This is a genomic window from Pseudomonas sp. ASL8 (assembly GCF_056680355.1).
The window spans coordinates 3377119-3434789 of the sequence record NZ_CM155278.1 but is presented as its reverse complement, the minus strand read 5'-3'; the positions used below and the strand labels follow the sequence as shown (position 1 = coordinate 3434789).

Below are 57671 nucleotides of genomic sequence, written 5' to 3'. Positions count from 1 at the left end.
CGATGAAAGGCATGCTCATCGGTACCGCCTGGCTCGCCCCCTGGATGAAGTCTGACAGCCGCTGATGTGCCAAAACGGCTTCAGCGTGGGCACAGATAAATGCCGGGTGCCGGGCAAAATCGCGGGCAGCGATAGACTCTTCAAAACGAGCGTCGCGAAAATAAGGAATCTTCATCAACTTATGGAGAACCTCGCGAGGAACGCGCGAAGCCGAAGGTTGTACCGAACAACCGATGCTTTCGCGCTGCACCAGAAACTCAATAATTTCCGGCGTCAGCGTGTAGCAGGTTTCGCGCTCCCCGGTTTTTTCAAGGTGCCAGCAACGGCTGAGCTCGCCGGGCATACGGTCAACCTTGATGCTGGAGATCAAGAGTCGGGCCGGGCTATTGGACCGCAACAAAAGGGCCTGAATAGCGTGATAAATCGCTATCTCTGCCCAGCGCTTATCCACAGGCGTCAGCTCAATCCCGCGCTCACGGGCTTGCGTGCCCAAGAGCGACTCGGCGCCAAACCGGCCGATCATGAATGTAATCACGTAGCGCGCGCCGCTCACGTCCGTGCCGTTGTGCAAAGCAACTGCCTGACCCAAACGAATGGCCCTCAGGCAGGCTGCAAACTGCGAAACGGTGAAACAAAACGTGTTGTTGATTGAGCACCCTTGCGCGACCAGTTGCTCAATGGCGTCATAACCGGCCTGGCTACCCGGCACCTTGATCATTACATTGGGGGCGATTTTCGTCAGCGCCAGCCCTTGTTGAACCATGCGCTCGGCGCAATGAATGTCATTGGCATCGACCTGGGCCGAGAGCCAACCCTGGCGGTGCCGGGTTTGTTGCCACAGCGGGTTCAACAGGGAAGCACCTTGGCTAATCAACTCGGTATAGAGCCTTTCCTGAACGTGCGCGGTGCTGAGTGTCTGACTCAGTGCCTGAATGCGCGGCACCCACCTTGACGATTCGTCGAGAATGGCGGCAGTGACCAGCCGGGGGTTAGTGGTCGCGCCACTGACCCCAGACGGACTGCAGGCAAACTGCTCAGGTAACAATTCATTGATGTAACCGCTCACCGTCGGATAGCGGTGTAATAACTGTTGTTTGAAGGCCGCGTAGCCTGTCGGCGAAGCGTCCCACCAGACTTCGGAGTTGGCATTAAAACTTTTTAGAAGGCGAACAAAATCCCGGTCGTCCATGCTAGTGATTCCCTTCGTTATCGAAATAGATTCAAGCCATCAGGCTGTGCAGTTGATTCATGCTGGAAAAGGTCACGGCGCCCGCCTCTTTCAGTTCGGGATGTCGATCGGGAGGGCCGAACCCCAACACCCGTATCCCGGCAGCCACTGCGGCCTGAACCCCGGGAATGCTGTCTTCTATGACCAATGCCCGATCAGGACTGACGCCATTGCTCAGACACGCGGTCTGGAAAACCAGCGGATCAGGCTTCCAGGTGCCCACCTCGTAGCAACTGAAGACCTTGCCTTCAAACCAGGGCCACAAGCGGGTCAGTTTCAAACACTGCTCGACCTTCGAACGCGGCGCGCTCGAGGCCACACACAGGCGAGTATTGAGGCTCGACACCAGATCAATAATGCCTGGGGTGGCCTGCAAATCAGTTGTATAGCGACTTAAGGCCTGCTTCCTCAGCACGGTTTCAAAATCGAGTGGCAGCAGGGTCGAATACTCATCCTGAAGTTCATCAAGGCACGTATTGATCTTGCGTCCTCTAAAGCGCTGGATGCAGTCGTTGATCTCCAGCGGAGGCCGCACTGGAGGTTTATCGAGCAGGTGGGCATTGAACAAATGTGCCAATACGCTGAGAGTGATTTCTTCGCTCTGGACCAACACGCCGTCGCAATCAAAAATGATCAGGTCGGGCAGGCTTTCAAGACGTAAGGCTTCAATGATGCGAAGTTTTGAAGTGACGTCTTGAGCATAACTGTTGGTGCGCATGCCCCGCCTCCCTGTTGACCTTTAGCCGATGTGGCATTTCAGAAATATAGATTGGATCCATCCAAGAAACCTGTCAAAGCTGTTTTAGTGGCCCCACAAGCACAAATAAGAATTAAAAATATATTTTTTATTACTTAATACAAATTATTTTAGTTAAGTCACTGATATATATAATATTTAACTTATTTCGAGAATCCGAAAATTACCCATATGAATAGTATTGTTATCGTAAAACACTCGTTTGATTATTTTTATATCACCGCATACGGTCTTAATGTTCAAAGTCATTCATATCCGAAATGACCACGACCGTCTGCGTAGATAGCCAGCCAGATCGTGTCGGTCAGAAGTCCAGCTTGGCACGAGCAACCAGCTGGCGAGGTTCGCCAATGACGATGGCTGGCGAACCGAGACCACTGCTGGACACGTAGTAGCGTTCGTCAAACACGTTTTTCAGGTTGAGCTGCAGCGTCAGGTCACGGTCTTCAATCTTCATTTTGTAGCTGACAAACGCATCGGCTACGGTCGAAGACGGCAAGTAATACTCGACGCCAGCGCCATCGTTCACCCCCCAGCGGCTGGCGTAACGTGCGCCCGCTCCAGCACGCAAGTCGCCCACACCGACATGGCCAAAGTCTCGGGTCAGGTACGCCGCCGCGGTGTGCTTCGACACGCCGTCCAGGGGAGCCCCTTCAAGGATCGGGTCTTTGAGCACCTCGGTGTCGGTGTACGCGTAGCTGCCAGTGATGCTCCAGAACTCATCGAGCTGGCCGGTGATGTCTGCTTCAAGACCACGGGAACGCACCTCGCCGGAGACCCGGGTGCAAATTTCAGTGCCGCAGGCTTCGCTGGTCTGCACGTTTTTCTTGTTGATCGTGAACAGCGCTACCGTGGCGGTGATCGCGTCATTTTCAAACTTGGTGCCGAACTCATAGGCCTTGCCTTCTTCCGGTGGCAAGTCACCAATCGGCGTGGCAATCGAGGTGTTGGGGCGGAACGATTCGGTATAGCTGCCGTACACCGACCAGTCGGGTTGGATCAGGTACACCAGCCCTACACGCGGCACGACTTTGCTGTCCTTGACGTCGGCACCCACCACAAACGGTCGGCCCTTGCCGGTGATTTCATCGAATGCGTCGTAGCGCAGGCCACCTTGCACAATCCAGCGCTCGCCCAAGTGCATCGAGTCCTGCACGAAGAACGCATGGGTTTGCAGATGGTCGCTCTGGTCGCTGTTTGCTGCGCTGACCTTGCTGGGCAGCGGCGCCACGCCATACACCGGGGCGTTGTAATTGAAGTCGGCACTGGCGGTGTTACGCAGCAGATCCCCCAGATCCCGCTGGTTATTCATGTAGTCGGCGCCAATCAATACTTCGTGCAGCGTATCGCCCCAGTACAGCTTGCCCAGGGTATTGACCGTGGCGGTGTGGGCCACCTGCACCGCATCGCGGGTCGCATCGGCGCGCCGGGTTACCAGACCGGTGTCGTCATTCGCCGACATGAACCGCGATTGATTGTCGTTGTAATAGTTGCGGCTGTAGCCATAACCGGTGTTGAGCGTCCAGCTGTCGTTCAGGCGATGTTCCATACGCAGGTCCACCGAATCCGAACGCCCGGTGGTGACGTTGAAGGGCTCGTCCAGGCGTCGAGTGCGCGGGATGTCGAGCACCTTGCCGGTTTTCGGATTGATCTGCGTGCCTCGGTCGAATGGCACCGAATATTCCATGTGTTCGTAGGCGATAGAGACCTTGGTGTCCTCGCCATACCAGGCCAGCGACGGCGCAATCACCGTCTGGTCGATGCTGCCGAAATTGCGCCAGTAATCGACGTTCTGTTTGTCGGCGATCAACCGGTAGGCCAGACCGCTATCGCCCAGCGGCCCGGTGAGATCGATCTGCTCGCCTCCGCCGCCAAAGCTGGAGCCGAATGCAGAGATCGAGTGAGCGGCTTCCAGCTGTGGCTTTTTGGTCACCACGTTGATGATCCCACCGGGGTCCTGCACGCCATACAACATCGACGCAGGGCCTTTCAACACTTCGATGCGCTCGGTGGTGGGCGTGAAATTACGCGCCTGCACTGACTGCATGCCGTCGCGCATGATCGAGTTGTCACGGTTGGTACCGAAACCGCGTTTCTGGATCGCGTCCTGAGTGCCGCCCAGGGTGTTGCCCTGTTTGACCCCACTCACCGCATTGATCGCTTCGTCCAGACTCGCCGGTTGGCGGTCTTCGATGACCCGGTTGGTGACCACGCTCACCGATTGCGGGACCTCCACCAGACGCGCATCGGTGCGGGTCGCGACCGTGGCGCGCCGTGCCTGATAGCTTGTGCGGCTGCGCTCAAGCTCCTCGGCGTCGAGCGATTGAGCCTTGGCATCGATGTTGACGGCCTCAAGCTGCATCTCCTCGGCAAAGGCCATCGGCGCACTCAAGGCGCACAGCGTGGCCGCCGCCGTGTACAGATTGCGCAGTCGATACGACAGAGGCGCAACCGCTGTCGGCACGGGCACATAAAAACCGGCTTGATGCTTTGTCATGGATAAACCTGAGCTCTCGAATAGTGTTTTCGCTTATATAGAAACGAATCTTATTCTCAATACTCGATTGCTGAAACGGTTTACCTCACATAATTATTCAAATTATTTTCAGTAACCGTGGTGGTTTCTGCACAGGTGCGATGGCGTTGGTGTTGCGGGGCGAACCTGAACCTAACCTGTACGAGCCTGCAAAAGATTCAGAATTGGAAAAAAACGGTGTTCTCATTCGGTAATGAGTATCATTATGTTGCAGATTCTCAAACGCGCCTCACCCTCCGTTGCGCACCCGGTCACTCGCCCTACCGCTATTATTTTGGTGACACATGCTCGTGCCTTTTTTGATCATGCTGCGCGAAGGGATTGAAGCCGCGCTTATCGTTGGCATCATCGCCAGCTACCTGAAGCAGACCGGCCGCGGGGAGTGGATGCCCGCCGTATGGATCGGCGTTTTTCTCGCGGCAGCCTTGGCGCTGTTGGTCGGGGGCGGCCTGGAGTTGGTCAGCGCTGAGTTCCCGCAAAAACAGCAGGAGTTGTTCGAAGGCGTGATCGGTCTGGTGGCCGTGGGCATTCTCAGTTCGATGGTGTTCTGGATGCGCAAGGTCGCACGCTCCATCAAGCACTCATTGCATGCCTCTCTCGACGCCGCACTCGCCACGTCGAAAAATCAGGTCTACGCGCTGATCGCCATGGTGTTTTTTGCCGTCGCCCGTGAAGGGCTGGAGACTGTTTTTTTCCTGCTGGCGGTGTTCCAGCAGAGTGAAGGGACGGCAGCCCCGATGGGTGCCCTGCTCGGCCTGATCCTGGCCATCGGCGTGGGGTTTGCCATTTACAGCGGCAGCATGCGCCTGAATCTGGGTCTGTTTTTCCGCTGGACCGGCCTGTTCATTCTGGTGGTCGCCGCCGGGATTCTCTCCACCTCGGTGCAAGCGCTGCATGAAGCCGGACTGTGGAATCACCTGCAAACAATCGTGTTCGACATCAGCGCAGCGCTGCCGATGGACGGCCCATTGGGCTCGGTATTGGCCGGCATGTTTGGTTATCAAGATGCGCCGACCGTCAGCACCCTGAGCGTCTATCTGATCTACCTGATCGGCGCGCTGGTGTTGTTCTTCCTCCCAGCGCCGGGGGCTCAATCGGCCAAACCCGCGCATCACCAATCATCTTCCGCTACGAACGAATAAGGGCACCCATGTCGAATCTTCCCTCTGGGCTTCCTGAAAAAGCCAGTTCTCATAACGTCTTGCGATTGGCCGTCGTCGGCTCTGTGGTCATCATGATCGCGGCCGGCGGGCTGTTCTACTATGCCTCCCGCGCCGCGATGCAAAAGCGCCAGGCTAATAACAGTGCCGAGACCCTCGTCAGCATTCATGCCCACAGCTGTGAGCCTAATGCGTTGACGGTACCTGCGGGACGCACCGCCTTTCGTATCGTCAACCGCTCCGAGCGCGCCGTTGAGTGGGAAATCCTCGACGGTGTGCTGGTGGTCGAGGAGCGCGAAAATATCGCGCCCGGCCTGAGCCAGGTGATCACTGCCAACCTGATACCGGGCGACTACACCATCACCTGCGGCCTGCTGAGCAACCCGCGCGGCACCCTGCATGTGACCCCCACCGCTGAATCCGACGCCAGCGCAAAGGCCCGACCATCAATGGTCGCGTTTATCGGGCCGCTGTCCGAATACCGCGTTTATTTGAGCAGCCAGAGTTCAGCGCTGATCAAGGCCGTTACCGCCCTGCAACAGGCCATCGACGCCGCTGACCTGGATCAGGCACAAGCGGCTTACCTGCAGGCCCGTGTCGTCTATCAGCGGATCGCGCCTGCCGCACAGCGCTTTGCCGATCTGGATAACGCCATCAACGCTCGCGCCGATTACTACGAAAAGCGCGAACAGGACCTGGGTTTCAATGGTTTCCATCGCATTGAGTACGCCCTGTTCGATCAGCACAAGGTCGATGGCCTGGCGCTGACGGTGCAGCGTCTGCAAACCGACGTCACTGGCCTCAAGCAACAATTGATGGCGCAAACCATGGCGCCCGAGCAGTTGGTCAGCATCATCACCCGCAACATGCGCACGCTGGCCGAAGTCCGCAGCAACGGCGAAGAAGAGCGTTACAGCCATGCCGACCTGAGCGGTTTTGCCGCCAATCTGGAAGGCACACGCAAAGTCATCGATCTGTTACGTCCGCTGCTGGCCAAGACGGCCGGCGAGCTGCTGCAAAGGATCGATGCGGCTTCAACGACCTTCGGCGCTGAACTCGACCGTTTGAAAACTGACAGCAGCTACCGTCCGTACGATCAGGTCACGACTGAGCAGCGCCAACAGATAGCAGGTAGCGCCAAGGCATTGGCCGACGCACTTGATGGAATCGATCCCGCCTTAGGCCTCAAGGGCCTCTAAGCAGTGTCCTTTCAGACCGGTAATAGAACGAAGACCTCATCATTATGAAAGATTCAGACATGTCCAACGCCCCGCTTTCAGCTCAACGTCGCCGCGTGCTTCTGGGGCTCGGCGCGGCGGGTGCCGCATTGGCGGGTAGCAGCCTGAGCGGCAACGTTTTGGCGGCGTCCCAGGCGCAAGTCACCGAAGCGCCGCACAGCGAAAAGACTCAGGACCATAACCTGTTCCATGGCCGCCACCAGACCGGCATTGTCACCCCTCGCCCGGCTGCGGGCATGCTCGTATCGTTTGACGTACTGGCTGCCGACCGTGAAGATCTGGAGCGCCTGTTCCGCACGCTGAACGAGCGTATCGCATTCCTGATGACCGGCGGCGTCGTGCCGCAGGTCGATCCAAAATTGCCGCCGGTGGATTCGGGCATCCTCGGCCCGGTGGTGACGCCGGACAACCTGACCATCACCGTGTCGGTCGGTGAGTCGCTGTTCGACGAGCGTTTCGGCCTGGCGTCGGTCAAGCCCAAGCGCCTGATCCGGATGATTGGTTTCCCTAACGACGCGCTGGAGCCTGACCGCTGCCACGGTGACTTGAGCATTCAGTTCTGCTCCAACACCCCCGACAGCAACATTCACGCCCTGCGTGACATCGTCAAGAACCTGCCCGATTTGCTGCTGGTGCGCTGGAAGCAGGAAGGCACCGTCCCGGCTCAAGCCCCCGTCAAACCCGGGCAGCCCGCAGAGAGTGCACGTAACTTCCTCGGTTTCCGCGACGGCTCGGCCAACCCCGATTCCAACGATCAAAAAGCCATGGACTATCTGGTCTGGATTCAACCCGGCAGTGATGAACCCGCATGGGCTGCCAGCGGCAGCTATCAGGCGGTGCGGATCATCCGTAACTTCGTCGAGCGCTGGGACCGGACGCCTTTGCAGGAACAGCAAGCGATCTTTGGCCGGGTCAAGACCACCGGCGCGCCGATGGATGGCAAGCAGGAGACCGACGTGCCGAACTACGTCGCCGATCCCCACGGCAAGCAGACTCGCCTGGACTCGCATATCCGTATGGCCAACCCACGCACCGCCGACACCGAACGCAACCGGATTTTGCGCCGTCCGTTCAACTACTCCAACGGCGTGAGCAAGAACGGCCAACTCGACATGGGCCTGTTGTTCATCTGCTACCAGTCCGATCTGGAAAAAGGCTTTATTACCGTGCAAACCCGCCTCAATGGCGAACCTCTGGAGGAGTACCTGAAGCCCATTGGCGGTGGCTACTTCTTCACGTTGCCCGGTGTCGTCGGCGATCAGGATTACCTCGGCCGGTCGCTGCTTGCCGCCTCCACACCGACGAAAACGCTTTGACCCACACTCATCTCACCCGGAAAAGTCCCATGAAAAAGTCGCCTCTCGTTGTGATGCTTACCGTTGGCTTGCTCCAGACTCCCTTGGCCGCCTTCGCCGCGACAGCGCCGCTGGACCTGGTGGGACCGATCTCGGACTACAAAATCTACGTCACCGAACAGCTTGATGAGCTGGGTAGCCACACTCAGCAGTTCACCGACGCCGTGAAAAAAGGCGATCTGGCCACCGCCAAAAAACTGTATGCCCCGACTCGCGTTTACTACGAGTCCGTAGAGCCCATCGCCGAGCTGTTCAGCGACCTGGATGCGTCCATCGATTCACGCGTTGATGACCACGAAAAAGGCGTCACTGCTGAAGACTTCACCGGTTTCCACCGCATCGAATACAGCCTGTTCTCCGAGAACAGCACCCAGGGCCTGGGCGAACTGGCCGATAAACTCAACAGCGATGTCAAAGACCTGCAAACACGCGTTGCCGGCCTGACCTTCCCGCCTGAAAAAGTGGTTGGCGGTGCGGCGGTGCTGCTCGAAGAAGTCGCTGCCACCAAGATTTCCGGTGAAGAAGACCGCTACAGCCACACTGACCTGTATGACTTCCAGGGCAACATCGACGGTGCCAAAAAAATCGTTGACCTGTTCCACCCGCAGATCGAAAAGCAGGACAAGGTGTTTGCCGCCAAAGTTGACAAGAACTTTGCGACGGTCAACAAAATCCTGGCCAAATACAAAACCAGGGATGGCGGCTACGAGACGTATGACAAAGTCAGTGCAAATGATCGCAAGGCGCTGATTGGCCCGGTCAACACCCTGGCTGAAGACCTGTCCACCTTGCGTGGCAAGCTGGGTCTGAACTGAGAAATGCGCGCACCTGCAACTAATGTAGGAGCGCGCTTGCCCGCGATCGACCCCGGCCTGTCGCGGGCAAGCGCGCCCCTATAAAGCTGATTTTTAATCCTTTAAAAGCAATTCGTTGGCGCTGGTCTTAATGTGTATATCCGGCATTTTGGTGTGCTGGAATTACGGTTTCGCTCTTACAGCGAGGAACCTTTTTCAGACGCCAAAAAGGTACCCCAAAACGCTTGCCCCTCCATACGGATCCTCGCTTAGGCTCGGATTTCCCTCGCTCCAAATCCCAACAGCAGATCAAAATCTCTGTAGGAGCTTCAGAAGGCTGCGATCAACCGCGCAGCGGTTGCTTTAACTCCCGCTAAACCAGTTGTAGCCCTGGTCCTCCCAGTACCCGCCCGGGTAGTCATTGGTCACGAACAGTTCGACGATGTGCTTGGGGTTCTTGAACCCCAGCTTGGTTGGCACCCGCACACGCAACGGATAACCGTAATCCGGTGGCAGTGCTACTTGGCCGAAATCCAGCGCCAGCAAGGTTTGTGGATGCAGCGCGGTCGGCATGTCCAGGCTTGAGTAGTATTTGTCCGCACATTTGAACCCGACGAATTTTGCCGTAGTGTCCGCGCCAATGTGTTCCAGAAACGTGCGCAAAGGGACCCCGCCCCATTGGCCAATCGCGCTCCAGCCCTCGACGCAGATCAGCCGCGTGATGTCGGTGCGTTGTGGCAGCGTGCGCAAACTCTCCAGGGTCCAGGGTTGCTTGTCCCGCACCCGCCCGGAAACCCCCAGGCGATAAGTGGAAAGGTCGACCTCGGGCACATTGTATTCGGGGTAGAACGCATTGAACGGGAAAGGATTAGTGACCTTTGCCAGATCGTAGGTCGGTGCCAGACGTTGACCGCTGAACAGCCAGGCCTGAACCCGGTCGTTCCAGCGCGACATGGCCCACAAGGCTTTATCCACAGCATCGTCACTCTCCAGGTTGCAGCCGGTGAGCATCGACATGGCGCCAATCGTCAACCCGGCGCGCAGAAACGAGCGCCGTTGAATATTAATCAGTTGGGTCTGCTGCGCCGGTTCCAGGCGCAAGCGGGGTGGCCGCTGCTTGGGTTCAGTCATTGGCGTTCTCCCGAGTGCCACCGGTAATCATCGGCACAAATGTACGTGGCACCAGCAGCACCAACACCAAATGGACGACGACGAACGCACCGATCCCGGCCATGGCGCCAAAATGCACAAAACGAGCGAAGTCGTACCCGCCCAGCAAGCTGCACAGCACCTGCAACTGGACCGGCTTCCAGATCGACAGCCCGGACAAGACCACCAGCACGCCCAGCGCCAATACCAGCCAATACGACAACCGTTGCACGGCGTTGTAGCGCCCCTGTTGGTGAGCCAGACGAAAGCGCAAGGCATCCCCCAGATCACGTCTCACGGCGCTGACTGAAATCGGTAACAAATCGCGTTTGAAGTGCTGACTGAACACGCCATACAGCACGTAAGCCAGACCGTTGAACACCAACAGCCACATCAGCGCCAGATGCCAGGCGATGGAGCCACCGAGCCAACCCCCAAGCGTTATCTCGCGGGGGAAGCGGAAAGAGAATAAAGGTGAAGCGTTGTAGATGCCCCAGCCGCTCATGAACATGCCAACCATGCCCAGCGCGTTGAGCCAATGCGTAAGCCGCACTGGCCAGGGGTGGATACGTCGAGTGCTCATGGCGGTCTCCTGCGGTGTCTGATCCGACGCCCTCGCTCTGCATTACATTGGCGGTGTGAAACCATCTTTGCCCACTGCAATACCGCGCGCGGATTTACCGTCATCGGCCGGGAACAGAACGATCTTGGCACCGGCTTTCAGTGTGCTGCGCTCGCCAGGTTGAACGTAGGCGATAGGCACGTCTTCGGGTACGACCAGTTGTTTTTCGCCGCCCTTATAGAGCACGGTCAAGGTGCGACCATTGGTTTTTGTCAGCGTGCCAACCGTGCCGTTGGTCATGGTACCGGTACTGCCGTCGGCATTTTCCCAACCGTAGTGGCCTTCACCGCTGCCTTTGAGGCTAGCTTCGAATACGGTAACTTCCAATGCTTTCAACGTGCCGTCAGCCTGCGGCGTGGCCGCCGAACCGATAAAGCTGTCAGCCTTGATCGAATCCAGACTGGTTTTGGAAATCGAGCGGATCGCGGTCTTGTCGGTCAGGCCGATGCTCTGATGCTGGCCGGCACGGTTGGTGAAATTCAACGTATCAGCCTGGACGCTGTCGACAGTGCCGCGCATGGGCTTGACCACTGGCATGTCGGCGGCCTGGGTCATGACTGCGGCGCTGAGCAGAAGCAAGCCGAACGTGGTGGACAGTGCATTCTTCATGTCGATACCTGGTTGAGTGAGTTCGCAGCCATCATCACCCCCGAACCCGCACGGCAGCATGACCGCCGAATGACATTTTTGTCATTCGGCGCAGGTCGATCGCGCATGACAAAAATGTCACCAACACCCGCATGGCACTTGGTTAAACTCCAACCCTGCCCAACGCTCCTCGTTGGAAACGCTCCAGCCTGTGTGAAGAACGTGGAGACCCAACGGTGCATATACTGCTCATCGAAGACGACACCAAGACCGGCGAGTACCTGAAAAAGGGCCTCGGCGAGTCGGGTTATAAAGTCGACTGGACCCAACACGGCACCGATGGCCTGCACATGGCCCTCGAACAGCGCTATGACCTGATCGTGCTTGACGTAATGCTGCCGGGCATCGATGGCTGGCAGATCATCGAAGTGCTGCGTGCCAAACAGGACGTACCCGTGCTGTTCCTCACCGCGCGCGATCAATTGCAGGATCGCATTCGTGGCCTCGAACTGGGTGCCGATGACTACCTGGTAAAACCGTTCTCCTTCACCGAATTGCTGTTGCGCATCCGTACCGTGCTGCGTCGGGGTGTGGTCCGTGAACCGGATCACTTCCATATCGCCGATCTGGAGCTGGACCTGCTGCGACGCAGGGTGACTCGCCAACAACAGGTGATCGTCCTGACCAACAAGGAATTCGCGCTGTTGCATCTGCTGCTGCGTCGCGAAGGCGATGTGCTGTCCAGGGCACAGATCGCCTCGGAGGTCTGGGACATGAACTTCGACAGCGACACCAACGTGGTCGATGTCGCGATCAAACGTCTGCGCAGCAAGATCGACCTGCCCTACCCGGTCAAACTCATCCATACCGTGCGCGGCATCGGTTACGTCTGCGAGGTGCGACCATGCGGTCCCGACGCCAGCCATCCCTGACCCTGCGCACCACACTCGCGTTCGCCCTGGTGGCAATGCTCACCGTGGCTGGCGCCGGCCTGTATCTTTACGTATCGATAGAACGGACCGTGACGCAGCGCAGCGACCATGCCGTGCTGGCCCGGCTCGATCATTTTCGCAAACTGCTGCGCTACGACCTGACCCTGGACAAACTTGAGAGCAGTCCGCAACTGTTCGAAAACATGCTCGACAGCGAAGAAGACATTTTCATCATCGGTGAACCGGGCAAACCCCCCGTGATTTCGGTCAATCCGTCGCGCGCGCCGCTGCCGCAGGTGCCGGTGGTCGGTCAGGATCAAGCCCTCAGCGACGCCGACCTGCGCAGCGGGATGAGCCTGGAAGGCGTGCCCTTGCGCGCCGCGTCCGTGCAGGCGCTGTCGGGCAACACCGAGGTGCACCTGCTGGCCGCGCATGTGATGGTCAAGGAAATGGCCATGCTCGCCAGTTTCAGGCAGCGCATCTACGTGGCCATGACCCTGGCTTTCGTCATCGCCGCGCTGCTCGGTTATCTGTTGTTGCGCCGTGGTTTACGCCCGTTGCGGCGAATGGCGGCACACGCGGCGGACATCACCCCGGCGACGCTCGACAGCCACCGAGGCCGCCGTCTGGACAGCCACGACACACCCGTGGAGCTGCATCAACTCAGCGACGCTTTCAACGCCATGCTTGATCGCCTGGCCGACGGTTATCAGCGGCTGATGCAGTTTTCCGCAGACCTGGCCCATGAGATTCGCACACCTGTTGGCTCACTGATGGGGCATTGTCAGGTTGCGTTGCGCCAGACCCGCAGCGTGGATGAATATCAGGCGTTGCTGGCCTCGAATCTGGAGGAGCTGGAGCGGATTTCCCGACTGGTCGAAAGCATCCTGTTCCTCGCCCGGGCTGATGAAGCGCAAGCCGTGCTCGAACGTCAGCCGCTGGATCTGGAGAACGAACTGCAGCGCGTCGCCGGCTATTTCGAAGGGTTGGCAGAAGAGCGTCAATTGCACATCCAGACCTCCGGCGGCGGGACCTTGAACGCTGACCCGATCCTTCTGCGGCGGGCGTTGAGCAATCTGGTGGCCAATGCCATTCGGTACGCCGATGCGGGCAGCGAGATTCTGGTGCACGTCGACAGCCACGATGGCGAATGGCTTATCCAGGTGGAGAATCAGGGCCCGGTGCTGGCGCCCGCGGCCTTGACCCGGTTGTTCGACCGCTTCTACCGCGGCGACGCTTCACGCCATCAACGCTCCGACTCCAATGGCCTGGGGTTGGCCATTGTCGCCGCGATCATGCATTTGCATGGTGGACGCGTCACCGTCGCGCAACCGGTTGCCGCACGGATTCGGTTTACCCTGGTCTTTCCGGCTTGATCCCCACTCAAGCCTTCTTGTCATGGGCAATCGTCAGTTTGTAGAACGTCGCCGCGCCGCCTTCGGTGGTGTAGCCCGTGTTGTCCTGAATGTAGACGCCTGCCTTGAAGTACAAAAGCCGGGTGCTCCAGGATGAATCCAGGGCTGCGGTCCAGGCGTGATCGAATGCGTTGACGGTCAGGTTGCCGTTGGGCGTCAGGTGAATGGTGTAGGTGAAGCGCTGATTCATCGGCACTTGCTCGGCAATGATGATGACCTCAGGCTCCACGCCGGGTGCGCGCCGAAACTTGACGACAATGTTGCCGGTCTTGAGCTTTTCCTTGTACTGGTATTCGAGCTTGAGCAGCGGCTCTGCGCTCTGATAACAGTGAATCTGACCAATCACGATTTTGCCCGTCGAGGGCACCTGACTGACCAACAGCGCCGCACGCAGGACATTGTCTGCCTGGGGAAACTTCCAGTTACTGACGCTGCCATCGGCTTTGGTCTCGCGCAGTTCTGTCCGGGGATATATCGCATTTTCGGTTTTGGAGCCGGTCACCGGCGCCCAAAAGAACAAGGTGTCCCCCGAGCGGAAGTAACCATCCTGATAACCACCCACCAGTGTCGGCGTATCGATGGTGACGGCGGGCGGACCGACAGGGACGGAGAGGTTCCAGGTGGCGAGATCGATCATTTTTAACTCGGAGGGGTGCGGCTTGCGCACCAGCAAGGACGGATCGTTAAAGGTGGTGTGCAACCACCCAGCGGTGTTGTCCTTGCTATCGGCTGAATCAATGATTGGTGAAACTCAATCGCCAGCCTAATGACGTCAATAAACAGGCGATCCACTGCAAGGCCACTATTAAGGCATCATTTGATGGCGACATCAGGATGAATCAAAGGTTCACCACAGCCTGCATTAATAAAGGACCGAGGTCCGAAACCCTGTGTCATTTTTTTGAATGAGCGCGTGACAAAGGCGCCCAATACCGTTTTTTATTACCGACAAGCGGTAGTCATTTACTCAGAATCCACTGCTCTTTTTGCCAGAGCAAAGCTCTGGACCGGGCATCTTGCGCATGAATGGGGATGATCACAAAGTCACTGAGGTGGGTGCCCACGCACGTCAGCCGTGTGTGACTGCCTGAACATGCAAGATGACGGTTGACGGCACAGCAACAGTGTTACAAACTATTTATAGTTAGCAAGCTAATAATGTGACTTCAAACTATTATCACTGGCAACGCCATGACTCTCGATATTCTCCAAATGAGCATCAGCCGCGGCATCGTGGCAGCGTCCCGTCACTGGCGGCGCATCTGTCACACGACGCTTGTCGACTACGGCATCTCCGAAGCGTGCGCGATGCCTTTGCTGATGATTCTGCGCTTGGGCGACGGCGTGCGCCAAGTGACCGTGGCCCAAGCCGCCGGGATGGAAAGTCCTTCGCTGGTGCGCTTGCTCGATCAATTATGTGCAGCAGGCGTGGTCTGCCGCACCGAAGACCCCACTGACCGTCGCGCCAAATCCTTGAACTTGACCGAGAAGGGCCGCGAGCTGGCGTTGTCGATTGAAAATGAATTGCTTCGTCTGCGCAGGGACGTGCTCAAAAATGTCGACATCGTGGATCTCGAAGCCACCCTGCGGGTGCTGAAGGCATTTGAAGATGCGGGCCATCACAACACGGTGTGGGCATCTTGAGCGGTTTTTTTACCGGCGTACCGCCAGCACGTGACTGGTTCTATGGCGTGCGTACCTTCGCCGCCTCAATGATCGCGCTGTATATCGCATTGATCATGGAAATGCCTCGGCCTTATTGGGCCATGGCCACGGTCTATATCGTTTCCAGCCCCTTTGTTGGCCCGACCAGCTCCAAGGCGCTCTACCGGGCGCTTGGAACCTTTGTCGGCGCGGCGGCGGCGGTCTTTTTCGTACCCTTGTTCGTGCAGACCCCGTTTTTACTGGCCATCGTGATCGCCCTCTGGACCGGGACCTTGCTGTTCCTCTCGCTGCACCTGCGCACGGCCAACAGTTACGCGCTGATGCTCGCGGGCTACACCCTGCCGCTGATTGCCTTTCCGGTTGTGGATAACCCGCTGGCGGTGTTCGACATCGCGGTTTCACGCACTGAGGAGATTTTCCTCGGGATCGCCTGTGCTGCCGTGGTGGGCGGCATGTTCTGGCCCCGCCGACTGGCGCCAGTGATGCTGGGTACGGCTGGCAACTGGTTTGCCGACGCCACCGCTTACAGTGAGCTTTTTTTGGCGCGCACTCAGGCCCCGGAAGACATTGGCCGCCTTCGCACCTCGATGGTTGCTACGTTCAATACGCTGGAACTGATGATCGGTCAGTTGCCTCACGAAGGTGCGCGACCTCAGACAATGCGCAACAGTAAAGAACTGCGCGGACGGATGATTCACCTGTTGCCCGTTGTCGATGCACTCAACGACGCCCTTTTGGCTCTGGAAAAACGCACCCCCGAACAGGCCGAACGCCTGGCGCCGCTGCTGGCAGAGACCTGCGCCTGGTTGCACAGCACCCGCGAGGGCGCGCCGGTCGAACATTGGCAGGCGCTGCGCGATCATCTGGAGCGCTTGCAACCCAGCTCGGCGCAGCTGGATGATCGACATCAATTGCTGCTGTCCAACGCCCTCTACCGACTCGGCGAATGGATCGACCTGTGGCAAGACTGTCGCAGCCTGCAACATGCGTTGCGCACTGACGACCAATCCTCGTGGCGCGCGGTCTATCGACACTGGCGTCTGGGCCGGCTGACGCCGTTTTTTGATCGCGGGTTGATGCTGTATTCCGTGTTTTCCAGCGTCACCGCAATCATCGTCGCGTCAACGTTGTGGATTCTATTGGGCTGGACCGATGGCGGCAGCGCGGTGATTCTGGCCGCTGTGGCGTGCAGCTTCTTCGCTGCCATGGACGACCCCGCACCGCAGATCTATCGCTTCTTTTTCTGGACAGCGATGTCGGTGCTGTTCGCCAGTCTCTATCTGTTCCTGGTGCTGCCCAACCTGCATGACTTCCCGATGCTGGTGCTGGCCTTTGCCATCCCCTTCATCGTCATCGGCACCTTGACCGTGCAGCCGCGTTTCTATTTGGGGACCCTGCTGACCATCGTCAATACGTCCTCATTCATCAGTATTCAGGGCGCCTACGACGCCGACTTCCTGGCCTTCGTCAACACCAACCTGGCGGGGCCGGTGGGGCTGTTATTCGCGTTTGTCTGGACCCTGGTGGTACGCCCCTTCGGCGTTGAATTAGCCGCCAAGCGTCTGACCCGTTTCAGCTGGCGCGACATTGTCACCCTGAGCCAGCCGGCGACACTGGCCGAGCATCGACGCATGGGCGTGCAGATGCTCGACCGCCTGATGCAGCATTTACCGCGTCTGACCATCACCGCTCAAGACACCGGGGTTGCCCTGCGTGAACTGCAGGTCGCCCTCAACTTGCTGGATTTGCAGGCGTATATCCATCGGGTACACGCGGTGCCCCAAACGCTGCTACAACAGGTGATCGATGAGGTCGGCGTTTATTTTCAGGCCTGTCTCAAAGCCCACCAACGCTTGCCCGCGCCCAAAGGTCTGTTGATGACCATGGACCGCGCGCGGCGCTCGTTGACCGCGCAATGGATGGACGACGATCCAACCCGCACCCACCTGCTGCATGCATTGAGCGGTCTGCGCCTGGCGCTGCTGCCTGGCGTCGAAATCGTGGCCGCAGGTAAAACCGAAGAACAACCGCCCTATGGCATCGACGGAGCGCCTTTATGATCGGTGATCTGGATATCAGCGGGGTGATCGTGCCCACGCTGATGGTACTGATGGGCATCACGTATTTGCTTTATCTAGCGGTGCACGCACTGCTGACGCGCGCCCACTTCTATCGCCTGGTCTGGCACCGGGCATTGTTCAACGTAGGTCTATACGCTGTGTTGCTCGGCGCTGTGGATACTCTCAGTCGATACCTGATGAAATGAAAAAACCCTTACTGACATTGGGCCGAGTGGTCCTGACCCTGCTTATCGTGACCTTCGCCACTGTCGTGGTCTGGCGCATGGTGATGTATTACATGTTTGCGCCCTGGACCCGCGACGGTCGTATTCGCGCCGACGTGGTGCAGATTGCGCCAGACGTTTCCGGCCTGATTCAGAAGGTCGAGGTGACCGACAACCAGGTGGTGACCAAGGGCCAGGTCCTGTTCACCATCGATCAGGACCGCTTTCACCTGGCCCTGCGTCAGGCCAAGGCGACAACGGCCGAACGCCAGGAAACCTATGAACAGGCCCGTCGTGAAAACAAACGCAACCGGGGCCTGGGCAATCTGGTCGCCCAGGAACAACTGGAAGAAAGCCAGTCTCGCGAAACGCGTGCATTGTCGGCCTTGAGCGAGTCACAGGTTGCGGTCGATGCCGCACAACTGAACCTGGACCGCTCGGTGATCCGCAGCCCGGTGGACGGTTACCTCAACGACCGCGCACCGCGTTCGCAGGAGTTTGTCACCGCTGGCCGTGCCGTTCTGTCGGTGGTCGACGGCACCTCGTTTCATATCGACGGCTACTTTGAAGAAACCAAGCTGTCTGGCATCCACATCGGCCAGGCTGTGGATATCCGTGTGATCGGTGATAGCGCACGCTTGCGCGGTCATGTGCAGAGCATCGTCGCCGCTATCGAAGACCGTGATCGTAGCAGCGGCACCAACCTGCTACCCAACGTCAACCCGGCGTTCAGCTGGGTACGGCTGGCACAACGGATTCCCGTGCGAATCGCCTTCGACAGCGTGCCGGATGACTTCCGCATGATCGCCGGGCGTACTGCCACGGTGTCGATCATCGAGGACGCTCACCCTCAGGAGACCGCGCAATGAAACAAGGCGCACGTCTGGCGACCGTAGGCCTGGGTTTGCTGTTGTCCGCCTGCCAGATGGTGGGGCCGGACTATCATCTGCCCAAGGACGCCGCACTGAACCGTCCGGATTTGCAGGGCGAAATCGCGGGTCAGGGTGCCAATGCGATGTCAGCGCCGGTACCGGCAGATTGGTGGCGACTGTATCAGGACCCTCGGCTCGATGAGCTGGTACGTCAGGCCATGGCCTCCAACACCGACCTGCGGGTAGCGGCCGCCAATCTGGCCCGGGCCCGGATGCAAGTGGAGGAAGCCCAGTCTTTGGGGGGATTCCACAGCGGCGTAAAAATGGGCGCACAACGCTTGCAGGAATCGGGTGAAGCCTTTCTGTTGGCCGATAAAGTACCCGTGGCCAATGTCGGCGACATCGGCATCAGCACCTCTTACCAGTTCGATCTGTTCGGCACCCTGCAGCGCGGCATCGAAGGCGCACAAGCCAATGCCGATGCGACCCAGGCCGCAGCGGACACCGCGCGTATTACCCTGGTGGCCGACGTTGTGCGCGCTTACACCCAGGTCTGCGCCGCCAATGAAGAGCAGAACATCGCCCTGCATTCGCTGGACCTGCAACAGCAAAGCCTGACCATGACCCAGCGCCTGCGCGACGCGGGGCGTGGGGATGAAACCCAAGTCACTCGCTCACAAACCCAATTCAAATCCCTGCGTGCCGAATTGCCGCGCTACAACGCCGCCCGTCAGGCCGGGCTGTTTCGCTTGTCGATGCTGCTGGCCAAACCGCTGGCACAACTGCCTGCTGGCGTGACGACATGCGCTGAACTGCCCCACATCGCACAGCTCATGCCCGTCGGCGACGGTGCCGCATTGCTCAAACGCCGACCCGATATTCGGCAGGCAGAGCGTCGACTGGCAGCCGCCACCGCGGATATCGGCGTGGCCACCGGCGCGCTGTACCCGGACATCAGCATTGGCGCGAGCATTGGCACCGTGGGTATCCTGGAAAACCTCGGCAAGCCGGCGACCAATCGCTGGGGTTTTGGCCCGTTACTGAGCTGGACGGTGCCATCGAACGGCTCCCGTGCGCGTGTCCACGAAGCCGAAGCCTCGACCCAAGCCGCGCTGGCGCATTTCGATGGCGTGGTGCTCAACGCGATCCGCGAAGCCCAGACCGGCCTGGCGCAATACACCGCCCTGCTGGAGCGGCGCGATGCGCTGGCCGACGCCGAGCAGTCGGCCCGGCAAGCGGCCGATCAGACTCACCGCTTCTTCCAGGCTGGCCGCGCCTCATTCCTTGCCGACCTACAAGCTACGCGCACCTATACTGATGTCCGTGCCCAATTGGCCTCGTCTAATACCCAAGTCGCCATGGGCCAGATCGATCTGTTTCTGGCATTAGGCGGGGGCTGGGAGAACGGCCGCACGGCAGTGGTGAATAAATAACCGACATCACCGCTTTTCCCGGCCCGTTTTGAACCTGCACGTGATCCTGCTGCCAGAATAAATATCACCCACTGATTGTAGGAGATCACATGCAAACCCTCGAATTGGCTGGTTCATCCGTCCCCGTCATCGGCCAGGGCACCTGGCAGATGGGCGAAGATCCGCATCAACGAAAACAGGAAGTGGCCGCGTTGCGTTTGGGCATCGAACACGGCATGACCCTGATCGACACCGCTGAAATGTACGCAGAAGGCGGTGCCGAGGAAGTGGTCGGCGAAGCCATCACCGGGCAGCGCGACCGCGTGTTTCTGGTCAGCAAGGTCTACCCGCACAACGCCAGCCGCACCGGTATAACGGAAGCGTGTGAACGAAGCTTGCGGCGCCTAGGCACAGAACACATCAACCTGTACCTGCTGCACTGGCCCGGCCAACACCCGCTGGAGGAAACCGTCGAAGCCTTTGAACGCCTGCGCGAAGCCGGCAAAATCGGTGGCTGGGGCGTCTCCAATTTCGACGTCACCGACATGGCGCACCTGGCCAACCCGGCCTGCGCGACCAATCAGGTGCTCTATAACCCTGAACAACGCGGCATCGAATTCGACCTGTTGCCCTGGGCGCAGATCCACCTCATGCCGCTGATGGCCTACTGTCCCATCGCGCAGGCCGGGCACCTGCTGAAAAACCCGGTGCTGCAGGACATCGCTGCCCGGCATGACGCCACCCCCGCCCAGATCTGCCTGGCCTGGGTGCTGCGCAATAAGGGCATCATCGCGATTCCCAAAGCCGTCAAGCCCGAGCACATACGCCTCAACGCTGCCGCCGCGCAGTTGACCCTGACCGCCGAAGACCTGCACGCCATCGACAGCGCCTGGCCGGCGCCCACTCGCAAGCGAGTGCTGGCGATGGTGTGAGCCGCTGCTTAAGCGGTCACGGACACACCCGACTATCCGCCGAACAGCCTCATCAGCGTGCGGCGGATTACCACGGGAGGAAGCACTACGCCATTGGATCGCGATCAACGTCTTGGTAGCTCCCCGCGATATAAGTATTGTCTGGCCGCGAAGGGATCATCGCCAGTTGCACTTTGACGTTATTCTCTTTATGAGCCCTCCAGCGCTATGGCTAACAAATGCCTGGGTTTCGGTACCCCCGGTCAATTCCGGGTCGGTGTAGAAGTGCAGCTTGGCCGGAGGTTTCTAATTAAAAAGGGGTCTCGAACTTAAAAGCACTTTTGATTCACAACTGAAGGACCCACTTCATCATAGTCTTTACGGGTAATCCACATTGTTTGAAAGGTGCTGAGCGAAGCGAGTATAGAACCACCAAGCCAAACGCTGTATTTACGTTCAGGTGGTGCAATAACCTTAATTTTCATGGTGGAAGGTGCTAGCTTGGTGATTTCCTTTTGCAGCCTTTCAGCCATGCCCGAAAACAGTGTAGAGCCACCAGTTAAAACGATATTGTTATAAAGCTCTTTTCGAATATCAACATCGCACTTCATGATGCTGTTAAACATCGTATCATGAATTCCATGGGCTTCGGATCCAGTTAGTGAAGGTGTAAACAACACCTCCGGGCACTGGAAACGTTCGGTACCCACAGTGATTTCTTGGCCATCTTCCAGTTCATACGATTTCTGAAGACTGCTGGAGGTCGCTGCTCCTTGCATTTCAGCCTCAAAATCCACTGCGACGTAACACAGCTTCTCTTTGATCTCCTGAACAATTGAAGACTCTGCCTTTGTGGCAAAAGAGTAGCCGCTTTCTGACAGCATTGTAACCAGGTAGTCCGTCAGGTCTCGCCCTCCAATGTCCGTCCGCAGGACTGCGTGAGGTAACGCATAGCTTTCGTAAATCGGAACAGCACGAAAAAAGCTATCGCCCACCTCCAAAACTATCCCCGTTGTACGTCCTGAGGCATACAGAGCCAAAACCGCTTGAATCGAGAGATAACAAGCGCGGCAATTAAATACCTCAAATAATATTTTAACCACTTTCTCCCGGTTACTCGTTGGATTAAGCGGCGGTTCCGTCAAGAGTATTTCATACTCGGTAGGCTTCACTTTTAATACGTTGTCAAATACATGGCGTAGAATGAGCTCGAAATCGTCCCAGTCATTGATAACGTCATGCTCTACCGGGTAGCTAAGTTTCAATGTATCCCTTTTAGCTAGCGCTTCCTCACCCACGTACACTGCCTTTGGGTTTGCATCAGCCGATTTTGGCCTGCCTACTACTGTGGGAAATACCGCTGGACTGTCTTCACCGGCGAAACCCACCTTCATCGTGCTACTGCCAATATCAATAACTATCGCCCGGGCGTCTTCACTCATGATGTATTGCTCCTATTATTTAATAATGACGGGCAGTCGCAATGATATTTGCATTAGCCCCCCAGTGATTGAGCGTATGGTCGTCATCATGCTGCCCGTTGTTCACGTACAGTTTCTCCAATAAGGTTTTTGCCGTCTACTGTCATATATGACAGTGCCCCATTCTCTTTTCGAATACTTTCTTATCTTTTTATAGTCATATTTATGAATGCTTTTGAGCATTCCGAATTCCGTGATCTGATCTGCCGCGGCCAGCGACCCGTCCGGTAGGGTTGACGACCTCTCGTCAACTACCGATAGGCAATAGCCCCCGGTGTCAGGACAGTTATTGCCTCTGCGAATTTTCTTGAGAAATCATACCGGGGGCGGAAAGAGATTGGCCGTGGCGTACTGTTCATCCGAACGAAAAACCGCATTGCTCAAGAAACCCCGGCGTCCGCCGACCTCTAGGTACGGCCTTGAAGGACAGGGATGTCTTTGCCGTACCCCGTTCCCCGCGTGGAATGCCTTATCCCTGGCCATGAGACACACCCCATGTTTTTGCAAAAATCCCTGAGAGCCCAGATTCTGGCGTTGCTCGGTGGCAGCCTGTTGGCGATCCTGCTGATCGCGCTGGCCTGTTTTCATTTCCTTTCCAATGGCCTGCAGAACTACAAAGGCCTGATCGACGGACCGCTGCACACATCGCAACTGCTCGATGAAGCTAACCTTCAATTCAAAATTCAGGTGCAGGAATGGAAGAACGTCCTGCTGCGTGGCAAGGAACCGGCAGAGCTGAATAAATACTGGGGACAATTCGAAGAGCGCCAACATCAGGTGCAAGACATCCTTGGGCGCCTCGCCAGCCAGACGACCCCCGAGCTGAAAACCCGGATCGATAAACTGCGCGAAGCCCATCGGGTGCTGGGCACTGCGTACCAGAAAGGTCGCGATGCGTTTGTAGCTGCTAACGGCGATCCTGTTGTAGGTGACACGGCAGTCAAAGGCCTGGATCGGGCCGCCAGTGAACAAATGAGTGAGTTGGTCGCCCAATTGCGCGAACAGGGCAACCAACAATCCGAGCACATCAGCGCGGACGCAAATCAAACCATTTTTCTCGGCACTGCGGTGATGCTGATGTCCGGGCTGTTGATCGGACTGCTGAGCCTGTGGCTGGTCAACCGCAATCTGATCGATCCAATCCGACGATTGATCGAATACGTCGCCCAGCTCAGCCAAGGTAAATTCGGTGAGCGCGTGAGCACCGCGCGTCAGGATGAGCTCGGCCGTCTGGCCGTGGCCGCCAACACGCTTCGGGACTTTCTGGCAGAGACCTTCAACCGCTTGAAGGGCAGCGCTACGGACCTGGATGGCGCCAGCAGTGAGTTGAATGCGATTGCACAATTGATCGCTCAGGGCACCAACGAGCAGTTCGAGCGGACCGATCAGGTCGCCACGGCGATGAACGAAATGTCCGCCACCGCGCAAGAAGTGGCCCGTCACGCAGCACAGGCGGCCGCTGCGGCGGACGACGCCGACCGCAGCGCCCAGCAAGGCGAACAGGTCATGCAGTCAACCATTGCCGCGATTACTCACATGCGTGGCGAGATATCCAATACGGCCTCGGTCATCCGTCAGTTGGAAACCGACAGCGGGCGGATTGGCAAAGTACTCGAAGTCATTCGTGGTATCGCCGAGCAGACCAATTTGCTGGCCCTCAACGCGGCCATTGAAGCGGCGCGCGCCGGCGATGCAGGCCGCGGGTTTGCCGTCGTCGCCGACGAAGTCCGCAGCCTGGCACAGCGCACCGCCGCCTCCACTGCCGAGATCAATCAAATCATCCACACCGTGCAGACCGGCGCCCTCGATGCAGTGAAGGCGATTGAGGGTGGCCAGTCTCGCAGCGAAGAAAGCGTCGAGCAGGTCACCGAAGCGGGCCATATGCTGCATCGCATCACCGAAGCGGTGGAGGCGATCCGCGACATGAACCGACAGATCGCCACGGCTGCCGAAGAGCAAACCTCGGTCGCCGAGGACATCTCGCGCAACCTGGTAGAAATCACTCAGATCGCCAACACCAACCAGGACAATGTAAAGCGCACCGAAACGGCCAGCCGTAACCTGCACAGCGTGTCGGGTCAGTTGAATGAGGTGACAGCGCGGCTGAGTGCCTGAGACACCGACTGAACTGTAACAAAACTGTCAAAACAGATTGCCATGATGCGGCTTTAGCAATCCTGTGTCCCTGACAGGCGTATTCAGGTCAGCGAGCCTTCATGAACAACAGCATCGTGCACAACCATCAGGATTCAGACCTGTTCGGCTTGATCTATGGGTTTCGTTTCCGCCCCGGCGAGCGGGGTCGGGAAATCGATTCGGCCGCCGCCCTGGAGTGTCTGCACACCCCGGGCGACCCTGAAGAGTTCATCTGGCTGCACTTGAACCTGGCCCATGCAGGCTGCCAGCGCTGGATGAAATCGCACCTTGAACTGCCGGAAGAGTTTTTCGAAGCCCTGCATGAAGGATCGCGCTCGACCCGCATCGAACACATCGATTCGTCGCTACTGGCAGTGGTCAACGATGTGGTGTTCAACTTCGGCATGGTGTCCTCGGACATCTCCACCTTGTGGGTCTGCACCCGCAGCCACATCATGATCAGCGCCCGCTTGCAGCCTCTGCATTCGGTAGACAGGCTGCGTCACTCGGTAAAACGCGGGGAGTGTTTCCGCTCGCCGCTGGAGCTGCTCGTGCATTTGCTGCGCGATCAAGGCGAAGTTCTCGAACAGATTGTGAGGAAAACCACGGTCAGCGTCGATCAGATCGAAGACCAATTGTTGTCTTCACGCCTGAGCGATAACCGCGCCGACCTGGGTGCCATGCGCCGGGTGCTGGTGCGCCTGCATCGACTATTGGCCCTGGAACCCAGGTCCCTGTTGCGCCTGCTCAACCGCCCACCGGCCTGGTTCCAGAAAGAGGACGTGCAAGAGTTGCGTAAATCCACCGATGAATCCGCACTGGTGATCAGCGACCTCACCGCGCTGGGCGAGAGGATCAAGCTGTTGCAGGAAGAAATCGCCGCCAAGCTCAACGAGCAGAGCAGCCGCACCCTGTTCACCTTGACCGTGGTCACCGTGCTGGCGCTGCCGATCAATATCATCGCCGGCTTCTTCGGGATGAACGTCGGCGGCATTCCACTGGCCACTGACCCCGAAGGCTTTTGGGTCCTGGTGGCGTTGGTCGCAACGTTCACCCTGATCGCGGGCCGCTGGGCCTTTCGCAAACGCGACGACTATTGAGCCTCCTTTTGTCTGAAAGAATGCTTTCGCAGTGTACAAACCTGGCGCCCTGACTTCCTCCGCCAGAGCTACAAAATCCAACTCCAACGCAAACCTGTCACACTTTGTAATGATCATGAGGCGAAACCCCCGACAAAAATAGGATTTCGTATCATGCCAAGCACCACATTGGCCTCGGATTCGCGGGCTCAGGCCCCTGCTTCAAGGCCGCATATAGACCGTAAGCCTAGCCTTGTCACCTGGATCATTTTTTTTGCGGTGCTTGGCAGCGGTCTTCTGTTCACCGCTTATAGCTTCATGAACGACGTGGACAATGTGGGATCGGTGGTCACCACCTGGACCCCCTTTCTGCTGCTGGGCGTGGCGCTGCTGATTGCGTTGGGTTTCGAGTTCGTCAATGGTTTCCATGACACCGCCAACGCCGTCGCCACGGTGATTTATACCCACTCGCTGCCGCCCAACTTTGCCGTGGCCTGGTCCGGCTGCTTTAACTTTCTCGGGGTATTGTTTTCCAGCGGTGCCGTGGCATTCGGAATCATCGCGTTATTGCCGGTGGAACTGATTCTGCAAGTAGGCTCTTCAGCCGGCTTTGCCATGATCTTTGCCCTGTTGATTGCCGCCATCCTGTGGAACCTCGGCACCTGGTGGCTGGGACTGCCCGCCTCTTCTTCCCACACACTGATCGGCTCGATCATCGGCGTGGGCGTGGCCAACGCCCTGATGCATGGCCGCGAGGGCACCAGCGGCGTGGACTGGAGTCAGGCGATAAAAATCGGTTACTCACTGCTGTTGTCGCCCCTGATCGGCTTTGCCTGCGCGGCATTGCTGCTGCTGGCCCTGCGCTTGCTGGTGAAGAACCGGGCACTGTACAAAGCGCCTAAAGGGAATGCACCGCCGCCGTGGTGGATTCGCGGCATGCTGATCGTCACCTGCACTGGCGTGTCGTTTGCCCACGGTTCAAATGACGGACAGAAAGGCATGGGCCTGATCATGCTGATCCTGGTCGGGACATTACCGATGGCCTACGCGCTTAACCGCACCATGCCCGAAAGTCAGGCGGTGCAGTTCGCTGCCGTGGCCCAGGTCACTCAGCAGGCCTTGACCAAAAGCGTGCCACTGCCTGCCCCGGCCGATTCTCGCCAGGAACTCTCCAATTACGTCAGCACTAAAAAGGCCACACCCGAACTCATCCCTGCCCTCGCGGTCATGATCGGTAAGATCGGTATCCAGGTGAACGGTTATGGCTCGCTGTCGAAAGTGCCTGCCGAAGCCATGGCCAACGTACGAAACGACATGTACCTGACCTCCGAAACGGTCCGTTTAATGACCGCGAACAAAGTCGGAAATTTTGACGCCGATACCCTGGATAAATTGCAGCTGTTTAAACAGCAGATCGATGGCGCGACCCGCTTCATTCCGCTGTGGGTGAAAATTGCGGTGGCGATTGCTCTTGGGCTGGGCACCATGGTCGGCTGGAAGCGCATCGTGATAACGGTCGGCGAGAAGATCGGCAAGACCCATTTGACCTATGCCCAGGGCGCTTCTGCGGAACTGGTGGCGATGCTCACTATCGGCGCAGCGGACATGTACGGCTTGCCGGTTTCAACCACTCACGTACTGTCGTCCGGTGTGGCCGGGACCATGGTCGCCAACGGTTCCGGGTTACAAATGCGCACAATCCGCAACCTGGTGATGGCGTGGGTGCTGACCCTGCCCGCTGCGATTCTGCTGTCCGGCTCGCTGTACTGGCTGTTCACTCAACTGTTCTGACGGGCTCATCTCAGGGCTGATCGTCATCAGCCGGATCAGGCGGTACTTCACCGCTCTGGCGGGTGTCGATGCTCACCACCACCGACATCCCCGGCCGCAAGCGTTTGGCCAAGGGTTGATCAGGGTCAACGACGATCCGCACCGGTATCCGCTGGGCAATCTTGACGAAGTTACCCGTGGCATTGTCCCCGGGCAGCAGGCTGAACTCCGAGCCTGCTGCCGGCGAAATTCGCTGCACCCTGCCCTGCATCTTCTGATGATCAAGGGAGTCGACAGTGAAGGTTACCGGCTGACCAAGGCGTACGTTGGCCATCTGGGTTTCTTTCATATTGGCGATAATCCACAGCCGATCCGGCACCAGCGCCATCAGTTGCGCCCCCGAATTGACATAAGCGCCCAACCGAACGCCGATCTGCCCCAACTGACCATCACGCGGGGCTGTAACCCGCGTGTTGGACAGGTCGATACGCGCCAGCTCGATGGCGGCCTCGGCATTGGCCACCGACGCCTCCAGCGAGCCACGATTGACGATCACGGTTTGCAGGTCCTGACGGGAAATCTCCAGCGAAGCTTGCGCCTCGGCGACGGCGGCGACAGCTTGGGCATTGTCTGCGCGGCTCAGGTCCAGGTCGCGCCTGGACACTGAGCCATCAGCGACCAGATCCTCGTTACGGCGCAAATCAGCGGCGGTCTTGCGGCCTTGCGCAATGGTGTTGGCCAGCGCGGCCTGTCGCAGGAGGATGGTCGCCTCGGCACTGCGACGCTGCTGCAGGTTGTTGGCCAGCGCCGCTTTCTGCACCGCCAGTTGGGCCAGCGCCTGATCCAGGTGCTGCTTGTAGATCCGGTCATCGAGGCGCACCAACACATCGCCGGCCTTGACGAACTGGAAGTCCTGCACGGGCACCTCAAATACATACCCGCTGAGCTGAGGCCCGATGATCGTCACCTGCCCCCTGACCAACGCGTTTTCCGTACTCTCGATGGCACTGCTGAACGGCGGCAGTTGCCAGGCGTAAAGCACGATCAATACGCCGATGAGCGCAATCGAGCCAAATATCAATGAAGAGAAAATTCGCACCCGCAACGGACGCGGCTGAGTACTCGGAGGTGCCGTGACGGGCGCCGGCGGTGGGCCTGAAGAGGCCGCTGGTGTGGCGCTTGCCGGGGTATTGGGCTCAGTCATGAAAGTTCAGCGCCACTGGAGGGATCGGAAGACGTCGTTGTCGGGGCAGGAGCGATTTTTTCGGTGGTCATTTTCAGCCAGAGGCTGCGCAGGAAAATCCAGATAAGGGTCAGCACTGCGATCAACGCGATTATCATGAATATATCGTTGTAGGCGAGAACATTTGCCTCACGGGTCGCCGCCGCAGCAAGGGTGCGAATCCCCTGATTGGTAAGCAGCGACGGGTCGGCAATGGCGGAGGCATAACTGCCGCTGGAGATTTGCAGGCGCGACTGCACCTGGGCATTGATCAACGTCAGGTGTTCGACGATGTGACTGGAGTGAAATTTCTCGCGCACAACCTGCAGCGTGCCCAATGCCGCCGACCCAATCAGCCCGCCAAGGCTTTGGGTGATACCGAACAACACCGAAAAGCTCACCAGATTACGCGGGTTGCCAATCACCCCGCTCATCCCCTGCACCAGGGTCGGACCGAGGAAAAAGGTACCCCCGAAGGCCAGCAGAAACTGGCTCAGGTACATGTTCTCGGGCCGGGTCAGATTGGTCGAACTGCTGTCCATCCAGGCACCCACGGCCATTGCCGCCAGCGAAATGATCACCGGCTTGAACAGGTGCTGCGGATCGATGGTCAGCGCACTGGCCGCCAGCCCCACCACGCTGCCCAGCAACATCACCAGATACAGGCTGTGCATCTGCTGGCTGCTCATGTTCAACGCCTGCAGAAAGCCCACCGCGCCGATGGACTGCTCCGACAACACGATACGAATCAACATCACGGCCAGGCCCAGACGAAGGATTCGGCCGCTGCCCAGCCAGCGGGTGATCAGCAAGGGATTGGTGCGGTTATGTTCGATCGCCAAGCCGGCAAGGACCAGCGCGATCGATGCCGCCGAGGCAATACCGATCCACGGCGCCTCGAGCCACCAGTCAATCCGTCCCAGCGACAGCACGGCGCACAACAAGGCAAAACCGCTGGCGAGCAGGCCGAAGGTGAGAAAGTCGAGTGCTTCAAACGCCTTGAACCGGTCGCCTGGGGGCAGTTTGAGCAGAAGCACGCAGCCCAGTGAGAGCAACGCCATGCCCAGTTCAAAAAGATAAAGGCCGCGCCATTCAGCGATTTGCAACAGGTCTTCGGACACCAGTCGCGCCAGAGGAATCGCCAGTTGCGCAGTGCCCAGGCCGAGGACCAGCGCCTTCATTCGCCATTTCTGCGGGAAGGCCTGAATCATGTAGTACAGACCCAACGAACTGAGTGCCGCGCCGACCATACCGTGGGCCGCACGCACGGCAACCGCCGACCCCAGATCGTTGACGAACAGATGCGCGAACGTCACCAGCGCATACAACACCAAAAACACTTCAGTGAATGCACGCAAGCCAAACTGCTGGCGGAACTTCACCAGCAGCAGGTTCATCGACACGTTGGTCATGACATACGCGGCGGGCAGCCAGGCAATTTCCGCAGTCGTCGCACCCAAAGCGCCTTGCAGGTACGGCAAATTGGCAACCACCAGTGCATTACCCAGACCGCCGGTCAACGCAACGATCACACCGACAATTGCAAACGCCCAACGTTTGCCCGTCGAGTGCAACGGCGTGGACGGGGAACCAGGCAGTGCCGGGCGCTCGTGGGGCGCCCAATGGCGAGGGGTGTACTCGTTCATCGAGTGGACCTGATGGAGTATCTCCTCAAATGTTCATGAACCGAGTGAGTCCAGATCAGTAAAGCGCGCGGTTAATGCGTAGTAAACCGTAGGACAGGAGTTCTTGCCAGCGTTGGGTGAAACCGATTGAAACGAGCCTTGGGCTCGCTGATTCCACGCGTTCAGGAATACCCGGCAGCTTTTTATATTCCGCGATCCGACATTCGGTTTGAACATTACGCGCGCACCGCACATCACAGTTATTACCCCTGTCAGGGTGATCTTCAAAACCGAGGGTGTACAGGGCTGAACAACCCGACAGCCATTGAACTGCCGAAGAGAGGACCTGATGATTAGCACCTCAAGCGAGCGACGTAACATCCCCACCGGCAACGCGCGTCTCAAGCGCTATCTGTCTATTCGACGCAGGACCGAGCACCTGATCGCACCACTGAGTGCCGAGGACATGGTCGTTCAATCAATGCCTGACGCAAGCCCGGCCAAATGGCACATGGCCCATACCACGTGGTTCTTTGAGACGTTTCTGCTGGCTGAAAACGTTGTCGACTACCGCCCTTTCGATCCGGCATTCGGTTACCTGTTCAACTCGTATTACGACGCCGTCGGCCCGCGTCATCCCCGACCGCAGCGCGGGCTGATGACACGTCCGAGCGTGGACAGGGTGCTGGACTACCGCAAGCATGTGGACGAACACATGCGCACGTTGCTTGAGGCGGACATAACCACGGCCACTGCCGATTTGCTTGAGCTGGGTCTGGCCCATGAGGAACAGCATCAAGAATTGTTGCTGATGGACATCTTGCACCTGTTCAGCACCTCCTCGCTCAAGCCGACCTATGACCCTCGTTGGCCCAAAGACCTTTCCGGGCGTCGCGGCCGGTTCAAGCCGCTCAAGGGTGGACTGACGGAAATCGGCCACAAGGGCCAGGGCTTTGCCTTTGACAATGAAGGCCCCCGACACACCACCTACCTGCAACCCTTCGAAATCAGCGACCGCCTGGTGACCAACGGCGAATGGCTGGCGTTCATGGCGGACGGTGGTTACACCCAAGCCGGGCTATGGCTGTCGGACGGTTGGGCCGCAGTCCAGGAACATGGCTGGAATGCCCCACTTTATTGGCAATACGACGCGCCCGGCTGGCGCCAACTGACCTTACGCGGACTGGAAACCGTTGACCCGACAGCGCCAGTGATCAACATCAGCTATTACGAAGCGGCCGCCTTTGCCCACTGGGCTGATGCGCGTCTGCCGACAGAAGCCGAATGGGAAGCCGCCGCAGAGGCCGGACTGCTGGAGCAGGTGGATGACGTCGCCTGGCAGTGGACGCAAAGTGCCTACAGCGCCTACCCGGGGTTTCGCCCGGCTGCTGGCGCGGTGGGCGAGTACAACGGTAAATTCATGATCAACCTGATGGTCCTGCGCGGCGGGGCCAGTGTCACCTCCCCTGGTCACACCCGCACGACCTACCGCAACTTTTTCCACCCGGAAAAACGCTGGGTGTTTTCAGGCCTGCGCCTGGCCCGTGATGCCCGCCAGCCTGGCGCAGTGAACAGCCACGACAGCGAGTTCGCCCGCGATGTGATTGCCGGGTTGTCGGCGTCGGTGAAAAACCTGTCGCCCAAGTACTTCTATGACGCTGCTGGCTCCGAGCTGTTCGAGGCCATTTGCGAGACCGACGAGTACTACCCGACCCGCGCTGAAACCGCCCTCTTGACTCAAGTGGCCCAACAGCTTGCCAGTACGATTCCAGACGGTGCAGCGCTGGTGGAATTCGGCAGTGGTGCCTGCGAAAAAACCTGTCTGTTGCTTGATGCAGCACCGCAGCTCGCGTTGTATGTACCGATCGACATCAGCGCCAACGCATTGAAGAAGGCCGCCATACGACTGAAGAAGCGCTACCCGCAATTGAACGTCGTGCCGCAGATTGATGATTTCAGCCGCGCCCTGCAATTGCCGGCCGAGGTTGCCGGGCACATCTGCGTGGGATTTTTCCCCGGATCGACCATCGGGAACTTCACTCACGATCAAGCGGTGACGTTTCTGCGTTCAGCCCATACCTTGTTGGGCGATCAGGCACATTTCATCGTCGGGGTGGATCTGCTCAAGGACGCCGACATTCTGGTGTCCGCTTACGATGATGCCGAAGGTGTCACGGCGCGCTTCAACAAGAATCTGTTGACCCGTATCAACCGCGAACTCGACGGCGACTTCAACGTCGAGTCCTTCGACCATCTGGCGCTGTGGAACGAAACCGAGGCGCGCATGGAAATGCACTTGGTGAGCCGCCGCGAACACGTAGTCAAGGTCGCTGGACACACGTTCCACTTCAACACTGGCGAACGCCTGCACACCGAGAATTCACACAAGTTCAGCATCGAATCATTCACCGCGCTTGCCGCGAGCGCCGGGTGGTCGGTGAGCGATTCCTGGGTGAGCGAAGCACCGCAAGTGGCGCTGTTCAGTTTGAAGGCTTGAGGGCTCTTTGGCGCACCCCCTCTTTGGCCCATGCAAAAATGCCCAACCGCACTGCAGTATTCCCGATTGTCATTTGCAAATTTGCACTGGTAGCATCCGGGGGTCATTTCTCGCACCAGATGAGAAGCAGAACAATAAAGCAGCAGGGAGATAGCCATGACTGCCCAGGAATTATCCGTTGAAACTGGCAACGCCGTACTGGCCACAGTGCGTAACCATATCGGCCATCTGACCCTCAACCGCCCCGCTGGCTTGAACGCCCTCACCCTGGACATGGTCCGCATCCTGCAAAAACAGCTCGATGCCTGGGCTCAGGACGATGAGGTGTACGCCGTGGTCTTGCGCGGCAGCGGCGACAAGGCCTTCTGCGCCGGTGGCGATATCCGCTCGTTGTACGACAGCCACAAAAATGGCCTGAGTGTGCATCTGGACTTTTTCGTCGAGGAATACGCCCTCGACCTGGCCATCCACCGCTACCGTAAACCCGTATTGGCGCTGATGGATGGCTACGTACTTGGCGGCGGAATGGGCCTGGCCCAAGGCGCCGATTTGCGGGTGGTCACCGAACGCAGTCGACTGGCGATGCCGGAAGTCGCCATTGGTTACTTCCCGGACGTGGGCGGCAGTTATTTCTTGCCTCGAGTACCCGGCGAGTTGGGGATTTACCTTGGGGTCACGGGCGTACAGATTCGTGCGGCGGACGCACTGTATTGCGGGTTGGCAGACTGGTGCCTGAACAGCGAGGTTTTGCCGCAGCTGGACCAGCAACTGGACAGCCTGCTGTGGAATGGCAACGCGCTGAAGGATTTGCAAAGCCTGCTGGCAAAGAACGCCGTGCAGCAATTGCCCGATGCCCCGCTGAAAAAGCTGCGTCCGGTCATCGACCATTTCTTCAGCCAGCCGAACGTGCAGAGCATCATCGAACAACTGCGCGAAGTCACCGTGGCTAACAGCCACGACTGGGCGATGAGCACGGCGGCCTTGATGGAAAGCCGCTCGCCGCTGGCGATGTCGGTAACCCTGGAAATGCTGCGTCGCGGTCGCCGTTTGCCGCTTGAAGCCTGCTTCGCTCTGGAACTGCACCTGGATCGCCAGTGGTTCGAGCGCGGCGACCTGATCGAAGGGGTCCGCGCACTGATTATCGACAAAGACAAAAATCCACAGTGGAACCCACCCACCTTGCATGCGCTCAGTGCCGAGCATGTCCAGAGCTTCTTTAACGGCCATGAGGGCTAAGCCATGCACGACCTTGAACTGACAGAAGAACAGGTAATGATTCGCGACATGGCGCGCGACTTCACCCGCAACGAAATCGCACCCTATGCCCAGGCGTGGGAAAAAGCCGGCTGGATCGATGACGCCCTGGTCGCCAAAATGGGCGAGCTGGGCCTGTTGGGCATGGTGGTCCCGGAAGAATGGGGCGGCACTTATGTCGATTACGTGGCCTACGCACTGGCCGTGGAAGAAATTTCCGCAGGCGATGGCGCGACAGGTGCGCTGATGAGTATTCACAACTCGGTGGGCTGCGGCCCGGTGCTCAACTACGGCACCGAGGCGCAAAAGCAGACGTGGCTGGCCGAGTTGGCAAGCGGTCAGGCCATCGGCTGCTTTGCCCTGACTGAACCGCAGGCGGGCTCCGAAGCGCATAACCTGCGGACCCGCGCGGAGTTGCAGGGCGACGAATGGGTCATCAATGGCGCCAAGCAGTTCGTCAGCAACGGCAAACGCGCCAAACTGGCCATTGTCTTCGCCGTGACCGATCCCGAATTGGGCAAGAAAGGCCTGTCGGCATTTCTGGTACCGACCGACACGTCGGGCTTCGTGGTGGACCGTACCGAACACAAGATGGGCATTCGCGCGTCAGACACCTGCGCCGTGACCTTGAGCAACTGCCGCGTTCCCGCCGCCAACCTGCTGGGCGAGCGCGGCAAGGGCCTGGCCATTGCCCTGTCCAACCTCGAAGGCGGACGCATCGGCATTGCCGCACAGGCCCTGGGCATCGCCCGCGCTGCGTTCGAAGCCGCATTGGCGTATGCACGCGAGCGGGTGCAATTCGACAAGCCGATCATCGAGCACCAAAGCGTCTCCAATATGCTCGCCGACATGCACACCCAACTGAACGCTGCACGCCTGCTGATCCTCCACGCGGCGCGCCTGCGCAGCGCGGGAAAACCGTGCTTGTCAGAAGCATCGCAAGCCAAGCTGTTCGCATCGGAAATGGCTGAGAAAGTCTGTTCCAAAGCGATGCAGATCCACGGCGGCTATGGCTACCTGGAAGACTACCCGGTGGAACGCTATTACCGGGATGCGCGGATCACCCAGATCTACGAAGGCTCCAGTGAAATCCAGCGTTTGGTCATCGCCCGTGAGTTGCGGCACTACACGATTTGATTCGCCGGGATAAAAAGAGGTAAGGCGAGCCGCTTTAAAAAGCGGCTCTTTTTCAATGCAACCTCGATGCACCCGACAAGCGAGTCAAGCGGCGAAGCGTTGGCGCCCCAACAACGTGACGAGAAGGCCCAAAGAGTCAGCGTTTCCCAGCATGATTTCGCTGCGTTTTTCAGCATCGGCCAGAAAAACCGGGCGAGCGTCTGCCAGGGTTGTTTTTCCAGTGACGCTCAGAACAAATTGCTTACCTTCCCCTTCATCATTGATGTCTTGCCACTGGCCGTTTTTAAAGTGCTTGAACAGCTGACTGATGGGGGTCCGATGCGAAAGATAGCGGTGATGCAATTCCTCCAGATCGGATTTGATCCGAATCTGGTCCGGCGTGTCGGTGGCCAACAAATCGAGGAAAGGGGCCGTGGCCTCCAGGTAAGCGATATCGTGCGTATCATTGCTCAGGTGAGACAGCTCGTGGAGGAGTGCAGCGGCCCGATAATGGGATCTCAGATTGAAACCCGCGCTGCCAACGGCTGGACGCTTGAGGTGATATTTCGACGCTTCGAAAAACTGCTCACTCAGGTAGATACGCTGGAGTGGGTCAGTTTTTAGCGTGAACGCGACAGTCGTTTCGTGCCCTGCACGGTTCACCCCCAGGACAAACCGGGGTGAAGAATAGGGTGCCAAAGAGGCATCCATCGCGGCGTTGAACAAGCCCGTTGTCGACTTTTTGATGGCGTCGACAAGCCCGGCACTCGGCGTCTGTACACCAAAGAACTCGCAAATGATTTTGTTGACCTGTGCATCGAGCGGTGCGGCAGGCGTCCGTACGTTCAGGTTTTCCAGGCAGGTCTCGAGATAGCGTTTGGTCTGCAGATGGGCGCGACCAATCCTGCGCGCGTGGTCTCGATACCCCAGACGTATCGCGGGCATTCCACTGGCCAGAACGTCGAACTCATGATTGACCGCTGCGTCGATTTCACTGAGGGTGAAAGCATCAGACGATTTGGGCCGAGTGAGAAGCCCTCCTCCCCCCCTCAGCCCCCAACGCACATTGAGTTCCCATTGCTGATGATCATTGAGTTTCAGGTTCGGCCCGACGTTGTCACCACTGACAATGTGCCAGGCCCCCTCATCCCGCATTTCTACCTGATAAACCTTGCCGGCAACGGCCGCATATTTTTTCAGCGTCAAGGGCGCCTGGTAAAGGTTGTACAGCTCATCTTTCATCAAGTCGCTCAATGCGATATCGGACACTTCGAACGCCTGCAAACGGACTTTTACGTCTGCGGGCAATTGAGCATTTCGCCATGAGAATGCTAGCGGCGAGTCAAGATCACTCAGCACCTCAGTGGCGGGATCGTCGACCTCCAGCGCCTCCAACGCTGAATGCTTGGCCGAAACAAAAACGGCCAAAGCAGCGGTAAACTCCGACACTGCCTCACCCCAGTGTCGACTGGCGGCCGAGGTGGCTGATGATTGAAACAACGATAGCCCTTGCCAGTTAGCAGCCAGCAGGCCGAGATCGCCGGGCAGAAAAATAAGGACTTGCTCGGCCTGAAGCGTCATCAGATACGTGAACGACTCCCAATCTGCCTGGGCGGTGGTCACTGCCTGCTTTTTCGCCATTTCCTTGAGTACGCTCACGGCATCACTAAACAGATACTGCAAAACGTTGCCTTCGACCGGGTCGCTGTCCAGGGTGACAGGCCCCAATGGAAACATTGGAAAATCCGTATAGAACTCGGTACTCCACACCGGAGGCAGAAGGAAGCTGTGATGCCCATAACGCGTCTGCACCTCGGGTGTGACACGCTGCATGAGTTGAGCCTGCAGACTGCTCGAGTTACGTATGTCCCACAGCAGGCTGGCGTTGTCGGCGTACTCCTTGAAGCAAAAATTCTGGTTAAAAATCGAATACAGGATCACCGGCCCCTGAGATGAGTCCTTTGGGCCTATGACGTAAAAACCGGGCACACTGTCGGCCGTGGCGCCCGCCTGCGCGATCAGTCGAAGCGGACACAGGATAATGTCCTCTTCATGTACGGTTTGCCGGGCAAGACCATCGGGCATCTCCATCAGGCCCTCTATGTAATCGTAAGCGCTGGCACTGAGCTGCCCTTCAAGCTTTTTCTGAAGAGCCGTTTCGATCATCAGCGCTGGCCACTGTTTGAAAAATAAACGTCTGCGGAGACTGTGGTCCGAATGACTGTTGTCCAGCTTTTGCGCCAGCAGTTTTTGATAATGCGCCCCCACATCCAGCGTGTGGATCAATTCCCGAAGGTAAGCGGGCGTCAACAGCACGGTAGCCGGACTCTCTTCAGCAGAACTCACCGCCAGGCTCGCCCCCTGGATCGTCGAAAAATGATTAAGCGAGTATTCGGTCAATGTTTCGGTGTTGACGTCGGTCACAGCCGGTAGAAAAGAAGGCGTCTGCCCCGTTCCCACCGGAGTTCCAACATAGCGCGTAAGGGTTATCTGCAAGGTGTCCGGGTCAAATGACTGACCGGGAAAATCGATACGCAACTGGCCGAGTATTTTTTCGCGGGCGTACGCCTTTAGATAAGGAATGCCGAATAAAAAATCTTTTTCCGGATCACCGACCCGAAAGTAACGCTTGAGCACGTCGACATAGCTCTGCAAGTCATCAATCGAGGCTTTTTTTAACCAGTCCGGCATTTGCGCTTCGAACAGGGCACTCTGAATCGCGCCTGACATGGCATCCAGCGCTGCATCCATCTGGTCATCGGCCTGGGCAGCGGTCATGAGGTTACTGAACAGTTTCGTCTCTAGACGGCAGTCCGTGGCGAATTGAACCGCGTGCTCGATAGCTTTGCATTGCCGGTCCTGCTCGACCCGTTGCAACTGCTCAATGAAATGCTCATCCAACGGAATGGTGTCGATAGACATCCGCTTGCGATCGGTGTGCGCCAGATGTTTGCGGATCATGCCCTTTTCAGGCTCGGGAAAAAGATTCAGCCACTGTTCGCGGTGATGAGTGTTCGTCAGCTTCGCATTCAATAACCGCTTGAGATCAAAAAGTGAGTCAAATCGTCGTATACCCAACAATGGAGACCAGAGCACTACACCCGTGGGGGCGAGTGAGGGTTGATGCAGCATGAAAAGGTTGGTCATCTGCACCGATGGGAGATTCTCGTCATAGGTGTACGACAGGGCGCAAACTTCGACGATAGCGTCGCCAAATACGCGGCGCAGGCTGTGCACGGGGTAGTTCAGTACTTGCTCAAGCATGACCTGCCCTGGCTGATCGAGTTCGTCCAGACGTCCCTCCAGGTTCAGCTCCAGGCGAAGCAGTGCTGCGGTTATCTCGCACGACAACGCACGGGGGTCCAATTGTGAATTGACCTGACGCAGAGCATGCGTGTGGAACCGCCTGGTCTGGCGTGCCAGCGCTGCGGAAAACCGGGCATGTGCGTATTTCAGCAGATGATTGACCAACGCAGGCGTCAGCAGTGTGCTGGGGCCCGTCTGCGCAACCGTTACCGGGGCAAGGATAATCTGATTGTCGACGTGCACATCGACCACTCGATGACCGCTCACCCGGTCGAGCAGCAGGGTGATCAGATCGACTGGGGGCGTTGTCGCACTGACTACGCCAGGTCGGGCTTCTGCAGTGTTTCTCAGGGCCTCGACAGGCAGTGCCTCAATGAGCTGCACGTGAATATCCTTAGCATCCAGACGGCCATCACAAAGGATGGCCAACTGCCTGTTCAGCACATCGCGAGCGCAGGACTCGATACTCGGGTGCGCTTTCCAGATAAGTAGGGATGCATCATCAAGCGTCTGCATCCGCTCCAGCCAGGATGGACTGTGCGTGGCCGCCACGGCCTTGGCAGGTGATGGTACCAGTGGGACCGAGGGTGCCAGGAGCCATGCTTCACCGAACGTGCCCGGTACCTCGCGCCATCGACCGCCGCCGCCAAGCCGCGACAGGCGATGGTCAATCAGATGACGGATATCCAGCGCATCGTCAATCATGACGGCTGCCAGATCGCGGCCCCTGCGAGGCTGACCGATAACGAAAGCCAGATTACGGTTCTGTAAGGCGATGACCGAGTCAATTCGATCCAGAAACAAGGGCCTGTCGATGTTTTCAAACGCCAACCGCAACCTGGCCGCCGTACGCACCCGAGCGTGATCCTCCAGCGACAGGTAGTGAAGCAGTTCCAAGCGTCCTTCACTTGTGGAGAAGTAATCGTTCAATTCCGTTCGATTTCGAAAAGAACACAGCCCCTTTTCCGCTGAATAGAGCAGCAGTTCCGACAGCGACGGCACAACCGACTCAATCGTAAACACGCCCGCCAGCTCCGACGGAGCTCGATTATCAAGAGACAGCGTGAGCTTCCTGAGGTGAACCTGACCGCCATCGCCCCATTGCTCAAGAGACGGATCCAGCAGTGAGCTGACTCGTCGAAACTCATGAGCGTCGAGCGTGGCGTCGTGCCTGCGTGCCAGCAGCGCCTGTCGGAAGCATTCGGACAACGCCGCGGCAACGTACTCACGACGCGTCTGGCCATGACCTACCGGAGACCACCAAAAATGACCCAGTCGACTATCAAAAGACGCGTTCAGTCCCTTGACCGTATCAGACAGTGCTTGTCGTTGAGGTTGCGCCGCCAGTGAGTCAAGGGTAGTACCCAGCGGACCCAGAAAGCGGTGCTCAGCACCTTGCGGCAATTCCCGGCCGATGTACTCGTCCAGTGCCGCATCCACGAGCGACTGGACGCCCGTGACGTCTTTCACCGACGACTGCGTTGTTGACTGGATGATCTGCAGAATGTGCGTCGAAGGATCGATCATTGTCTCGGGCACCGCGACCTTGAACTGCTCTTGCAGGGCATATTTCAGTACCGCTTGCAGTGAGGGTGTCTGCTCTAAATGCTGGGCCAGCTCAACGACTTTTTCCACTTGGTGATCGATGATTTTCAGCATCCGAAACTCAAACAACGGCTCGTCGATCAATTGATTTTCGAACGCCGGCACGTCATTTGTTTGCGATCCGAAACGTTTTAGTAATTTGACCAGCAGTTGTTCCCGATCCTCGAATCGCTCCAGGCCATACAGCAGGGTACTCAGGTAAACGGTGGTGTCGCTCGATGGGTAGCTGATTAACACGGCCGCAGCCAGTTCAACGTCAGTGGGCAGACCACCGGTTTTGATCACGCTGTCCAGCCGCGGTGGTATCACCGTCCCGCCCAGAACAGGGGGACTCACCAGCGTTCGCAACCAGCGTGCTTCGTCCTCGTCTATACGTTCGGCGAGGACGGCGTCGCTCAGGTCTTGGGTAAATCGTTGTTTGAGTGATTCAGTATGGAAATACGGATGAGAGGGGGATGTCATGGCAAGTTTCCTTTTGCGCTGAAAACCACCACGCAGAACGAATTCCGCAACGGTGGTTGAACGTGAAAGAGAAACTTACCGAATTACCTCGCCTGCCCTGCGTTACATAATGCAAGGCAGGCGCTGGCGCACCGCCTTTAGGCGTTAAACCTTCTTATGCAGCTCAACCCATGCCGCAAACGCGTTGATGAACGTTTGCAGGAAGGGTTTGGTTTGCTCCGACACCGTGCCCGCCGCATCGAAAAAAGTCCCGGCGTTGCCCAGGTAGGCCTCCGGTTGCTGCATGCACGGTACGTTGAGAAAAACCAGCGATTGACGCAAATGATGGTTGGCGCCAAAACCGCCGATGGCACCCGGCGAGGCACTGACTACCGCCCCCGGCTTGCCGCCCCAGGCACTTTTGCCATACGGGCGCGAACCCACGTCGATGGCGTTTTTCAGGACGCCCGGTACCGAACGGTTATATTCCGGGGTGACGAACAGCACGCCATCGGCTGCACTGATTTGCTGGCGAAAGGCCGTATAGGCGGCCGGAGGAGAATCGATATCGATATCTTCGTTATAGAGGGGCAAATCGCCAATTTCGACGATATTCAGCTTCAGGCTGCTGGGTGCCAACGCGACCAACGCGCGCGCAACCTTACGGTTGATCGAGTCTTTTCTCAGACTGCCGACAACAACAGCGATCGTATAGACCTGGCTCATGAAGATTTCCGCTCACTGATTAAAGGAGGTGTAAGTTATAGATGAAGTCGCCCATTAAGTCTGGTTTTCAGGTCCGACCATTGCGCTTGAACTGTTGAAAACACCACGCAGAGCCACTGGCTGCTCACAGGACAAACGGCTCAGACTATTTTTTTAGCACTGGAAAACTAGCCTGAAAAACAGCGGTCTGACAGATATGGGTGTAGCAACTGAACCAATTCGTTCAGACTTACCTTACAAGCGGGCATCGATTGTCGGCGCGCAGTGTTAGCATGTCAGCGCAAATGAGCGGTTATCTCCAGAGGTTACAAAGCAAATGGCTTCAGTTCTCGTCCGACATTTTCATGCAAGAGATGCGGAAGGCCGCGTCTACTCGGTGCATGAATTCCAGGAATCACAGCCCGATGCGGCCAGCGGCACGGAGCCAGTTTCGACCTACCGTCTGGCCATTGGCGATCGAGTCAATCACTTGGGCGGAGACGACTTCGAGTTGCTTCAGTCCGGCGTAAAAATGACCCGCACTCCCTGACCCGGGAGCGATGCGTCGTTGACTGTGCTGAATCGTCAGGCTACCTGTGCGCCGCTTTAACGCCCGGCACTCGCATGGGCGCACGCGGCGATTCAGGTCCCTCTTTCGGGCATGATCAAATTGCCGCGTTTGCGCTTACTGTAAATCCAAATCGCTATCACCCTCCCCGCATGACCCAGGAATAACGTTCAGCAATTTCTGGCGTTAATCTTCAAACACCAAGTACCAGAAAATCGCGGCTTCCCGTGTTTCAGGATCGATAGCCCGATACAGCATGTGATCGATGCCACCCATCACAAAGCCGCAACGCTCGTAGAGCTTGCAGGCCGCCAGATTATTGTTTTGAGTTTCAAGCATCAGGCCCGGCAGGCTGTGCTTGCGGCTCCAGAACTGCGCGACATCCAGCAGTGACCTTGCCACCCCCTGGCGACGCGCCGAAGCGTCCACCGCCAGTTCGTCCACATGGGCAAAGCCATTCCAGTGAATGCTGAGCACCACATGGCCCACAGCCCGCTCGCCTAGCCAGGCCACCAACACCGTGCTGCCAGCAGCGTCCCGGTAATGGCAGAACTCCTGGGAATCAATCCCGTAATTCTTGCTATAGGGTTCGACGGGGTCAATTTCCCAGGAGTCGACACGCTGACCCACCTGCGCCAACGCATAGCCGCTGACGGTGAAGGTGAACTCGCTGTTGAGGATGTAATCCTCGAAGCACTCATCCGCGACTCGAATGGACAGTGCCGGGTTTGCCTGAGTCATGACACCACTGCGTTATCGGAGAATGAGGTTACTGGGGAGTTTGCGCTTGAGCCTCTTGCAACTGCACCCACAACGCTGGCGCACCGGCAGATTTCGCAATGGCCGCCATGCGCACGTCGTGTTCAGCCATTTCGCTATCACTGGCCCGGATCACCCGCGCCGGTTGCCGATCCGCTGGCAGACGGCGAATTTCACTGGCAGTGTTGCCCGACCCTTCGCCCGAGCCATTGCCGTCGGTCGCATTGCCCGCCAGAGACAGGCTGGTCTGCCCGCCGGTCATGGTCAGGTATACGTCGGCAAGGATCTCGGCATCGAGTAACGCGCCGTGCAATTCACGGCCGGAGTTGTCGACACCATAACGCTTACACAGTGCATCGAGGCTGTTGCGCTGACCAGGATGACGCTCCCGGGCCATCGCCAAGGTGTCGAGGATGGTGCAATGCTGGGTGATATCAGCCTTGTCACGCTGCCCCATCAGAGCGAATTCGTTATTGATGAAACCGACGTCGAACGCCGCGTTGTGGATGATCAGCTGCGCGCCCTTGATGAACTCGAAAAACTCCTCCGAGACTTCATTGAAGCGCGGCTTGCCCACCAGGAACTCGTTGGTGATGCCGTGGACCCCAATGGCGCCCTCGTCGCTCTCGCGATCCGGCTGCAGGTACACGTGAAAATGCCGCCCGGTCAGACGGCGGCCGATCAACTCAACGCAACCGATCTCGATGACCCGGTGGCCATCGGTAACGGGCATACCGGTGGTTTCGGTATCGAGTACGACACTACGCATGTTTGATGCCTCTCACTTCGTCTACACCGCGGTTGGCCAACTGATCGGCGCGTTCGTTGCCGTCATGGCCGGTGTGCCCACGTACCCACTTCCAGGTCACGGTATGGCGATTGACTTGCTCATCGAGCAACTGCCACAAGTCGGCATTTTTCACCGGTTGCTTGGCCGCAGTTTTCCAGCCGCGTTTCTTCCAGTTGACCAGCCACTCCTTCATGCCCTTCATGACATATTCGGAGTCGGTAACAACCAGAACGTTGCAGTGTCGCTTGAGCTCTTCAAGACCACGGATGGCAGCGGTCAGCTCCATCCGGTTGTTGGTGGTATTGGCTTCGCCACCCCACAGTTCTTTTTCGACACCCTTGCACACCAACAAGGCGCCCCAGCCGCCAGGGCCTGGATTACCTTTACAGGCGCCGTCGGTGAAGATTTCAACGCTTTCGCTCACTACAACCGTTTCCATCAAACCTTCCATCGAGCTTTCCACCGAACGTTTATCGACAAACCATCAACCGGTTTGTCTTGCGTGACGCTTTACGGCTGCGGATTGCGCCGATTGACCTTGGCCATCGGCAATGGCAGCAGTTTGCCCATGGGCTCACGCCGCACCTGACGCACAGGACGCAGACCGACCACGATCTTGCGTGCCACCAATAAATAGAAGCCGCCGCCGGGACTTTGCCAACCGTCGCCGAGGCGTTCCAGCCCGGCCAGTCGTGCTTGCCAGGCCGCTGAAGCAAGCGGCGGACGATAGCACCCGAAGCGTCGTTTCTCCAGCGCAAAGCCCAGCAGGTTCAACCAGTCCGCCACCCGCGACGGCGAAATACAGCGGGCCTTGCGCAAGGCATCATGAGCGAAAACATGCCGCAACCCCCAGGCGCTCCACGGGTTGATCCCGATAATCAAAAGATGTCCACCGGGGCGCACACTGCTGGCCGCTTCACGCAGCAAGCCGTGAGGCGACAGACAGAAATCCAGGCCATGCTGCATGACCACAACGTCAGCCGCATGCTCGCTCAGGGGCCAGGCCTGTTCTTCACAGACGATTTCCACACCGGGCAAAGGTGCACCCAGACGAACGTTACGCTGGACCTGTTTTGCCGCTGGCGGCGTTTCGGCAGAAGGGCCGTAATGCACCAGATAGCCGCCAAAAAAACGGCCCAGCTCATCTTCGAGTACTCGCCGCTCTTCCTCCAGCAGCAGTTGCCCGACCGGTCCGGACAGCCACTCACGGGCCGAGCTGATCAGCGCAAGCCATTCAGGATCAGCCTGGGCGAAAGCTTTATCAGTCATTTGTGTTCTCCATGAGGGCACTCGCGTAGAACCTCTATAGACCCTAAGATGCACCATTGTTTCCCGCTTAGCGAACTGCGCCATGATACAGATCGATGCCCTGCCCGCTTTCACTGACAACTACATTTGGTTGTTACAAAACACTGCCAGCCGATGCTGCGCGGTGGTCGATCCTGGCGATGCCGCACCGGTTCTGGCCTGGCTGGAACAGCACCCGGGTTGGCAGCTCAGCGACATTCTGGTCACCCACCACCATTTCGATCATGTCGGCGGCGTCGAGCAACTGAAAAAAGCTACTGGCGCCCGGGTACTGGGTCCTGCGGCCGAAAACATCCCGGCGCGAGACGTCGCGCTTAACGACAACGACACGATCAGCGTACTCGGCCTGACCTTTGCGGTGTACGCCGTGCCCGGTCATACCCTGGGCCATATCGCCTTCTACCACGACGACCCGACCGCGCCGTTGCTGTTTTGCGGCGACACCCTGTTCGCGGCAGGTTGCGGCCGACTGTTCGAAGGCACACCCGAGCAAATGCATCAGTCATTGAGTCGTCTGGCGGCGCTGCCGGACAGCACACTGGTGTATTGCACGCATGAGTACACCCTGAGCAATCTGCGCTTCGCCCAAGCGGTAGAACCGGGTAATTGCGACATCGCCGAACGCTTCGCCCAAGTGAGCCAATGGCGCAGTGAAAACCGGATCAGCCTGCCTTCCAATTTAGCCCTGGAACGACGCACCAACCCATTCATTCGGACCCATGAAACATCCGTTAAAGAAAAAGCAGACGAACGGACCGGCACGGACAATCAGTCGCCAAGTGCTATTTTTGCTAGCTTGCGTGCTTGGAAAGATAAGTTCTAAGAGCTATCTTGATCGGCATAGAAATTCTGAAAGGTTGACCGTTGGCTGGGTGGTTCCTAGAATCGCCCGACATTTTCGCCTGGAACTACCCCCCAGCCAATGTCGTCATCCATACGCAAAGCCATCAATTCAGACGCATTGACCCGACTGGTCCAGGCTATCGCCGTGGCCCTGAGCGTGACGCTGGCTGGCTGTCAGACCACCCGCCAAATCGACTCTGTCAGCACCCACCGCGCGCCGAATCTCGCCGCCGGCACCAAGCAAAAACCCATTTTCCTCAGTGACAAGCCGACCCCGCTGGTACCTCAGGATGTCTGGGAGCGGATGCGTCAGGGCTTCCAGTTGCAAGAAGGCAACGGCCAGAACCCACGTATCGATCAACAACGTCTATGGTTCGCCAACAATCCATCCTTTCTGGAAAACGCTGGCGAACGCGGCAGCCTCTACATGCATTACATCGTAGAGCGCCTCGAAGAACGCAACATGCCCCTGGAGCTGGCCTTGCTCCCGGTGATCGAGAGCGCCTACAACCCCTTGGCCTATTCACGCAGCGATGCGGTGGGCCTGTGGCAGTTCATTCCATCGACCGGGCGTTACTTCAATCTTCGCCAGACCAGCTTTTACGACGGCCGTCGTGACATTACCGCCTCGACCATCGCCGCCCTGGACTACCTGACACGCCTGCACGACATGTTCAACGGTGACTGGCTATTGGCGTTGGCTGCCTATAACGCTGGCGAAGGTACCGTCAGCCGGGCCATCGAACGCAACCAGAAGCTCGGCCTGCCCACTGATTACTGGAACCTGCCCCTGCCGCAGGAAACTCAGGATTACGTGCCCAAGTTCCTCGCATTGTCGCAAGTGGTGCTCGCACCGGAAGCCTACGGCGTCAACCTTAATCCGATTGCCAACCAGCCCTACTTCCAGGTCGTTGAGCTCAACCAACGCATGAACCTGTCAAAGGTCGCTGCCATGGCGGATATCGACGAAGACGAACTGTTCCAGCTCAACCCGGCGTTCAAGAAACGCATGACCGTCGACGGTCCACAGCATTTGCTGGTGCCGACCGCCAAGGCGCAGCTGCTGACCGCCAGCCTGTCGAACATGAAACCGCAAGAACTGGCGGACTGGCAGCAATACCGCGGCACTGGCGACACGCTGGCCAGCCGTGACAAACCCACGCGAAGCCGCAGCTACAGGGTGAAAAAGGGCGATAACCTGGTGGCCATCGCCAAAGCCAACAAAGTCGAGGTAAAGGACCTGCAGCACTGGAACCAGGTATCCGGTCAAAACCTGAAAGTCGGGCAGACCCTGGTCATGCAGGACATGATCAGCCCCAAGGGTAAAGCCAAAGGCAAAGGCAGCAACAAGAAGTCGACCCAGTACACGATACGCAAAGGCGATTCGATGTACATGGTGGCCAAACGTTTCAACGTCGAGATGGAGCATCTCCAACGCTTGAACCCGCGTAGCGGCCACGCCCTCAAACCAGGCCAGACCCTGACCGTGTATCAGGCCCCTTGAGATCCACTGGCTCCCGCCCCTAAATAACCAGGCGGGAGACGCCGCAAAGGGCCACCCGGGAGGTGGCCTTTTTCCAACGGATACAAGCTGTTACTGTACCGTCCAAGAAGCCCAAGCCTCCTGGATCGAATCTCCGACTTGATACGCCTCCTCCTGTTATTCACCTTGGTCTTGAGCTTTTCCGCAGGCGCAACCATCAGCGAAAGCCATGGTTACGCGCAGTTCGGTGTACTCAAGTACCCAGCCAGCTTTACCCATTTCGACTGGGTCAATCCCGAGGCGCCGAAAGGCGGCACCTTGCGGATGATGGCATTTGGCACTTTCGATACGCTCAACCCTTACACCTTCAAGGGCAGCAGCCCGATTTCGACGCCCAACTTTCTGCAGTACGGGGTCAACGAGCTCAACGAACCGTTGATGGTCGGCACCGGTCAGTACGACCCTTCCGGCGACGAACCTACCTCCAGCTACGGCCTGATCGCGCAAACCGTCGAATACAGCGAAGACCGCAGTTGGGTGGTCTTCAACCTGCGCCCGCAGGCGCGTTTCCACGACGGCAAACCGATCACCGCGTATGACGTGGCGTTCTCCTACCGGTTGCTGCTCAAGGAAGGCCATCCGCAATACCGCACCGCCCTGCAGGAAGTGCAGCGGGTCGACATTCTTGGCCGCCATCGCATCCGCTTCGTCTTCAAACGCGCCGGCAACCCCTTGCTCATCCTGCGCCTCGGCGAACTGCCGGTATTGCCCCAGCACTACTGGAAGGATCGCGACTTCAAGGCCACCACCTTCGAACCACCCGTGGGCAGTGGTCCTTATCGGATTACCAAGGTGCAACCCGGACGGCAACTGGTGTTCGAGCGGGTCAAGGACTGGTGGGGCAAGGATCTGGCGGTGAACCGTGGCAAGTACAACTTCGATCGGGTCGACGTGGAGTTCTACCGCGACAGCGATGTGGCATTCGAAGCATTCAAAGCCGGTGAGTTCGATATCTATATCGAGCATCAGGCCAAAAACTGGTCCAACGGCTACACCTTTCCGGCGATCGCCCGTGGTGAGGTGATCAAGGCGCAGATCCCGCACAAGATTCCAACCCAGACCCAAGGGTTGTTCATGAACACCCGGCGCGGCACCTTCGCCGACGTCAAGGTGCGCGAGGCGCTGGGGCTGATGTTCAATTTCGAGTGGACCAATCGTGCGCTGTTCAGCGACGCCTATACTCGCTCGACAAGTTATTACCCCAACAGCGAATTCTCCGCGACCGGCCTGCCGACCGGTCGCGAATGGTTGATGCTGTCGCCCTGGCGCGATCAGTTGCCGTCAAACCTGCTCACCCAGCCATACACGGTGCCAAAGACCGATGGCGGTGGCATTCCCCGGGAAACCCTGCGCAAGGCGCTCGGTCTGTTTGCCGAAGCGGGCTGGAAGTTGTCGGATCAGCGACTGCTCAATCGCAACGGCCAGCCCCTGCGCTTCGAAATCTTGCTGGTCAATCCCAACCTCGAGCGGATTCTGCAGCCTTACATCGAGGACCTCTCTCGCCTCGGGATCGACGCCCGCTTACGGACGGTAGATCGCGCCCAGTACAAGCAGCGCCTGGACCAGTTCGATTTCGACATGATCTTGATGACCCTGAACCAGAGCCTCAGCCCCGGTCTTGAGCAATGGCAGTACTTTCACTCCAGCCAGGCAGGGATCAAAGGCAGCAAAAATTACGCCGGCGTATCCAGCCCTGTGGTCGACAGCCTGCTCAATCAATTACTGGCGGCACAAACACGCGACGAACAGCTCGCCGCAGCCCGCGCCTTGGACCGGGTGTTGCTCTGGCAGCACTACAGCATCCCCAACTGGTACCTCGATTATCATCGACTGGCGTACCGCAACCGGTTCGCCCTGACCACCACCCCGCCCTACACTCTGGGTTTGCGTGCGTGGTGGCTCAAGCCTTCGGAGAAAACCCAATGATTGCTATGCGCTCCCTGCTGATGCGGGCCAGCGGCATGTTGCTGATGAGCGTGGCCTGCGTAGCCCTGGCCGCCCCCGAACACGCAGTGACCCTGTACAACGAGGCGCCGAAATACCCCGCCAATTTCAAACACTTCGATTACGTCAATCAGGACGCACCCAAGGGCGGCAGCTTTCGGCAGGCCGGCTTTGGCGGCTTCGACAGCCTCAACCCCTTTATCAACAAAGGCGTGCCGGCTGACGACATCGGCATGATTTACGACACCCTGACCCGCCACAGTCTGGATGAACCCTTTACCGAATACGGCCTGATTGCCGGCAAAATCGAAAAAGCGCCGGACAGTAGCTGGGTGCGTTTCTATTTGCGCCCCGAAGCCCACTTCCATGATGGCCATCCCATCCGCGCCGAAGACGTGGTGTTCAGCTTCCAGACGCTGATCAAGAACGGTGCCCCGATGTATCGGGGCTACTACGCAGACGTTGATCAGGTCATCGCCGAAGACCCTCTGCGCGTGCTGTTCAAGTTCAAGCGCAACAACCGCGAGTTGCCGCTGATCCTCGGCCAACTGCCGGTCCTGCCCAAGCACTGGTGGGAAAATCGCGACTTCGCCAAAGGCAATCTGGAAATCCCGTTGGGCAGCGGCCCGTACAAGGTGGCTGAAGTCAAAGCCGGGCGCTCGATTCGTTACGAGCGGGTCAAGGACTACTGGGGCAAGGACCTGCCGGTTAACCGTGGTTTTTACAACTTCGACACCCTGTCCATCGATTACTATCGAGACAACACCGTCGCCCTTGAAGCACTCAAAGCCGGGCAATTCGATTATTGGCTCGAAACCAGCGCCAAGAACTGGGCCACGGCTTACAACACGCCGGCCGTCACCGCCGGTCGGCTGATCAAGGAAGAAATCCCCAACGGTAACCCTACCGGCATGCAAGGGTTTGTCTTCAATCTGCGGCGCCCTATATTTCAGGACGTGCGGGTGCGTGAAGCGTTGAACCTGCTGCTGGATTTCCAGTGGACCAACAAGCAGTTGTTCAACGGCGCCTACACCCGGACCAAAAGCTACTTCGACAATTCGGACATGGCCTCCAGCGGCTTGCCGAGTAAAGACGAACTGGCCGTACTCGAGCCGTTGCGCGGCACCATTCCTGACCGGGTGTTCACTGACGAGTTCAAGTTGCCGGTCACCGACGCCAGCGGCATGATTCGCCCCCAACAGCGTAAAGCCTTTCAACTGCTGCAAGAGGCCGGCTGGAGGATCGTCGGCGACAAGATGGTCGACGCCCAAGGCAAGCCAGTGACCCTTGAGTTCTTGTTGGCGCAGACCGAATTCGAACGCATCCTGCTGCCCTTCAAACGCAACCTCAGCGACCTCGGCATCGATCTGGTGCTGCGTCGGGTCGACGTATCGCAATACGTAAACCGTTTGCGTTCGCGTGACTTCGACCTGATTGTCAGCGGCTTTCCGCAATCCAGCTCACCCGGCAACGAACAACGCGAGTATTGGCACTCCTCCAGCGCCGAAAAGCCCGGCAGCCGCAACTTCATCGGCCTCAAAGACCCGGCCATCGATAGCCTGGTCGACGGACTGATCGATGCCGACTCGCGGCAAAGCCTGATCACCCACGCCCGGGCGCTGGACCGCGTGCTGCTTTGGGGCTACTACGTGATCCCCAACTGGCACATCAAAACCTGGCGCGTGGCGTACTGGGACCATATCGGTCACCCCAAGGTGACACCGCTGTTCGACGTCGCCACCTCGACCTGGTGGATAAAACCCGACGCCAAACCGGCCAACCCGGCACAACCCCCTGAGCAAGCCGAGCCGGCGAGCGTGGAGCAATAAGATGCTGGCTTACATTTTTCGGCGTTTGCTGCTGATCATTCCGACGCTGTTCGGCATTTTGCTGATCAACTTCGTGATCATCCAGGCGGCGCCCGGTGGTCCGGTGGAGCAGATGATCGCCAAGATCGAAGGCTTCGATGGCGCAACCAGTCGCATTGCGGGCGGTGGCGCAGAGGTGTCGGTGGCAGGCTCCAGTTATCGCGGTGCGCAAGGGCTTGATCCGGCACTGGTGAAGGAAATCGAACACCTGTATGGCTTCGACAAGTCTGCGCCAGAACGCCTGTGGATCATGATCAAGAACTACGCCACGCTGGATTTCGGCGACAGTTTTTTCCGCGATGCCAAAGTGATCGATCTGATTATCGAGAAGATGCCGGTGTCCATTTCCCTTGGGCTGTGGAGCACCTTGATCATGTACCTGGTATCGATCCCGCTGGGGATCGCCAAGGCGACACGTCACGGTAGCCACTTCGATGTCTGGACCAGCTCGGCGATCATCGTCGGGTACGCCATCCCGGCCTTCCTGTTTGCCATTCTGCTGATCGTGGTGTTCGCTGGCGGCAGTTATTTCGACTGGTTCCCCTTGCGCGGCCTGACCTCGAACAACTTCGCCGAGCTGAGCTGGGGCGGTAAAGTCTTCGATTACTTCTGGCACCTGACGTTGCCTGTCACTGCGCTGGTGATCGGCAACTTCGCGACCATGACCCTGCTGACCAAAAACAGCTTTCTCGACGAGATCGGCAAGCAGTACGTCATCACCGCCAAGGCCAAGGGCCTGAGCCAGCATCGCGTGCTGTACGGCCATGTGTTTCGTAACGCCATGCTATTGGTGATCGCAGGTTTCCCTTCGGCCTTCATCAGCATTTTCTTCACCGGCTCGCTGCTGGTGGAAGTGATCTTCTCCCTCGACGGCTTGGGTTTGATGAGTTTCGAGGCGGCCATCAACCGCGACTATCCAGTGGTCTTCGGCACGTTGTTTCTTTTTACCCTGCTCGGGCTGGTGGTGAAATTGATCGGTGACATCACGTATACGCTGGTTGATCCACGTATCGACTTCGAAAGCAGGGAGAATTGATATGACCCTCTCTCCTCTCAATCGCCGGCGCTTCGAGCGCTTCAAGGCCAACAAGCGCGGATGGTGGTCACTGTGGTTGTTCCTGGTTCTGTTCGGCCTGAGCCTGGGCGCCGAACTGATCGCCAACGACAAGCCGCTGGCCGTGCGCTATGACGGCGAGTGGTATTTTCCGGTGTTCAAGCGCTATCCCGAAACGGTCTTCGGCGGCGAGTTTCCGCTGGAAGCGAATTACAAAAGCCCCTACATCAAGGAGCTGCTGGCAGCGAAGAACGGTTGGACCCTGTGGGCACCGATCCCCTACAGCTACCAGAGCATCAATTACGACCTGAAAGTCCCGGCCCCCGGCCCGCCCTCGCGAGACAACTACTTTGGCACTGACGATCAAGGCCGCGATGTGCTTTCACGGGTCATCTATGGCTTCCGCATTTCCGTGCTGTTTGCGCTGACCTTGACCGTACTCAGTTCGATCATCGGCGTCGTCGCGGGCGCCCTGCAGGGTTTTTATGGGGGGTGGGTGGATCTGCTGGGGCAACGCTTCCTGGAAGTCTGGTCCGGGCTGCCGGTGTTGTACCTGCTGATCATCCTCGCCAGCTTCGTCCAGCCTAATTTCTGGTGGCTGTTGGGCATCATGCTGCTGTTTTCATGGATGAGCCTGGTGGACGTGGTACGCGCCGAGTTCCTGCGTGGGCGTAATCTGGAATATGTACGCGCCGCACGGGCATTGGGCATGCAAAACGGGGCGATCATGTTCCGCCACATCCTGCCCAACGCCATGGTCTCGACCATGACCTTTATGCCCTTCATTCTCACGGGCGCCATTGGCACCCTGACCGCCCTGGACTTCCTCGGTTTTGGCTTGCCAGCCGGTTCCCCGTCGCTGGGTGAATTGGTGGCCCAAGGCAAATCCAACCTCCAGGCCCCCTGGCTTGGGATCAGCGCCTTCGCCGTGCTGGCCCTGATGCTCAGCCTTCTCGTGTTCATTGGCGAATCCGCCCGCGACGCTTTCGACCCAAGGAAATGAGATGAACAAGGACAATTTGATCGAAGTCCGCGATCTCGCCGTCGAGTTCGTTACCGGCGAGCAGGTCCATCGCGTGGTCGAAGGCATCAACTTCGATATCCGTCGGGGCGAAACCCTGGCGCTGGTCGGCGAAAGCGGTTCTGGCAAGTCAGTCATCGCGCACTCGTTTCTGCGCCTGCTGCCCTACCCGCTGGCGCGCCATCCCAGCGGGACCATCTACTACGCCGGACATGACCTGCTGACGCTGAGCGAGAAAAGGTTGCGCGCGATCCGTGGCAACCGGATCGCTATGGTTTTCCAGGAGCCGATGACCTCGCTTAACCCGCTGCAGTCCATTGAGAAGCAAATCAATGAAGTACTTGGCCTGCATAAAGGTTTGCAGGGCAAGGCGGCCACCCTGCGCACACTGGAGCTGCTTGAGCTGGTAGGCATAACCGAGCCCGAGAAACGACTCAAAGCCCTGCCACACGAGCTCTCAGGCGGCCAGCGACAGCGTGTGATGATCGCCATGGCCTTGGCCAATGAGCCTGAACTGCTGATCGCCGACGAACCGACCACCGCACTCGACGTCACGGTACAGCTGAAAATCCTCAAATTACTCACCGAACTGCAGGCCCGACTGGGCATGGCGCTGCTCCTGATCAGCCATGATCTGAACCTGGTTCGAAGAATTGCGCATCGGGTATGTGTCATGCAGCACGGTCGCATCGTCGAACAAGCGTCATGTGAGGAGCTGTTCCGTTCACCTCAGCATCCGTACACGCAAGAATTGCTGGGGGCCGAGCCCAGTGGTGGCCCGGTGGACAACGTTGCAGGCGCACCGCTGCTCGAAGTCGATGACTTGCGGGTGTGGTTTCCGATCAAGAAAGGCCTGTTCAAAAAAACCGTCGATCATGTCAAAGCGGTCGACGGCATCACCTTCAGCCTGCCCCAAGGGCACACCCTGGGGATTGTCGGTGAAAGCGGCTCGGGCAAGTCGACGCTAGGCCTGGCGATTCTTCGGCTGATCGGTAGCAAGGGCGCCATACGGTTTCAAGGCAAAACGCTAGACTGCCTGACGCAACAGGAGATTCGTCCGCTACGTCGGCAAATGCAGGTGGTGTTTCAGGACCCTTTCGGCAGCCTGAGCCCGCGCATGTGTGTAGGCGAAATCGTGGGTGAGGGCCTGCGCATCCACGGCATGGGCACAGAGGCCGAACAGGAACTCGCCATCATCGAAGCGCTCAAGGAGGTAGGGCTGGACCCGGAAACCCGGTACCGCTACCCCCACGAATTTTCCGGTGGGCAACGGCAGAGAATCGCCATTGCCCGGGCATTAGTGTTAAAACCGGCGCTGATTGTGCTGGACGAGCCCACCTCGGCGCTCGACCGGACCGTTCAGCGCCAAGTAGTTGAGCTACTGCGCTCACTGCAAAAAAAGTACAACCTGACCTATTTGTTTATCAGCCATGACCTGGCGGTAGTCAAAGCGCTTAGCCACCAGTTGATGGTGGTCAAGCAGGGGAAAGTCGTTGAACAGGGTGCGGCGCGCAGCATTTTTGCCGCACCGCAACATACCTATACACAGCAGCTGCTGGAAGCCGCCTTTTTGGCGCCGGTAGCTGTCGATTAACCTGAAGAGGAACAACACATGGGTTTTCTCGCCGGTAAGCGCGTCCTGATCGTCGGTGTCGCTAGCAAACTGTCCATCGCATCCGGCATCGCTGCCGCCATGCATCGCGAGGGCGCAGAGCTGGCCTTCACGTATCAGAACGACAAACTGAAAGGTCGTGTCGAAGAGTTCGCCGCAGGTTGGGGCTCAGGCCCGGAACTGTGCTTCCCTTGCGACGTGGCCAGCGACGAAGAGATCGCCAAGGTCTTCGAAGAACTGGGCAAGAAGTGGGATGGCCTGGACGTGATCGTTCACTCGGTCGGCTTCGCCCCTGGCGACCAGCTTGACGGTGACTTCACCCAAGCGACAACGCGCGAAGGTTTCCGCATCGCTCACGACATCAGCGCCTACAGCTTCGTTGCACTGGCCAAGGCCGGTCGCGAAATGATGAAAGGCCGCAATGGCAGCCTGCTGACCCTGTCCTACCTGGGTGCAGAGCGCACCATGCCTAACTACAACGTGATGGGCATGGCCAAGGCCAGCCTGGAAGCCGGTGTACGTTACCTGGCCGGTAGCCTTGGCCCGGAAGGCACACGCGTGAACGCAGTATCGGCTGGCCCGATCCGCACCCTCGCCGCCTCCGGCATCAAGAACTTCCGCAAAATGCTCGCTGCCAACGAAGCGCAAACACCGCTGCGTCGCAACGTGACCATTGATGAAGTCGGCAACGCCGGCGCGTTCCTGTGCTCGGACCTCGCGTCCGGCATCAGCGGCGAGATCATGTACGTCGACGGCGGCTTCAACACCACCGCGATGGGCAACCTCGAAGAGTAAAAACTCAACGCGCGGCACCCAAAAAGCCCGCCGCTCTCACGAACGGTGGGCTTTTTTGTTTTCGACCCTACGGGAATTTCGAAAGCACCTGTTCAGGCACAAAAACTTGAGACAAAAAAAGGCCGCTCATTGAGCGGCCTTCTTTTTTGTCGCGGGATCAGACGTCAGTAACGGGTGATCTTCGCTTTGCTTTGCAGCTGTGCGCGGTAAGCAGCGAAATCCTGCTGGCCGGCACGCGAGGCGAGGAAGCGACGGTACTGGGCCTTCTCATCAGCTGTCGGCGCTGCGGCTTCGTTGACACCATTAAGACGCACCACCACGAAGCTGCCATCAGCCAACGTCAGGCTGGTGTAGGACGGCTTGTCCTTGCCTAGAGGCTTGGGCATGCGGAACAACGCCTGCAGAACCACCGGATCGATGCCTTCCTGACTGCGGGTGACCGCTTCCAGGACTTTCCAGCTTTGACCGTTCTGCTTCGCAGCAAGAGCGATCTTGCCATCACGCAGACCTGTAACCAGCTCGGCACCCTTGGTCTTGACCGCTTCAGTGGCGTGATTCTTGATCAGCTGTGCACGAATGCTGCTGGCAACGCTTTCAAGCGGCAACTGCTCTGGCTGACGGTGTTCCTTCATCCGTACGACCACAACCGTTTCCGGATCAAGTTCCAGCGGTGCACTGTTGGAGCCTTCTTCAAGCACTTCCGGGCTGAACGCGGCCTGGATCACTGCACGGTTGGAGGTCAGGCCTTCACCGCCCTCACGACCAAATGGCGCAGTGGTTTGCACTTTCAGTTTCAGCTCTTGAGCAGGCTGCACCAGATCGGACGCTTCGAACGCCGAATCTTCAAGCTGCTTGGTCACGTCAACGAAACGCTGCTCGACCTGCTGGCTTTTCAATTCGTGGGTGAGCTTGTCTTTCAAGCTGGCGAAGCTCGGCACCGACGGTGCTTCAACGCCCAACAACTTGATCAAGTGCCAACCGTAGTCGCTGCGTACCGGCCCCGAGACCTGATCTTTCTTCAGGTCATACAGCGCCTTTTCGAAAGCCGGATCATAGACACCCTTGCCCGCGTAACCCAGGTCACCACCTTTGCTGGACGAACCCGGGTCCTGGGAAAACTCCTTGGCCAGGGCTGCGAAATCCTCACCTTTGGCCAGACGCTGTTGAATCTCTTCAACCTTCGCTTTGGCCTGAGCTTCGTTCAGTTTGTCATTCACTTCGATCAGAATGTGCGCAGCACGACGCTGCTCGGCAAGGTTGCCGATTTCTTTCTGATAAGCCGCCTGCAAATCGGCGTCCTTGACTGCAACCTGATCGAAGAAAGAAGACTTCTTCAATTCGATGTAGTCGAGTACGACCTGCTCCGGACTCATGAACTCTTTGGCGTGTTCGTCGTAATGCGCTTTGACTTCATCGTCGGTCACTTTCGCGGCAGCAATGTCAGCCTTGAATGTCAGCGTGGCGAAATCGCGAGTCTGTTTTTCCAGACGAGCGAACGCATCAACCTGAGCATCGGTCACGAAAGCGCTGCCTGCCAGACCGGCACGCAACTGACCAATGAGCATTTCCTGGGTCAGCATTTGGCGGAATTGCAAACGGCTGAAGCCCAGTTGACGAATCACCTGATCGAAACGGTCAGCGCTGAATTTGCCGTCTACCTGAAATTCAGGTGTCTGCAAAATCTGCTGATCCAGAGCCGCTTCGGAGAAAGCAAATTTCGAATCGGCTGCACCTTGCAGCAACAACTTGCGATCAACCAGCCCTTTCAAGGCTGCGTCGTGCAACATTTTGTCATCCAGCAGCGCAGGATCGAAATCCTTGCCCAACTGCTGAATCAGCTGACGGCGTTGCATATCGACCGCCTGACTCAGCTCGTTTGTCGTGATTTCTTCACCATTGACCTTGGCAGCATCCTGACTCGTGCTGGTGGCCCTGAAAATGGCGTCAAAACCAGTCAAGGCCATCAATGCCACGATGACCCCGATGATCGTCTTGGCAATCCAGCCTTGGGAATTGTCCCTGATATTTTGCAGCATGCGTCCCCCAGAACGGTTGTAAAGATTAACCAACCGCGGAGCGTGGGTGGAATCCGGATAGAAGAAAGGCGCATCCGAGGATGCGCCTTCTCGTAACTGGCGGAGCGGACGGGACTCGAACCCGCGACCCCCGGCGTGACAGGCCGGTATTCTAACCGACTGAACTACCGCTCCGCTGCCAGGACAAGAATGACCAGGTCCTGGATGGGCAAAGGCTTGAAAGAAACTTAGTTAACAGCTTCTTTCAGGGCTTTACCGGCTTTGAAACCTGGTTTTTTGGCTGCTGCGATTTCCAGCGTCTTACCGGTCTGCGGGTTACGACCGATACGAGCAGGACGATCTGTTACGGAGAAAGTACCAAACCCAACCAATACC

The 57671-nt window shown here is 58.0% G+C and carries 45 protein-coding genes, 1 tRNA gene and 1 pseudogene (2 of these 47 only partly in view); 28 read left to right on the top strand and 19 right to left on the bottom strand.

From position 1 onward, the window contains the following. The 3 genes from AC1MEA_RS15810 to AC1MEA_RS15800 all read right to left on the bottom strand — a co-directional run. On the bottom strand, positions 1–1189 hold the 5' portion of the coding sequence (locus tag AC1MEA_RS15810; protein WP_480416721.1) for a transaldolase family protein. Its footprint begins 62 nt before the window's first position; the window shows 1189 of its 1251 coding nt (coding positions 1–1189); it begins with the start codon at positions 1187–1189; its stop codon lies beyond the left edge, outside the window. Positions 1190–1220: 31 nt separating this feature from the next. Then, positions 1221–1946: an HAD family hydrolase gene (locus AC1MEA_RS15805; RefSeq protein ID WP_480416720.1), complete on the bottom strand. Its 726-nt coding sequence runs from the start codon at positions 1944–1946 to the stop codon at positions 1221–1223. Between the two features lie 343 nt (positions 1947–2289). Then, positions 2290–4365 carry a TonB-dependent siderophore receptor gene (locus AC1MEA_RS15800; protein ID WP_480918153.1) on the bottom strand — a complete coding sequence of 692 codons (2076 nt, stop codon included), beginning with the start codon at positions 4363–4365 and terminating at the stop codon, positions 2290–2292. A gap of 440 nt (positions 4366–4805) precedes the next feature. Between AC1MEA_RS15800 and efeU the strand changes: the two genes are divergently transcribed. From efeU to efeO (AC1MEA_RS15780), 4 genes are read left to right on the top strand one after another with little or no spacing between them, the layout of a single operon-like run. After that, on the top strand, positions 4806–5663 hold the full coding sequence (gene efeU, locus AC1MEA_RS15795) for an iron uptake transporter permease EfeU (protein ID WP_480416719.1): 858 nt from the start codon (positions 4806–4808) through the stop codon (positions 5661–5663). A gap of 8 nt (positions 5664–5671) precedes the next feature. Beyond that, entirely contained in the window at positions 5672–6880 is a 1209-nt protein-coding gene (efeO, locus tag AC1MEA_RS15790; protein ID WP_480416718.1) for an iron uptake system protein EfeO, read from the top strand. Between the two features lie 44 nt (positions 6881–6924). After that, the gene (gene efeB, locus AC1MEA_RS15785) at positions 6925–8235 is read left to right on the top strand and encodes an iron uptake transporter deferrochelatase/peroxidase subunit (RefSeq protein WP_480416717.1); all 1311 of its coding nucleotides are present in this window, start codon (positions 6925–6927) and stop codon (positions 8233–8235) included. 29 nt (positions 8236–8264) lie between these two features. After that, the gene (efeO, locus tag AC1MEA_RS15780) at positions 8265–9089 is read left to right on the top strand and encodes an iron uptake system protein EfeO (RefSeq protein ID WP_480416716.1); all 825 of its coding nucleotides are present in this window, start codon (positions 8265–8267) and stop codon (positions 9087–9089) included. 342 nt (positions 9090–9431) lie between these two features. Here efeO (AC1MEA_RS15780) and AC1MEA_RS15775 read toward each other — a convergent pair whose 3' ends face one another. The 3 genes from AC1MEA_RS15775 to AC1MEA_RS15765 are packed head-to-tail and all read right to left on the bottom strand — an operon-like array spanning position 9432 to position 11448. Next, complete coding sequence (locus AC1MEA_RS15775; protein ID WP_480416715.1) at positions 9432–10199, bottom strand: molybdopterin-dependent oxidoreductase; 768 nt, start codon at positions 10197–10199, stop codon at positions 9432–9434. Continuing rightward, positions 10192–10800, bottom strand: coding sequence for a cytochrome b/b6 domain-containing protein (locus AC1MEA_RS15770; RefSeq protein ID WP_480416714.1), 609 nt, complete (start codon positions 10798–10800; stop codon positions 10192–10194). Before AC1MEA_RS15770 ends, AC1MEA_RS15775 begins: the two co-directional genes overlap by 8 nt. Before the next feature lie 42 nt (positions 10801–10842). Continuing rightward, positions 10843–11448 carry a hypothetical protein gene (locus AC1MEA_RS15765; protein WP_480416713.1) on the bottom strand — a complete coding sequence of 202 codons (606 nt, stop codon included), beginning with the start codon at positions 11446–11448 and terminating at the stop codon, positions 10843–10845. Positions 11449–11663: 215 nt separating this feature from the next. On the opposite strand from AC1MEA_RS15765, the gene AC1MEA_RS15760 reads away from it, so the two are divergent. Further along, entirely contained in the window at positions 11664–12359 is a 696-nt protein-coding gene (locus tag AC1MEA_RS15760; protein ID WP_480416712.1) for a heavy metal response regulator transcription factor, read from the top strand. Beyond that, the gene (locus AC1MEA_RS15755) at positions 12332–13735 is read left to right on the top strand and encodes a heavy metal sensor histidine kinase (protein WP_480416711.1); all 1404 of its coding nucleotides are present in this window, start codon (positions 12332–12334) and stop codon (positions 13733–13735) included. The genes AC1MEA_RS15760 and AC1MEA_RS15755 overlap by 28 nt, the downstream gene beginning before the upstream one ends. A 7-nt stretch (positions 13736–13742) precedes the next feature. Here the strand turns inward: AC1MEA_RS15755 and AC1MEA_RS15750 are convergent, their stop codons facing one another. Continuing rightward, a complete protein-coding gene (locus AC1MEA_RS15750) occupies positions 13743–14411 on the bottom strand; it encodes a polysaccharide lyase family 7 protein (RefSeq protein WP_480416710.1) in 669 nt (222 codons plus the stop codon). A gap of 554 nt (positions 14412–14965) precedes the next feature. Between AC1MEA_RS15750 and AC1MEA_RS15745 the strand changes: the two genes are divergently transcribed. The 6 genes from AC1MEA_RS15745 (at position 14966) to AC1MEA_RS15720 (ending at position 20939) form a co-directional block, all read left to right on the top strand. After that, positions 14966–15418 carry a MarR family winged helix-turn-helix transcriptional regulator gene (locus tag AC1MEA_RS15745; protein ID WP_480416709.1) on the top strand — a complete coding sequence of 151 codons (453 nt, stop codon included), beginning with the start codon at positions 14966–14968 and terminating at the stop codon, positions 15416–15418. Next, positions 15415–17499: an FUSC family protein gene (locus AC1MEA_RS15740; protein WP_480416708.1), complete on the top strand. Its 2085-nt coding sequence runs from the start codon at positions 15415–15417 to the stop codon at positions 17497–17499. Before AC1MEA_RS15745 ends, AC1MEA_RS15740 begins: the two co-directional genes overlap by 4 nt. After that, positions 17496–17705: a DUF1656 domain-containing protein gene (locus tag AC1MEA_RS15735; protein WP_480416707.1), complete on the top strand. Its 210-nt coding sequence runs from the start codon at positions 17496–17498 to the stop codon at positions 17703–17705. Before AC1MEA_RS15740 ends, AC1MEA_RS15735 begins: the two co-directional genes overlap by 4 nt. Then, the gene (locus AC1MEA_RS15730; RefSeq protein ID WP_480416706.1) at positions 17702–18592 is read left to right on the top strand and encodes an efflux RND transporter periplasmic adaptor subunit; all 891 of its coding nucleotides are present in this window, start codon (positions 17702–17704) and stop codon (positions 18590–18592) included. Before AC1MEA_RS15735 ends, AC1MEA_RS15730 begins: the two co-directional genes overlap by 4 nt. Next, the gene (locus AC1MEA_RS15725; protein ID WP_480416705.1) at positions 18589–20028 is read left to right on the top strand and encodes an efflux transporter outer membrane subunit; all 1440 of its coding nucleotides are present in this window, start codon (positions 18589–18591) and stop codon (positions 20026–20028) included. The genes AC1MEA_RS15730 and AC1MEA_RS15725 overlap by 4 nt, the downstream gene beginning before the upstream one ends. Positions 20029–20117: 89 nt before the next feature. Then, positions 20118–20939, top strand: a complete 822-nt coding sequence (locus AC1MEA_RS15720; RefSeq protein ID WP_480416704.1) for an aldo/keto reductase — start codon at positions 20118–20120, stop codon at positions 20937–20939. Between the two features lie 308 nt (positions 20940–21247). Here AC1MEA_RS15720 and AC1MEA_RS15715 read toward each other — a convergent pair whose 3' ends face one another. Beyond that, the gene (locus tag AC1MEA_RS15715) at positions 21248–22360 is read right to left on the bottom strand and encodes a hypothetical protein (protein ID WP_480416703.1); all 1113 of its coding nucleotides are present in this window, start codon (positions 22358–22360) and stop codon (positions 21248–21250) included. A 471-nt stretch (positions 22361–22831) separates the two neighbouring features. Between AC1MEA_RS15715 and AC1MEA_RS15710 the strand changes: the two are divergent. The 4 genes and pseudogenes from AC1MEA_RS15710 to AC1MEA_RS15695 all read left to right on the top strand — a co-directional run. Next, positions 22832–23581: pseudogene (locus AC1MEA_RS15710) on the top strand (methyl-accepting chemotaxis protein); the annotation flags it as partial. Positions 23582–23800: 219 nt separating this feature from the next. After that, on the top strand, positions 23801–24514 hold the full coding sequence (locus AC1MEA_RS15705) for a methyl-accepting chemotaxis protein (protein WP_480918152.1): 714 nt from the start codon (positions 23801–23803) through the stop codon (positions 24512–24514). Positions 24515–24615: 101 nt separating this feature from the next. Beyond that, positions 24616–25635: a transporter gene (locus tag AC1MEA_RS15700; protein WP_219061453.1), complete on the top strand. Its 1020-nt coding sequence runs from the start codon at positions 24616–24618 to the stop codon at positions 25633–25635. A 153-nt stretch (positions 25636–25788) separates the two neighbouring features. After that, a complete protein-coding gene (locus AC1MEA_RS15695; RefSeq protein WP_480416702.1) occupies positions 25789–27405 on the top strand; it encodes an inorganic phosphate transporter in 1617 nt (538 codons plus the stop codon). A gap of 10 nt (positions 27406–27415) precedes the next feature. Here the strand turns inward: AC1MEA_RS15695 and AC1MEA_RS15690 are convergent, their stop codons facing one another. Both AC1MEA_RS15690 and AC1MEA_RS15685 read right to left on the bottom strand, forming a co-directional pair. After that, entirely contained in the window at positions 27416–28588 is a 1173-nt protein-coding gene (locus tag AC1MEA_RS15690) for an HlyD family secretion protein (RefSeq protein ID WP_480416701.1), read from the bottom strand. Next, the gene (locus AC1MEA_RS15685) at positions 28585–30252 is read right to left on the bottom strand and encodes an MFS transporter (protein ID WP_480416700.1); all 1668 of its coding nucleotides are present in this window, start codon (positions 30250–30252) and stop codon (positions 28585–28587) included. Before AC1MEA_RS15685 ends, AC1MEA_RS15690 begins: the two co-directional genes overlap by 4 nt. Positions 30253–30580: 328 nt before the next feature. On the opposite strand from AC1MEA_RS15685, the gene egtB reads away from it, so the two are divergent. The 3 genes from egtB to AC1MEA_RS15670 all read left to right on the top strand — a co-directional run bounded on the left by egtB (position 30581) and on the right by AC1MEA_RS15670 (position 35119). Next, entirely contained in the window at positions 30581–32728 is a 2148-nt protein-coding gene (gene egtB / locus AC1MEA_RS15680) for an ergothioneine biosynthesis protein EgtB (protein WP_480416699.1), read from the top strand. Positions 32729–32884: 156 nt separating this feature from the next. Then, positions 32885–33964, top strand: coding sequence for an enoyl-CoA hydratase/isomerase family protein (locus tag AC1MEA_RS15675; RefSeq protein ID WP_480416698.1), 1080 nt, complete (start codon positions 32885–32887; stop codon positions 33962–33964). A 3-nt stretch (positions 33965–33967) separates the two neighbouring features. Next, on the top strand, positions 33968–35119 hold the full coding sequence (locus AC1MEA_RS15670; RefSeq protein WP_480416697.1) for an acyl-CoA dehydrogenase family protein: 1152 nt from the start codon (positions 33968–33970) through the stop codon (positions 35117–35119). Positions 35120–35203: 84 nt separating this feature from the next. Here AC1MEA_RS15670 and AC1MEA_RS15665 read toward each other — a convergent pair whose 3' ends face one another. Both AC1MEA_RS15665 and AC1MEA_RS15660 read right to left on the bottom strand, forming a co-directional pair. Further along, positions 35204–40471 carry a dermonecrotic toxin domain-containing protein gene (locus tag AC1MEA_RS15665; protein ID WP_480416696.1) on the bottom strand — a complete coding sequence of 1756 codons (5268 nt, stop codon included), beginning with the start codon at positions 40469–40471 and terminating at the stop codon, positions 35204–35206. 144 nt (positions 40472–40615) lie between these two features. After that, entirely contained in the window at positions 40616–41176 is a 561-nt protein-coding gene (locus AC1MEA_RS15660) for an NADPH-dependent FMN reductase (RefSeq protein ID WP_449634951.1), read from the bottom strand. Positions 41177–41492: 316 nt separating this feature from the next. Here AC1MEA_RS15660 and AC1MEA_RS15655 point away from each other — a divergent pair, with 316 nt between their 5' ends. Further along, positions 41493–41705, top strand: a complete 213-nt coding sequence (locus AC1MEA_RS15655) for a hypothetical protein (RefSeq protein ID WP_219061461.1) — start codon at positions 41493–41495, stop codon at positions 41703–41705. 204 nt (positions 41706–41909) lie between these two features. Here AC1MEA_RS15655 and AC1MEA_RS15650 read toward each other — a convergent pair whose 3' ends face one another. The 4 genes from AC1MEA_RS15650 to AC1MEA_RS15635 form a co-directional block, all read right to left on the bottom strand. Next, a complete protein-coding gene (locus tag AC1MEA_RS15650) occupies positions 41910–42464 on the bottom strand; it encodes a GNAT family N-acetyltransferase (RefSeq protein WP_219061462.1) in 555 nt (184 codons plus the stop codon). A gap of 28 nt (positions 42465–42492) precedes the next feature. Continuing rightward, a complete protein-coding gene (gene dnaQ / locus AC1MEA_RS15645; RefSeq protein ID WP_219061463.1) occupies positions 42493–43251 on the bottom strand; it encodes a DNA polymerase III subunit epsilon in 759 nt (252 codons plus the stop codon). Beyond that, positions 43244–43711, bottom strand: coding sequence for a ribonuclease HI (gene rnhA, locus AC1MEA_RS15640; protein ID WP_374028618.1), 468 nt, complete (start codon positions 43709–43711; stop codon positions 43244–43246). Before rnhA ends, dnaQ begins: the two co-directional genes overlap by 8 nt. A gap of 71 nt (positions 43712–43782) precedes the next feature. Further along, the gene (locus AC1MEA_RS15635; protein ID WP_219061464.1) at positions 43783–44541 is read right to left on the bottom strand and encodes a class I SAM-dependent methyltransferase; all 759 of its coding nucleotides are present in this window, start codon (positions 44539–44541) and stop codon (positions 43783–43785) included. An 82-nt stretch (positions 44542–44623) separates the two neighbouring features. Here AC1MEA_RS15635 and gloB point away from each other — a divergent pair, with 82 nt between their 5' ends. The 8 genes from gloB (at position 44624) to fabI (ending at position 55260) form a co-directional block, all read left to right on the top strand. Next, positions 44624–45403 (top strand): hydroxyacylglutathione hydrolase, encoded by a 780-nt coding sequence (gloB, locus tag AC1MEA_RS15630; protein ID WP_219061465.1) that lies wholly within the window; start codon positions 44624–44626, stop codon positions 45401–45403. 99 nt (positions 45404–45502) lie between these two features. Then, a complete protein-coding gene (locus tag AC1MEA_RS15625) occupies positions 45503–46927 on the top strand; it encodes a lytic transglycosylase domain-containing protein (protein ID WP_480416695.1) in 1425 nt (474 codons plus the stop codon). Between the two features lie 138 nt (positions 46928–47065). Next, positions 47066–48892 (top strand): extracellular solute-binding protein, encoded by a 1827-nt coding sequence (locus tag AC1MEA_RS15620; RefSeq protein ID WP_480416694.1) that lies wholly within the window; start codon positions 47066–47068, stop codon positions 48890–48892. Next, complete coding sequence (locus AC1MEA_RS15615; RefSeq protein WP_480416693.1) at positions 48889–50739, top strand: extracellular solute-binding protein; 1851 nt, start codon at positions 48889–48891, stop codon at positions 50737–50739. Before AC1MEA_RS15620 ends, AC1MEA_RS15615 begins: the two co-directional genes overlap by 4 nt. 1 nt (position 50740) lies before the next feature. Continuing rightward, positions 50741–51814: a microcin C ABC transporter permease YejB gene (locus AC1MEA_RS15610; protein ID WP_219061469.1), complete on the top strand. Its 1074-nt coding sequence runs from the start codon at positions 50741–50743 to the stop codon at positions 51812–51814. Between the two features lies 1 nt (position 51815). After that, entirely contained in the window at positions 51816–52835 is a 1020-nt protein-coding gene (locus tag AC1MEA_RS15605) for an ABC transporter permease (RefSeq protein WP_219061470.1), read from the top strand. Position 52836: 1 nt separating this feature from the next. After that, positions 52837–54447 (top strand): ABC transporter ATP-binding protein, encoded by a 1611-nt coding sequence (locus tag AC1MEA_RS15600; RefSeq protein ID WP_219061471.1) that lies wholly within the window; start codon positions 52837–52839, stop codon positions 54445–54447. 18 nt (positions 54448–54465) lie between these two features. Further along, entirely contained in the window at positions 54466–55260 is a 795-nt protein-coding gene (gene fabI, locus AC1MEA_RS15595; RefSeq protein ID WP_219061472.1) for an enoyl-ACP reductase FabI, read from the top strand. Between the two features lie 164 nt (positions 55261–55424). Here fabI and AC1MEA_RS15590 read toward each other — a convergent pair whose 3' ends face one another. The 3 genes from AC1MEA_RS15590 to AC1MEA_RS15580 form a co-directional block, all read right to left on the bottom strand. Then, positions 55425–57296, bottom strand: a complete 1872-nt coding sequence (locus tag AC1MEA_RS15590) for a SurA N-terminal domain-containing protein (protein WP_219061473.1) — start codon at positions 57294–57296, stop codon at positions 55425–55427. 97 nt (positions 57297–57393) lie between these two features. Continuing rightward, positions 57394–57470: transfer RNA gene (locus tag AC1MEA_RS15585), tRNA-Asp, on the bottom strand. 53 nt (positions 57471–57523) lie between these two features. Continuing rightward, positions 57524–57671, bottom strand: the 3' portion of a protein-coding gene (locus tag AC1MEA_RS15580) for an HU family DNA-binding protein (protein ID WP_002552737.1). 125 nt of this gene lie beyond the right edge of the window; only the last 148 of its 273 coding nucleotides appear in the window; its start codon lies off the right edge, out of view; it ends in the stop codon at positions 57524–57526.

Excerpts from the sequence above, each read along its gene's own strand:
- AC1MEA_RS15715 (WP_480416703.1), bottom strand. The coding sequence starts at position 22,360 with ATGAGTGAAGACGCCCGGGCGATAGTTATTGATATTGGCAGTAGCACG.
- AC1MEA_RS15635 (WP_219061464.1), bottom strand. The coding sequence starts at position 44,541 with ATGACTGATAAAGCTTTCGCCCAGGCTGATCCTGAATGGCTTGCGCTG.
- AC1MEA_RS15705 (WP_480918152.1), top strand. The coding sequence starts at position 23,801 with ATGAACGAAATGTCCGCCACCGCGCAAGAAGTGGCCCGTCACGCAGCA.
- AC1MEA_RS15775 (WP_480416715.1), bottom strand. The coding sequence starts at position 10,199 with ATGACTGAACCCAAGCAGCGGCCACCCCGCTTGCGCCTGGAACCGGCG.
- AC1MEA_RS15590 (WP_219061473.1), bottom strand. The coding sequence starts at position 57,296 with ATGCTGCAAAATATCAGGGACAATTCCCAAGGCTGGATTGCCAAGACG.
- AC1MEA_RS15725 (WP_480416705.1), top strand. The coding sequence starts at position 18,589 with ATGAAACAAGGCGCACGTCTGGCGACCGTAGGCCTGGGTTTGCTGTTG.
- AC1MEA_RS15665 (WP_480416696.1), bottom strand. The coding sequence starts at position 40,471 with ATGACATCCCCCTCTCATCCGTATTTCCATACTGAATCACTCAAACAA.
- AC1MEA_RS15720 (WP_480416704.1), top strand. The coding sequence starts at position 20,118 with ATGCAAACCCTCGAATTGGCTGGTTCATCCGTCCCCGTCATCGGCCAG.
- efeO (WP_480416718.1), top strand. The coding sequence starts at position 5,672 with ATGTCGAATCTTCCCTCTGGGCTTCCTGAAAAAGCCAGTTCTCATAAC.
- AC1MEA_RS15695 (WP_480416702.1), top strand. The coding sequence starts at position 25,789 with ATGCCAAGCACCACATTGGCCTCGGATTCGCGGGCTCAGGCCCCTGCT.
- AC1MEA_RS15750 (WP_480416710.1), bottom strand. The coding sequence starts at position 14,411 with ATGATCGATCTCGCCACCTGGAACCTCTCCGTCCCTGTCGGTCCGCCC.
- AC1MEA_RS15690 (WP_480416701.1), bottom strand. The coding sequence starts at position 28,588 with ATGACTGAGCCCAATACCCCGGCAAGCGCCACACCAGCGGCCTCTTCA.
- AC1MEA_RS15755 (WP_480416711.1), top strand. The coding sequence starts at position 12,332 with ATGCGGTCCCGACGCCAGCCATCCCTGACCCTGCGCACCACACTCGCG.
- AC1MEA_RS15800 (WP_480918153.1), bottom strand. The coding sequence starts at position 4,365 with ATGGCCTTTGCCGAGGAGATGCAGCTTGAGGCCGTCAACATCGATGCC.
- AC1MEA_RS15805 (WP_480416720.1), bottom strand. The coding sequence starts at position 1,946 with ATGCGCACCAACAGTTATGCTCAAGACGTCACTTCAAAACTTCGCATC.
- AC1MEA_RS15735 (WP_480416707.1), top strand. The coding sequence starts at position 17,496 with ATGATCGGTGATCTGGATATCAGCGGGGTGATCGTGCCCACGCTGATG.
- AC1MEA_RS15615 (WP_480416693.1), top strand. The coding sequence starts at position 48,889 with ATGATTGCTATGCGCTCCCTGCTGATGCGGGCCAGCGGCATGTTGCTG.
- AC1MEA_RS15660 (WP_449634951.1), bottom strand. The coding sequence starts at position 41,176 with ATGAGCCAGGTCTATACGATCGCTGTTGTTGTCGGCAGTCTGAGAAAA.
- efeB (WP_480416717.1), top strand. The coding sequence starts at position 6,925 with ATGAAAGATTCAGACATGTCCAACGCCCCGCTTTCAGCTCAACGTCGC.
- AC1MEA_RS15700 (WP_219061453.1), top strand. The coding sequence starts at position 24,616 with ATGAACAACAGCATCGTGCACAACCATCAGGATTCAGACCTGTTCGGC.
- AC1MEA_RS15770 (WP_480416714.1), bottom strand. The coding sequence starts at position 10,800 with ATGAGCACTCGACGTATCCACCCCTGGCCAGTGCGGCTTACGCATTGG.
- AC1MEA_RS15605 (WP_219061470.1), top strand. The coding sequence starts at position 51,816 with ATGACCCTCTCTCCTCTCAATCGCCGGCGCTTCGAGCGCTTCAAGGCC.
- AC1MEA_RS15625 (WP_480416695.1), top strand. The coding sequence starts at position 45,503 with ATGTCGTCATCCATACGCAAAGCCATCAATTCAGACGCATTGACCCGA.
- efeU (WP_480416719.1), top strand. The coding sequence starts at position 4,806 with ATGCTCGTGCCTTTTTTGATCATGCTGCGCGAAGGGATTGAAGCCGCG.
- gloB (WP_219061465.1), top strand. The coding sequence starts at position 44,624 with ATGATACAGATCGATGCCCTGCCCGCTTTCACTGACAACTACATTTGG.
- rnhA (WP_374028618.1), bottom strand. The coding sequence starts at position 43,711 with ATGGAAACGGTTGTAGTGAGCGAAAGCGTTGAAATCTTCACCGACGGC.
- AC1MEA_RS15675 (WP_480416698.1), top strand. The coding sequence starts at position 32,885 with ATGACTGCCCAGGAATTATCCGTTGAAACTGGCAACGCCGTACTGGCC.
- AC1MEA_RS15745 (WP_480416709.1), top strand. The coding sequence starts at position 14,966 with ATGACTCTCGATATTCTCCAAATGAGCATCAGCCGCGGCATCGTGGCA.
- AC1MEA_RS15730 (WP_480416706.1), top strand. The coding sequence starts at position 17,702 with ATGAAAAAACCCTTACTGACATTGGGCCGAGTGGTCCTGACCCTGCTT.
- AC1MEA_RS15650 (WP_219061462.1), bottom strand. The coding sequence starts at position 42,464 with ATGACTCAGGCAAACCCGGCACTGTCCATTCGAGTCGCGGATGAGTGC.
- AC1MEA_RS15685 (WP_480416700.1), bottom strand. The coding sequence starts at position 30,252 with ATGAACGAGTACACCCCTCGCCATTGGGCGCCCCACGAGCGCCCGGCA.
- egtB (WP_480416699.1), top strand. The coding sequence starts at position 30,581 with ATGATTAGCACCTCAAGCGAGCGACGTAACATCCCCACCGGCAACGCG.
- dnaQ (WP_219061463.1), bottom strand. The coding sequence starts at position 43,251 with ATGCGTAGTGTCGTACTCGATACCGAAACCACCGGTATGCCCGTTACC.
- AC1MEA_RS15670 (WP_480416697.1), top strand. The coding sequence starts at position 33,968 with ATGCACGACCTTGAACTGACAGAAGAACAGGTAATGATTCGCGACATG.
- efeO (WP_480416716.1), top strand. The coding sequence starts at position 8,265 with ATGAAAAAGTCGCCTCTCGTTGTGATGCTTACCGTTGGCTTGCTCCAG.
- fabI (WP_219061472.1), top strand. The coding sequence starts at position 54,466 with ATGGGTTTTCTCGCCGGTAAGCGCGTCCTGATCGTCGGTGTCGCTAGC.
- AC1MEA_RS15655 (WP_219061461.1), top strand. The coding sequence starts at position 41,493 with ATGGCTTCAGTTCTCGTCCGACATTTTCATGCAAGAGATGCGGAAGGC.
- AC1MEA_RS15765 (WP_480416713.1), bottom strand. The coding sequence starts at position 11,448 with ATGAAGAATGCACTGTCCACCACGTTCGGCTTGCTTCTGCTCAGCGCC.
- AC1MEA_RS15610 (WP_219061469.1), top strand. The coding sequence starts at position 50,741 with ATGCTGGCTTACATTTTTCGGCGTTTGCTGCTGATCATTCCGACGCTG.
- AC1MEA_RS15600 (WP_219061471.1), top strand. The coding sequence starts at position 52,837 with ATGAACAAGGACAATTTGATCGAAGTCCGCGATCTCGCCGTCGAGTTC.